51 protein-coding genes and 4 pseudogenes (1 of these 55 cut by a window edge) are annotated in these 55,716 nt (G+C 41.4%); 15 read left to right on the top strand and 40 right to left on the bottom strand.

What is annotated here, in order from left to right; translation table 11 throughout:
• Positions 1–257: 257 nt before the first annotated feature.
• Both IEW82_RS11100 and gpr read right to left on the bottom strand, forming a co-directional pair.
• Positions 258–707, bottom strand: a complete 450-nt coding sequence (locus IEW82_RS11100) for a DUF3679 domain-containing protein (protein WP_188693819.1) — start codon at positions 705–707, stop codon at positions 258–260.
• 119 nt (positions 708–826) lie between these two features.
• Entirely contained in the window at positions 827–1,945 is a 1,119-nt protein-coding gene (gene gpr, locus IEW82_RS11095) for a GPR endopeptidase (protein WP_188693815.1), read from the bottom strand.
• 216 nt (positions 1,946–2,161) lie between these two features.
• Between gpr and rpsT the strand changes: the two genes are divergently transcribed.
• Positions 2,162–2,428, top strand: a complete 267-nt coding sequence (gene rpsT, locus IEW82_RS11090; protein WP_188693812.1) for a 30S ribosomal protein S20 — start codon at positions 2,162–2,164, stop codon at positions 2,426–2,428.
• Positions 2,429–2,514: 86 nt separating this feature from the next.
• Here rpsT and holA read toward each other — a convergent pair whose 3' ends face one another.
• Positions 2,515–3,522 carry a DNA polymerase III subunit delta gene (gene holA / locus IEW82_RS11085; RefSeq protein ID WP_188693809.1) on the bottom strand — a complete coding sequence of 336 codons (1,008 nt, stop codon included), beginning with the start codon at positions 3,520–3,522 and terminating at the stop codon, positions 2,515–2,517.
• 381 nt (positions 3,523–3,903) lie between these two features.
• On the opposite strand from holA, the gene IEW82_RS11080 reads away from it, so the two are divergent.
• Entirely contained in the window at positions 3,904–4,038 is a 135-nt protein-coding gene (locus tag IEW82_RS11080; protein ID WP_188693805.1) for a YqzM family protein, read from the top strand.
• Positions 4,039–4,089: 51 nt separating this feature from the next.
• Here IEW82_RS11080 and IEW82_RS11075 read toward each other — a convergent pair whose 3' ends face one another.
• From IEW82_RS11075 to IEW82_RS11065, 3 genes are all read right to left on the bottom strand, one after another.
• Positions 4,090–6,426: a DNA internalization-related competence protein ComEC/Rec2 gene (locus tag IEW82_RS11075; protein WP_188693802.1), complete on the bottom strand. Its 2,337-nt coding sequence runs from the start codon at positions 6,424–6,426 to the stop codon at positions 4,090–4,092.
• A complete protein-coding gene (locus tag IEW82_RS11070; protein ID WP_188693799.1) occupies positions 6,392–6,955 on the bottom strand; it encodes a ComE operon protein 2 in 564 nt (187 codons plus the stop codon). Before IEW82_RS11070 ends, IEW82_RS11075 begins: the two co-directional genes overlap by 35 nt.
• Before the next feature lie 88 nt (positions 6,956–7,043).
• Positions 7,044–7,706: a helix-hairpin-helix domain-containing protein gene (locus tag IEW82_RS11065; protein WP_188693796.1), complete on the bottom strand. Its 663-nt coding sequence runs from the start codon at positions 7,704–7,706 to the stop codon at positions 7,044–7,046.
• Between the two features lie 126 nt (positions 7,707–7,832).
• Between IEW82_RS11065 and comER the strand changes: the two genes are divergently transcribed.
• Positions 7,833–8,672, top strand: a complete 840-nt coding sequence (comER, locus tag IEW82_RS11060) for a late competence protein ComER (protein ID WP_188693791.1) — start codon at positions 7,833–7,835, stop codon at positions 8,670–8,672.
• A gap of 581 nt (positions 8,673–9,253) precedes the next feature.
• Here comER and IEW82_RS11055 read toward each other — a convergent pair.
• From IEW82_RS11055 to IEW82_RS11020, 8 genes are read right to left on the bottom strand one after another with little or no spacing between them, the layout of a single operon-like run.
• On the bottom strand, positions 9,254–10,003 hold the full coding sequence (locus IEW82_RS11055) for a class I SAM-dependent DNA methyltransferase (RefSeq protein ID WP_188693787.1): 750 nt from the start codon (positions 10,001–10,003) through the stop codon (positions 9,254–9,256).
• Complete coding sequence (gene rsfS, locus IEW82_RS11050; RefSeq protein WP_229672532.1) at positions 9,996–10,358, bottom strand: ribosome silencing factor; 363 nt, start codon at positions 10,356–10,358, stop codon at positions 9,996–9,998. Before rsfS ends, IEW82_RS11055 begins: the two co-directional genes overlap by 8 nt.
• 19 nt (positions 10,359–10,377) lie before the next feature.
• Positions 10,378–10,965: a bis(5'-nucleosyl)-tetraphosphatase (symmetrical) YqeK gene (yqeK, locus tag IEW82_RS11045; protein WP_188693781.1), complete on the bottom strand. Its 588-nt coding sequence runs from the start codon at positions 10,963–10,965 to the stop codon at positions 10,378–10,380.
• Positions 10,958–11,545 (bottom strand): nicotinate-nucleotide adenylyltransferase, encoded by a 588-nt coding sequence (locus IEW82_RS11040; protein ID WP_188693778.1) that lies wholly within the window; start codon positions 11,543–11,545, stop codon positions 10,958–10,960. Before IEW82_RS11040 ends, yqeK begins: the two co-directional genes overlap by 8 nt.
• A 51-nt stretch (positions 11,546–11,596) precedes the next feature.
• Positions 11,597–11,890, bottom strand: coding sequence for a ribosome assembly RNA-binding protein YhbY (gene yhbY, locus IEW82_RS11035; RefSeq protein ID WP_188693839.1), 294 nt, complete (start codon positions 11,888–11,890; stop codon positions 11,597–11,599).
• A gap of 21 nt (positions 11,891–11,911) precedes the next feature.
• Complete coding sequence (gene aroE, locus IEW82_RS11030) at positions 11,912–12,757, bottom strand: shikimate dehydrogenase (RefSeq protein ID WP_188693776.1); 846 nt, start codon at positions 12,755–12,757, stop codon at positions 11,912–11,914.
• Between the two features lie 9 nt (positions 12,758–12,766).
• On the bottom strand, positions 12,767–13,873 hold the full coding sequence (gene yqeH / locus IEW82_RS11025) for a ribosome biogenesis GTPase YqeH (protein ID WP_188693773.1): 1,107 nt from the start codon (positions 13,871–13,873) through the stop codon (positions 12,767–12,769).
• A 3-nt stretch (positions 13,874–13,876) separates the two neighbouring features.
• Positions 13,877–14,392 (bottom strand): YqeG family HAD IIIA-type phosphatase, encoded by a 516-nt coding sequence (locus IEW82_RS11020; RefSeq protein ID WP_188693769.1) that lies wholly within the window; start codon positions 14,390–14,392, stop codon positions 13,877–13,879.
• A gap of 488 nt (positions 14,393–14,880) precedes the next feature.
• Here IEW82_RS11020 and IEW82_RS11015 point away from each other — a divergent pair, with 488 nt between their 5' ends.
• The 5 genes from IEW82_RS11015 (at position 14,881) to IEW82_RS10995 (ending at position 20,355) form a co-directional block, all read left to right on the top strand.
• On the top strand, positions 14,881–15,021 hold the full coding sequence (locus IEW82_RS11015) for a sporulation histidine kinase inhibitor Sda (protein WP_188693767.1): 141 nt from the start codon (positions 14,881–14,883) through the stop codon (positions 15,019–15,021).
• 350 nt (positions 15,022–15,371) lie between these two features.
• The gene (locus IEW82_RS11010; RefSeq protein ID WP_188693765.1) at positions 15,372–15,836 is read left to right on the top strand and encodes a hypothetical protein; all 465 of its coding nucleotides are present in this window, start codon (positions 15,372–15,374) and stop codon (positions 15,834–15,836) included.
• 40 nt (positions 15,837–15,876) lie between these two features.
• Entirely contained in the window at positions 15,877–17,175 is a 1,299-nt protein-coding gene (locus tag IEW82_RS11005; RefSeq protein ID WP_188693761.1) for an ArsB/NhaD family transporter, read from the top strand.
• 702 nt (positions 17,176–17,877) lie between these two features.
• Positions 17,878–19,635, top strand: a complete 1,758-nt coding sequence (locus IEW82_RS20035) for a Na+/H+ antiporter NhaC family protein (RefSeq protein ID WP_229672517.1) — start codon at positions 17,878–17,880, stop codon at positions 19,633–19,635.
• A 135-nt stretch (positions 19,636–19,770) separates the two neighbouring features.
• Positions 19,771–20,355 carry a nitroreductase family protein gene (locus tag IEW82_RS10995; protein WP_188693758.1) on the top strand — a complete coding sequence of 195 codons (585 nt, stop codon included), beginning with the start codon at positions 19,771–19,773 and terminating at the stop codon, positions 20,353–20,355.
• A 645-nt stretch (positions 20,356–21,000) separates the two neighbouring features.
• On the opposite strand, the pseudogene IEW82_RS20030 reads toward IEW82_RS10995, so the two are convergent.
• Positions 21,001–21,162: pseudogene (locus tag IEW82_RS20030) on the bottom strand (transposase); the annotation flags it as partial.
• A gap of 13 nt (positions 21,163–21,175) precedes the next feature.
• Positions 21,176–21,368 (bottom strand): annotated as a pseudogene (locus IEW82_RS10990) (transposase); the annotation flags it as partial.
• Positions 21,369–21,672: 304 nt separating this feature from the next.
• Between IEW82_RS10990 and IEW82_RS10985 the strand changes: the two are divergent.
• Positions 21,673–22,023, top strand: a complete 351-nt coding sequence (locus IEW82_RS10985; protein ID WP_188693754.1) for a hypothetical protein — start codon at positions 21,673–21,675, stop codon at positions 22,021–22,023.
• Positions 22,024–22,516: 493 nt separating this feature from the next.
• Here the strand turns inward: IEW82_RS10985 and IEW82_RS10980 are convergent, their stop codons facing one another.
• On the bottom strand, positions 22,517–23,092 hold the full coding sequence (locus tag IEW82_RS10980; RefSeq protein WP_188693750.1) for a hypothetical protein: 576 nt from the start codon (positions 23,090–23,092) through the stop codon (positions 22,517–22,519).
• Between the two features lie 339 nt (positions 23,093–23,431).
• Here IEW82_RS10980 and IEW82_RS10975 point away from each other — a divergent pair, with 339 nt between their 5' ends.
• Positions 23,432–23,644, top strand: coding sequence for a hypothetical protein (locus tag IEW82_RS10975; protein ID WP_229672515.1), 213 nt, complete (start codon positions 23,432–23,434; stop codon positions 23,642–23,644).
• 208 nt (positions 23,645–23,852) lie between these two features.
• Here the strand turns inward: IEW82_RS10975 and IEW82_RS10970 are convergent.
• From IEW82_RS10970 to IEW82_RS10960, 3 genes and pseudogenes are all read right to left on the bottom strand, one after another.
• A pseudogene (locus IEW82_RS10970) lies at positions 23,853–25,077 on the bottom strand (IS3 family transposase).
• A gap of 490 nt (positions 25,078–25,567) precedes the next feature.
• Positions 25,568–26,278 (bottom strand): RNA polymerase sporulation sigma factor SigK, encoded by a 711-nt coding sequence (sigK, locus tag IEW82_RS10965; protein ID WP_188693747.1) that lies wholly within the window; start codon positions 26,276–26,278, stop codon positions 25,568–25,570.
• Positions 26,279–26,828: 550 nt separating this feature from the next.
• Entirely contained in the window at positions 26,829–26,975 is a 147-nt protein-coding gene (locus IEW82_RS10960) for a YrzI family small protein (protein WP_188693743.1), read from the bottom strand.
• Positions 26,976–28,059: 1,084 nt separating this feature from the next.
• On the opposite strand from IEW82_RS10960, the gene IEW82_RS10955 reads away from it, so the two are divergent.
• From IEW82_RS10955 to IEW82_RS10945, 3 genes are all read left to right on the top strand, one after another.
• Positions 28,060–29,256 carry a coiled-coil domain-containing protein gene (locus IEW82_RS10955; protein ID WP_188693740.1) on the top strand — a complete coding sequence of 399 codons (1,197 nt, stop codon included), beginning with the start codon at positions 28,060–28,062 and terminating at the stop codon, positions 29,254–29,256.
• A 163-nt stretch (positions 29,257–29,419) separates the two neighbouring features.
• On the top strand, positions 29,420–30,970 hold the full coding sequence (locus IEW82_RS10950; protein WP_188693738.1) for a hypothetical protein: 1,551 nt from the start codon (positions 29,420–29,422) through the stop codon (positions 30,968–30,970).
• Entirely contained in the window at positions 30,967–31,659 is a 693-nt protein-coding gene (locus IEW82_RS10945; protein WP_188693735.1) for an OmpA/MotB family protein, read from the top strand. The genes IEW82_RS10950 and IEW82_RS10945 overlap by 4 nt, the downstream gene beginning before the upstream one ends.
• A gap of 157 nt (positions 31,660–31,816) precedes the next feature.
• Here IEW82_RS10945 and odhB read toward each other — a convergent pair whose 3' ends face one another.
• The 8 genes from odhB to IEW82_RS10905 all read right to left on the bottom strand — a co-directional run bounded on the left by odhB (position 31,817) and on the right by IEW82_RS10905 (position 42,125).
• Positions 31,817–33,058, bottom strand: a complete 1,242-nt coding sequence (odhB, locus tag IEW82_RS10940) for a 2-oxoglutarate dehydrogenase complex dihydrolipoyllysine-residue succinyltransferase (protein WP_188693732.1) — start codon at positions 33,056–33,058, stop codon at positions 31,817–31,819.
• 27 nt (positions 33,059–33,085) lie between these two features.
• Positions 33,086–35,902: a 2-oxoglutarate dehydrogenase E1 component gene (locus IEW82_RS10935; protein WP_188693729.1), complete on the bottom strand. Its 2,817-nt coding sequence runs from the start codon at positions 35,900–35,902 to the stop codon at positions 33,086–33,088.
• Positions 35,903–37,081: 1,179 nt separating this feature from the next.
• Complete coding sequence (locus IEW82_RS10930) at positions 37,082–37,318, bottom strand: YrhC family protein (protein WP_188693726.1); 237 nt, start codon at positions 37,316–37,318, stop codon at positions 37,082–37,084.
• 85 nt (positions 37,319–37,403) lie between these two features.
• Positions 37,404–38,540 (bottom strand): bifunctional cystathionine gamma-lyase/homocysteine desulfhydrase, encoded by a 1,137-nt coding sequence (locus tag IEW82_RS10925; RefSeq protein WP_188693723.1) that lies wholly within the window; start codon positions 38,538–38,540, stop codon positions 37,404–37,406.
• A 1-nt stretch (position 38,541) separates the two neighbouring features.
• A complete protein-coding gene (locus IEW82_RS10920) occupies positions 38,542–39,468 on the bottom strand; it encodes a PLP-dependent cysteine synthase family protein (RefSeq protein WP_188693720.1) in 927 nt (308 codons plus the stop codon).
• A 6-nt stretch (positions 39,469–39,474) separates the two neighbouring features.
• A complete protein-coding gene (locus IEW82_RS10915) occupies positions 39,475–39,942 on the bottom strand; it encodes an S-ribosylhomocysteine lyase (protein WP_188693717.1) in 468 nt (155 codons plus the stop codon).
• 3 nt (positions 39,943–39,945) lie between these two features.
• A complete protein-coding gene (gene mtnN, locus IEW82_RS10910) occupies positions 39,946–40,638 on the bottom strand; it encodes a 5'-methylthioadenosine/S-adenosylhomocysteine nucleosidase (protein WP_188693714.1) in 693 nt (230 codons plus the stop codon).
• An 833-nt stretch (positions 40,639–41,471) separates the two neighbouring features.
• Positions 41,472–42,125 (bottom strand): YrrS family protein, encoded by a 654-nt coding sequence (locus IEW82_RS10905; RefSeq protein WP_188693711.1) that lies wholly within the window; start codon positions 42,123–42,125, stop codon positions 41,472–41,474.
• Positions 42,126–42,339: 214 nt separating this feature from the next.
• On the opposite strand from IEW82_RS10905, the gene IEW82_RS10900 reads away from it, so the two are divergent.
• Positions 42,340–42,579, top strand: a complete 240-nt coding sequence (locus IEW82_RS10900) for a KTSC domain-containing protein (RefSeq protein WP_188693709.1) — start codon at positions 42,340–42,342, stop codon at positions 42,577–42,579.
• Between the two features lie 10 nt (positions 42,580–42,589).
• Here IEW82_RS10900 and IEW82_RS10895 read toward each other — a convergent pair whose 3' ends face one another.
• The gene (locus tag IEW82_RS10895; RefSeq protein WP_188693706.1) at positions 42,590–44,350 is read right to left on the bottom strand and encodes a peptidoglycan D,D-transpeptidase FtsI family protein; all 1,761 of its coding nucleotides are present in this window, start codon (positions 44,348–44,350) and stop codon (positions 42,590–42,592) included.
• Positions 44,351–44,956: 606 nt separating this feature from the next.
• Between IEW82_RS10895 and IEW82_RS10890 the strand changes: the two genes are divergently transcribed.
• On the top strand, positions 44,957–45,160 hold the full coding sequence (locus tag IEW82_RS10890; RefSeq protein WP_188693842.1) for a hypothetical protein: 204 nt from the start codon (positions 44,957–44,959) through the stop codon (positions 45,158–45,160).
• On the opposite strand, the pseudogene IEW82_RS10885 reads toward IEW82_RS10890, so the two are convergent.
• The 11 genes and pseudogenes from IEW82_RS10885 to recD2 all read right to left on the bottom strand — a co-directional run.
• Positions 45,098–45,313, bottom strand: a pseudogene (locus IEW82_RS10885) (transposase); the annotation flags it as partial. The gene IEW82_RS10890 and the pseudogene IEW82_RS10885 overlap by 63 nt on opposite strands.
• 336 nt (positions 45,314–45,649) lie before the next feature.
• Positions 45,650–46,126, bottom strand: coding sequence for a transcription elongation factor GreA (gene greA, locus IEW82_RS10880; protein WP_188693703.1), 477 nt, complete (start codon positions 46,124–46,126; stop codon positions 45,650–45,652).
• Positions 46,127–46,176: 50 nt separating this feature from the next.
• Positions 46,177–46,827, bottom strand: coding sequence for a uridine kinase (udk, locus tag IEW82_RS10875; RefSeq protein ID WP_188693699.1), 651 nt, complete (start codon positions 46,825–46,827; stop codon positions 46,177–46,179).
• A 148-nt stretch (positions 46,828–46,975) separates the two neighbouring features.
• Entirely contained in the window at positions 46,976–48,115 is a 1,140-nt protein-coding gene (gene mltG / locus IEW82_RS10870) for an endolytic transglycosylase MltG (protein WP_188693696.1), read from the bottom strand.
• 239 nt (positions 48,116–48,354) lie between these two features.
• Positions 48,355–48,648 carry a DUF1292 domain-containing protein gene (locus tag IEW82_RS10865; RefSeq protein ID WP_188693694.1) on the bottom strand — a complete coding sequence of 98 codons (294 nt, stop codon included), beginning with the start codon at positions 48,646–48,648 and terminating at the stop codon, positions 48,355–48,357.
• A complete protein-coding gene (ruvX, locus tag IEW82_RS10860; protein ID WP_188693691.1) occupies positions 48,645–49,079 on the bottom strand; it encodes a Holliday junction resolvase RuvX in 435 nt (144 codons plus the stop codon). Before ruvX ends, IEW82_RS10865 begins: the two co-directional genes overlap by 4 nt.
• Positions 49,076–49,339, bottom strand: coding sequence for an IreB family regulatory phosphoprotein (locus tag IEW82_RS10855; RefSeq protein WP_188693688.1), 264 nt, complete (start codon positions 49,337–49,339; stop codon positions 49,076–49,078). Before IEW82_RS10855 ends, ruvX begins: the two co-directional genes overlap by 4 nt.
• Before the next feature lie 27 nt (positions 49,340–49,366).
• Positions 49,367–52,003 carry an alanine--tRNA ligase gene (gene alaS / locus IEW82_RS10850; protein WP_188693683.1) on the bottom strand — a complete coding sequence of 879 codons (2,637 nt, stop codon included), beginning with the start codon at positions 52,001–52,003 and terminating at the stop codon, positions 49,367–49,369.
• A gap of 341 nt (positions 52,004–52,344) precedes the next feature.
• Positions 52,345–53,430, bottom strand: coding sequence for an AI-2E family transporter (locus tag IEW82_RS10845; protein ID WP_188693680.1), 1,086 nt, complete (start codon positions 53,428–53,430; stop codon positions 52,345–52,347).
• Positions 53,431–54,419: 989 nt separating this feature from the next.
• On the bottom strand, positions 54,420–54,605 hold the full coding sequence (locus IEW82_RS10840) for a YrzR-like zinc ribbon domain (protein WP_188693677.1): 186 nt from the start codon (positions 54,603–54,605) through the stop codon (positions 54,420–54,422).
• 44 nt (positions 54,606–54,649) lie between these two features.
• A protein-coding gene (gene recD2, locus IEW82_RS10835; protein WP_188693675.1) for an SF1B family DNA helicase RecD2 crosses the window boundary here: on the bottom strand, positions 54,650–55,716 show its final stretch. 1,261 nt of this gene lie beyond the right edge of the window; only the last 1,067 of its 2,328 coding nucleotides appear in the window; the start codon falls outside the window, past its right edge — the gene reads right to left on this strand; it ends in the stop codon at positions 54,650–54,652.

Raw genomic sequence — 55,716 nt, 5'->3', positions numbered from 1 at the left:
TACGATGTATTTGCTCTGGTAGGCATACATTTATGATAGAGTGCCTCTTCTTTTTTGGCTAGGATTTTGTAGAAATACCACCGAGAACTATTTTACACATACCTTCATGTGCTTATAAATTATAGAAAAACCTGTGGAAAGCTGTTTCCTTAGAAACACGAAGAAAGCTTACCGATTGGCAAGCTTTAAATGATATATTAAAGCAGGTTAGAGCACCATTAGAAATTCTTCAGCACCTGTCGTGCGTTATGATTTGCTTATAAAACAGATTTGACAAGCCCTCCTAAAAGCGTTGTCGTTGCCTCCATCCCTTTGGAGAAAACAGCAGAGACGCCACTTCCTACCTTGTCTCCTAGAGTAGAAAACGGATTAAAGGTATCTATAGCATTTAAATGATCAATTCGGTCCTCTATACTCGGATCGCCTGCTGTTTTCTTGGCTTCCGTTTTTTCTGCTTTTGGAGCCTTTGCCATTGCTTTTTCATCATTCATTGGTTTGAGTGAACTTTCTTCTGTAGGTTGAGTGGACTTATTCGCTGGATGAGACAGCTTTGGAATATTGAAATCCAAAACAGACGACTTAGTAGCCGACGACGATTGAATGCCTTTCATTTGCATCATATTATCTTTAGCCATGTTCATGCCATAGAGGAGCGCACACACGAGTAAACACATCACAAGTAATGTTTTTAACAGGAATGTCTTCATTTGTTCTAACGCCTCCCTCAATCAGCTTGTCCACATTAGACTCTATGTGCATGCCATTCGTTTTATGCCTCATTCACTTATTTTTCAAGAGTATTGACTGATTTAAATTTTTTATACCTTTAATGGGTGTAAGCACCCAAGTTATCCTGATCAACATTTTTATGCAAAGCCGCATTAAGTCCTCCAGCAATCACATTGGCCATATCGTCTATAAAGGTATCGACTTCCTTTGGGGTCACCATCATATTATGCCCCGTCGGTCCGAGTACCTCGCGAATCAATTGTTGCTTCTCAGTATCGGAAAGGTTGCCAATGAGCCCCAAGAAAGACTGCCGTTGTTCTTCTGGAGGTAAATCGGCATCCGTATAGGTGATGCGCTCACCAAAATTCATTCCCGATGGCGCCAAAGCTTTGGAGGGTTTATCCTTCTCTCGTAACTCACGACCGAAATGCTTCAAAATAAAATCAAGGGTATCACTTGTTATCGTCACCGCATCCACCACCGTCGGTATACCTATAGCAAACACCGGAATCCCTAAAGTATCCATGCTTAATTCCTTCCGATTATTGCCCACACCTGAGCCTGGATGGATCCCGGTATCAGAAACTTGAATGGTTGTATTGACACGTTCAATGGAACGGGAAGCTAAAGCATCGATGGCAATAACAAAGTCAGGCTTCGACTTTTCAATGACGCCAAGAATGATATCGCTCGTTTCAATCCCAGTAATCCCCATAACGCCTGGAGAAATTGCACTAACAGGCCGATAACCTCCCTCTACACGATAAGGCTGCAATTCAAAAAGATGCTTGGTAACCATGATATTCTCTACTGCAGAAGGGCCCAATGCATCTGGTGTCACATTCCAGTTCCCAAGTCCAACAACGAGACAAGAAGCATCGTCGGGGATAGCGTGTTCTTTAATGAACTCAGCAATGGTTGTTGCAAACACCCGTTCAACCACCTTTTGCAACTCGGTATCCTGCTTGCGTATGCCCTGAACTTCAAAGGTAAGATAACGGCCCGGCTTCTTTCCAAGCCGATCAGCAGCCTGCTGATCAATCGCCATTCTCGTTAATTTTATGCCTTCAATATCTTCTTCCTTTATCTCAATCCCGCGATTATAAGCTTGCTCCTCTTCCTTTTCATGCAATAGTTCTCGAGCCTCAAGCGCTAGGTCTGTGCGCACCTTATATTGCTGTAAGTCAAGCTCTTCACGGTCTATATTTTCATGCATATATTCACAACCCCTTTCTACACTCGTTTCTTTTAAGTTACCCTATCTTTTTGCTTTTCATGTAATATTAACAAGGACGTCTTGTTGCATTTAGACGCTTGCTCTGATAAAATACAATCTGTTGAATAACGCCTCAAATGATAAGCTTGACTTAATAAATTGTTAACCCAGCTTTATTTCGAGGATTATCGGAAACAGCTTTAAGGGGGTGAAAGCATGCCAAACATCCAATCAGCTATTAAACGTGTGCATAAAAGTGAAGCCAATCGCGAACAAAACCACGCAATTAAATCTGCTATGCGTTCTTCTATCAAAACTTTCAATGTGAAAGTTGAAGAAAAGGACGTTGAAGGAGCAAAATCTGCTTTCTTGTCAGCTACTCAAAAAATTGACAAAGCGGTAGGTAAAGGCCTCATTCATAAAAACAAAGCAGCTCGTGAAAAATCTCGTTTAAGCCAAAAATTAAACGAAATCACAGCATAAAAAAACCTCCGTTTGGAGGTTTTTTTATTAGCGTTAACAGAGAATAGCTCGCATTGTTTTGCTTCTTTAAATTCAATCAGAAACAGCTACAAAGAAACAAGCTTCTGGATCAATAATTGCAATCCCACCATTTTATCAATCTGTCCTGTTTTGATGGCAACATCAGTATCAGAACATAGAATAAGCGCCTTTTTTAAGGCTTGCTCTCCATATTGCTTGGTCTGTTCGCCTGCAATTTTTATCGCATAAGGATGAAGCTTTAATCGTGAGGCAATCTGTTTTTGCATAAATCCCTGCTTTTGATAGAGATCCGTTTGAAAAGTGATGCGAAATTGCCGCATAATCAGGGCCAATAATTTGACCGGTTCTTCTTTCTGCTGAAACAAATCAGATAAAATTCGAAAAGCCCCTTGCGCATCCCGATGCATAATACGATCTACCATAGCAAACACATCGCTTTCCAGCGTGCGGCTAGCTAATTGTTCGACGAGCCGTTCATCTATAGCCTGCCTCCCCTCAGCATAAAGAGACAGCTTTTTGACTTCGTTCACTAAAATGGACGTGTTGGTCCCGCTCACTGCTAAAAGACGGTTATGAGCAGCTTTAGTATATTCAACACTGTGCTGTTGTGCTTCATCGGATAAAATTTGATAAAGCATTTGATCAGTCAATGTATTCAATTCAAAAACTTTGGCTTCTTTTTCTAAACTTTTTACCAATTTTTTGCGTTTATCAAGTTTTTCATAAGGCGCTATAAGAATCATGACCGTATCTGGAGATGGGGAAGCAACATAGTCTGCGAGCTGTTCAAGATGATGTTCCACCTTGCGCTTCTTCGTATCTCCTGTCAAAAAAAAGCAGTTGTCTAAAAGAACAACTCGTTTCTCGCTCATAAAGGGCAAGGTATTAGCATCCTCTACAGCCAGCTCTACAGGTTGTTCCTCCATGTTATATGTAGACATATCAAAGGCTTGTTCATCACGAGCTAACGCGAATTGGATGATCTGCTGACGCAAGGTTTGCAGTAAATAAGCCTCAGTTCCATATAATACATAAACAGGTGCTAAAGGCGTCGTGATCTTTAAATCCGTCAATGCCAAAACCTCTCTTCTGTTTAAATGTAACGTAAAATACAGGCTCAGACAAGGTGTTTATTGAAATATAAAATTCAAGACTCACCCGCATGTCGCAATGGCTCTATATCATTCTTTGCATTAAAAAGTGAAGCCCTAACAGATCAAGGTCACGCTCGATCCATTAGGACTCCAATTTATGTGAACGTCACTGGTTACACCCTAGGACAGTAATCAGTGGCGATGTTTCTTTATATTCATTATGGTATCCTATGCAGGACAAAACTATGGGTGACAACACTTAGTAATCGCTATGAAATAATGGAAATGTAGATTTTATTTTGCATTTGTTTTATACTGAAAATAGCAAAAATGAAACGATTACATAAGGGAGGAATTTTAATGAACGAATTCGAAAAAGACGTTCAAGATAAAGGTAACGATTTTATCGATGCCATGAATGGCTTTACCTATTCATTCCTTTTCTTCTTTGTCATCTTTATCATCGGTATTGTTATTAAGGAAGTCATGAGCTGACAAATCAAGTGCATGCCAAAAACTCGCCTCTGGCGAGTTTTTATTTTGAGATCACTTTACTGTCTCAACATTAATGATTGCTTTATTCGTAAAGATAATGCGGACAGCTCCGTTTTTGTCAGTGCGCAGCAGCTTGATCTGCCGGTTACTCAATCTGGTAAGAACCTCTGAATTTGGATGTCCAAAAGGATTATGTTCACCCACTGAAATAATAGCTAACTCAGGATGTACCGCATTTAAAAAATGCGCAGAGGATGATGTCTTACTGCCGTGATGGGCTACTTTCAATATGTCTGCTTCCATAGTCGGATTCTCTCTCACTAGACTGTCCTCAACTTCCTTCTCAATATCACCTGTAAATAGCCATTTTAAAGGCCCAAGCTTCGCTCTGATCACTAATGATTGATTATTCGCTTGTCTTGACGGCCGTTCTGGCCATAGCACATGGAATTGCGTCTTCCCCACCTTCCAAATATCGCCCTTTGAAAGTCGGACAAGTTGTGTACCTGTCTTCTGAAGCTCACCAAACCATTCCATTTCCTGCTCATTAGGCTGAAATACCTTGCTTATTATAAGCCGTTTGATCGTGATATTATGAAGCAGTCCTGACAATCCCTGAACATGATCATAATCACGATGCGTAAGAATAAGGCCATCCAATGCTTGAATGCCATATCCTTTAAGTTCATTAAGTACAACATCGCGCCCAATATTAAAGGCTCTCTGCGGCTTTTGCCAATCCTTTTCAGGATAGCTCAGGGTGCCTCCCGTATCAAGAAGATAGGCGCCTTGATGATGGGGTAACAGGATCAAACAGGCATCACCCTGACCGACATCAAGAAATGTCACCGAACCATAAGGGGAGGCATAGGCTGACACATTATGGATGCCGACAATACCACAAATAAAGGCCACAGGGAGCCATAAGCCTATCCAATGATGCGCCCGTTGCCAAATCCACAGGACGCCAAAAATTGCCAAGCAGAGCATCCCAAGGATAAGTGCTGTTGGTTTTCCGATCACTAAAGAAAAGCTTGGAAGATGATTGAGATCAACAAGTCCTTCATGGGCTATGCGCAATAATTGATTCATTATATGCACAAACGGTGTGATCAAAGGAAAGCAAAAAAAGGATAAACTTAGCGCCGTTAAAGCAAATGGGAGAACGATAAGAGAAATGAAAGGGATAAAGATCAGATTAAGTACGAAGCTGAATAAGGATATGCTATAAAAATTATAAAGGATAATAGGTAAAGCCACGATCTGAGATAAACCTGTGGTCATAAAAAGTTTGAGTACGAAAGAAGGATAACGCTGAAGGGTTTCTGAGGAAACAATTAACGCAAAGACAATAAGATAAGACAACTGAAATCCAATAGCATAAAGACTGCTCGGCGCAATGGCTAGATTGATAAAAGCCGCTAAACTCAAAGCAACAATCGGCGAACGCTGTATATTCAGTGTTGAGGCAAGCAGTAAGCAAGCAGTCATGACCACTGCTCTCATCACAGAAGGGGTAAAGCCAGTGATCAATGCATAAAACGGTAGAATGAAAAATAAGAGGATCGCTCGTGCCTGCTCTTTAATTACCCCTAATCTTAAGAGCAAAAAATAAAGAACGCCAACAATCAGACTCACATGAAGACCAGAAACAGCCAGCAAATGAATTAATCCAAGATTTTGATAGGCATCCATCACATCAGGGGAAATCTCATTTTCTTCACCAAAGATCAAGGCATCCATCATGCCATTCAGCGGAGACGGAAACCAGTGATTCACATAATCAATACCCGCTTGACGGATTCTCTTTAACCGATCCAACCCGGTTAAAGCATCCTCATTACAGCCGACCAGCGCCCCAGCTTTAAGCTGCCACCGGATACCTTGATGCTGTAGATAGGTTTTATAATCAAAAGCATAGAAATTTGAAGGGGCCTTTGGTGGAGACAGCTCCCCCTTGAATGTACAAGACATCCCTAATCGCAGATCACTGACAAGCTGCTGCTTTTCTTCTTTGGATTTTATTGTATAGGAGAGGCGGATGGTCTCACGAGGTTTTTCAAGTGTAAGGCGAGAGGTCAGCTGATCACCGTCTATGACAGGTAAGTCAGTGAGCTTGCCTGTCACAAACTGCGTTCCCGCTTTTAAATAGGTCGGGTGATCAAGAAAAGAAGCATCACACCAATAAAGGCTACATATAATTATGGCAATACACCCATACATCGGTCGTCTCAATAAAAGGTAACAGAGATAGACAAGTGAGATCACCATTAGCGCTACGGAAAATCCGTGATCTTTTAAAAGAATACCAATGATCGCCGCAGGGATAAGCAGATAGAAACGTTCAAAAGGATTATCTTTTTGTAAAGAGCTCTTGAGCGCGTTCATAATGCGCCTTTAATTGATCTTGGTCGACTTGCTTTGCTTCGAGTTCACTTAAGAGTTCGGCGATGAATGACAGCTTATCTTGTGCATACAGATCATCTAAAGGATTTTCATAAGGGACATGAATGGTTTCCACCTTAGCACTTTCAAACAATTCTATAGCATAGGGATGGTTTTTATAATCATTGGCATAATACACTTTGGTTACTCCCGATTGAATAATCGCTTTACAGCATTGCAGACAGGGAAAATGCGTCACATAGATTTCTGAACCCTGAGTGGGGACACCGAACTTAGCACATTGGAGAATGGCATTCATTTCAGCGTGAATCGTTCGGACACAATGGCCATCAATGACATAACAGCCCTCATCAGAGCAATGAACCCCTCCAGATATTGATCCGTTATATCCCGCTGCAATAATCCGACGGTCTCGAACGATCGTCGCTCCCACAGCAAGGCGTGTACACGTGCTTCTATTTGCAATTAAATGGCTTTGTGCCATAAAAAATTGGTCCCAGGATAGTCTCATTGATTGTCCTCCTTTATCATAACTTTATTGTATCGGTCCCTCAGTTTATCCGTCAACTTCAATGTCCAGCCTTAATTACCTCCATTATCTAACCGACTGTCACAACAGCCTTCATCTTCTCTAATGACTTCTCTCCAATTCCCGTCACATTTAATAAATCGTCAACACTTTTAAAGGGGCCGCTTTTTGACCGATAATCTATGATGGCCTGCGCCTTCGTTGCACCAATCCCGGGTATCCCTTCCAGCTTTGTCAGATCCGCCGTATTGATATTAATTTTTTCCTGCCCTGTAGCTCCCGAAGTCTCTTCTGAGGGATCAGCATTCGCTGTTGACACAGTACCATCCTCTTCCCCCTGCCGCGGTATATAAATCAACATTTCATCGGTTACTCTTTTGGCGAGATTGATTCGCTTTTTATCGGCATCTGCTTTGAGTCCGCCGGCTTGTTTAACCACATCAATAATTCGTGCTTCTGAAGATAAAGTAAACACTCCAGGCTTTTTCACCTCCCCTTCGATATCAACCATGATGCTTTTAGGTGCTTCAGAGTCGGTATGGTTCTCACTTTTTTGTTCTGACTGATCTTTCGACTGGTTCGTTGTTGGATCTCTCTTTTGCTCAGAAGATTGAGCAAGGGCATTCCAATTGGATTGATTTGCTGGCTGGTGACTATGCTTCCATAGAAAAAAAACGCCAACACAGGCAACCAAAACCGCTATCGCACTATACATCCATTTGACTTTATACATAAGCCACCTCGTTTTAACTCATATTTTGGGACTTTAACTCATATGGTATTAAGGTCATTATGATTACGAATTTATTGGAATAGGATAGAATGCGAAAGACTTATTCTATCGATAAGGGGGATTGGGATGAAGGTAGGTGTTATCGGGACGGGAAATATGGGAACAATTATCATCGAGTCACTTATTGAAGCCTCAGCCATTGAACCATCACAACTTTTCATTACAAATCGCACTATTTCTAAAACAGAACCGCTTAAAGCCACGCATCCTTCACTTCAAGTCGTTGATAGCGCTCGCGAATTAACCCAAAATTCAGATATCATTTTCATTTGTGTAAAACCTGCACAAATCAGTTCGCTATTAGAAACCATCAAAGACTTATTATCTCCAAGGCATATTCTCGTCTCAATTACAAGTCCGGTATCGGTAAACCAGTTAGAGGCTGCGGTGGATTGCAAGGTCGCTCGTATCATTCCAAGCATTACAAATCGCGCGCTCGCCGGAGCAAGCTTATTCAGTTTTAGCCGACGGTTGTCCCATGAAGACAAGGAGCAGCTATTGTCACTTTTTGAAGAGATCTCTTCTCCAGTTCTGATCGATGAGAGCATCACACGTGTTGCCTCAGACATTTCCAGCTGCGGTCCCGCTTTTCTAAGTTATATATTAGAAGAAATGATCACTGCTGCTGTTGAAACAACATCGATTTCTAGAGATCAGGCCACACAGCTTATGACGGAAATGGCCATTGGATTTGGAAAGCTTTTAGAGAAAGATATTTATTCATTCGAGACATTGAAGGAAAAGGTACGTGTTAAAGGAGGGGTGACAGGAGTCGGACTTGATGTCTTAGAAAAGCAAATTGGCGGAAGATTTACCGCGCTTTATGAAGCCACCGAGCAAAAATTCAAGGAGGATCACGCGTTGATCGATCCACACTTTCCATCCGTTAATACAAAACTTAACTGAGTAGCTGGCGACAATTGACGCTTATATACTCTATTCGACAAAAAAATGGCCATTCCTTCTAAATTTCTAAAGTTCTTTTAACCTAAACCTCCTTACGAAAACCCAAGCGAAAAGCGTCCCGTGAAATAGGCTTCATTGCCTGGTCAAATGGGTGGGAGCACAAGGTGCGAGATTCGGAACACTCTAAAATCGTGTGTTCCTCGAGAGCCGCTGACTCATGATGCGGATACTAGAGTCCTGCGGGAAGTGGGCCTTAGCAGCGCGAGGAGATGACCAATCCCCTCATAAAGCGGGCTACCCAGAGCGGCATCGCGCACCGTCCCCATGATCAGAAATTTTATACTTTCTGATCTTTAAAAAAAGATCCCATGTGGAAATAATAAACCTCATTTCCCATGGGGTCCTTCTCATCTACAATTAGAAAACTTGGCTCGCACCACTTCGCTGGTACTCCTAATGTAATTTTTGCAAATCATACACTTAGGTTGTCGCCAAACTTTAATGGCGAAAGTCAAAGTTACACTTATACTCTCTTCCTTTATGAGCGTCAGCGAAGTTATACATTCTGATAGTATAAAAAATTAGGCATTCACCTTTTTTGCCGAAAATAACCACCGTTCCGCCTGATCCAGTGGGCTATCCGGATCAAAGTCACCGATGATCGAGTGCACTTTAAAACCCGCCTTTTCCAATTCCTGAATATAAACGTCGAGTGGATACGTTCTTTGATAATGGGATTCATCATAGCGTTGATACAAGCCATTTGCCTCTTTCACAAAAAAACTAAGCTCATGATAAACACTATGGGCGGCTTCGCCTTGAAAACATTCCCAAATATAGGCAACTTCTTCTTCTATAGAACTAAATGTATTATTGGCAAAGATATCATCTATCTTCCGTACGGAATGAACATCAAATAAAAAAAGACCTTCTTTTTTTAAATGATGGGAAACCGATTGAAAACAGTCCTTCACAGCTTCCAGTCCCTCTAAATAATTCACCGTATCACAAAACGCAGTGATGACATCAAAGCGTTCGGGCAGGTCTAGCTGCTTTATATTCTGTTGATAAAGCGGTAGATTCACCCCTTGTTCAATGGCCTTATTTTGAGCAACAGTAAGCATATCCTCGGATAAATCCACGCCAGCAACATTAAAACCCATCTTCTTGAATGCAACAGATAACGTCCCTGTCCCACACCCCATGTCTAAGAGGTGTTTTCCTGCTTGTGTTACTGTGTGCTCTTTAAGAAATGTCGCCCACTTGTCATAAGGTGCCTCTGACATGAGATGATCATAAAGAAAAGCCAGTTGTTGATAAGCTTCAGACATTAATATTCGACTCTCCCTCGAACACCTCTCGAGGTGCGTCACCCCAAAGCTTTTCCAGCTTGTAATAATCACGATCTTCACGGTGGAAGACGTGGGCAATCACATCACCTAGGTCGATTAAAATCCAACGGGCATTGTCAAAACCTTCCATACGCCGGACTGCAATGCCATTCTTGTAGGCCTGATCTTTTATATCCCTTGCAATGGACTGAACCTGCCGATCTGAATTCCCGTGACAAATGACAAAGAAATCACTCATCGTAGAAATCCCTCTCATGTCTAAGGTCACTATATCTTCTGCTCGCTTATCATCTGCCACTTTAGCTACAAAATCAGCCAACTGTTTGCCATTCATCATTTGTCCTCCTTCTTGGTCATGCCTTTTGCTTTAATAGCTTGCCGGTTGTGCGAATTAAATCATTGTAAGCAGCAATTGTATCAGGAAAGACAGGAGAATAACGCTCAATGAGATAATTAATGGTATTAACCAAAGCTAAGGATACCGCTTGATCTAAGCTCTTATTCGCAAGCTTTCTCACCGGCTCAACACCAGGATGATCTCTCCCCGGCTCAATATAATCCGCTAAAAAAATAATTTTTTCTAATAAAGACATGCCTGCTCTACCTGTCGTATGGTAGGTAATGGCATTATATATATCTAAATCTAAAAGACCTAATTGCTCTTGTACATAGACTGCCCCAACCGGCGCATGCCAAATCGAGGAATGGTAATTAAGAAACACGTTAGGAATTTCTGGATGACTTGAGATTGTTCGATACAATTCGTCCTCTGGAAAATATTTAGCAATATCATGAAGAATTCCAGCAAGCTCAGCTTTCTCTTGATCCGCACCATACTGCTTTGCCAGAGTAACAGCTGTTTCCGCCACTCTTAATGTATGTTCATAGCGCGCATCAGGAAGTAATTCTCTCACTTTTTTGATCGCATCATCCTTAGTCATACAATCCGTTCTCCTCTATATAAGTTTTCACTTGTTTGGGCAAAAAATATTGCCATGGCTTTTCTGAGCGATATCGGCTGCGAATATCTGTAGAGGAAATCTCTATCATAGGCATGTCAAAATAATCAATCGCCATTCCCTCTATAGGATGAATGTTCACTCCGGCACGCGTCGTCGCCAAAAATTTCACTTGTTGTTTTAATTCTGCAAATCTGTACCAATTTGGCAGATCGTTAACCATATCCGCACCAATAATAAAATAAAATTGTGCGTCTGGATAAGCTGCATTCAGATGCTTAATCGTATCATATGTATAGGACTTTCCTTTGCGGTCCATCTCAACTGTGCATAAGTCGAAGTTTGGATTATCCGCAATTGCTAAGCGCAACATTGCAATTCGTTTCTCAGCATCCGACACGGTCGCCGCATGTTTTCTTTCCATATGGGGAGGAATATAGCTAGGAAGAAACCATACCTCATCAAGCTTTGCTGCTGCGTACGCTTCAGAAGCTAAAATCAAATGGCCCAAGTGAGGAGGATCAAACGCTCCACCTAACAATCCAATTCTTTTTAATCCCACAATATCACCCCATTTATCATCTTCTCATTCATCACAGTAAGAACTTAGAACTTATCTCGGAAGGTTGATCTGCTTGTTATTTTTTGATTCCTTATATAAAGTAATCACATTGCCCAGCACTTGGACAATTTCAGCACCTGTATGCTCCGCTAAGCCTTGTGCCGCTTGTTTCGGTTCTTCAATCGCATTTTGCAAAAGGTTGATTTTAATTAACTCTCGCGCTTCTAAAGCATCCGTGACCTCTTTATAAATCATCTCATGAAGTCCAGACTTGCCAATTTGAAAAATTGGCTTCAAATGATGCGCCTCTCTACGTAAAAACCGTAATTGTTTTCCTGTTAGCACTACCTTCACACCTAACTTCTCTTAATTTGATTCCTTTTGATTAAGTACATTGATCAAAAAGTCTTCCATGCCTTTAACCTCTGGAAAGATCCCAAACCATTGTTCGAAAGCTAATGCCCCTTGATAAATTAACATCGATAATCCATTCAAGGTTTGACAGCCTTTTTTTTCAGCTTCTTTTAACCAAGTTGTTTGCAAGGGTTTATAAATTAAGTCTACGCAAAAAGCCGCTGGAGATACATGGTAAAGCGATAATGGCTGTGGGTCCGGATAAGGCTCCATCCCAACAGAAGTCGCATTAATGATCAAATCGTAATCAGCAAGCTCTGCCTCCGCTCTTTCAAGAGTTAGGACATTACTAGCCTTTGTTTCCCTCACTTTTGCACTTAATTCTTCGGCTTTCTCTAACGTCCGATTGGCAAAATCAATTTGCGCACTATCCGTCTCAGCGAGTGCCAGTCCTACTGCACGGGCAGCCCCACCTGCACCGATAATCAGAGCTTTTACAGCCGGATGAAAGGCAAATCCAGCATGGGAAAGGCTTTGCAGGAAGCCGCCTCCATCCGTATTTGTTCCCTTTAAATAACCATCATGATTAATAACCGTATTTACAGCACCAAAACGCTTGGCTGTGTCATCAATCTCGTCAAGCAAAGAAAAAATAGCGACCTTATGCGGTATCGTCACATTGAAGCCGCGCCACTTTTTTTCACGAAAGCCTTGTACTTTATCTGCTAAATCCTTTGGATGTATTTCTAATAAGTGATACTCACAATCCAATCCATATTTCTCCAACCACAACCGATGCATAGCAGGAGATAGACTATGCTTAACCGGGTAACCAATAACCCCTAACTCTCTTTTCACACCTTCACCTCATCCTTGAATAATTGATGGGCGTACTGACACTCTAACGCCCTTGGGCGCATAGGCACGGATCTGAGCCCCATGTCCTTTGACAGAAATCCATCCGAGACCTGAAAAAACAACATCCATATTTTCTTGTTTTAATGAAAAATCATGCTGAACCAATTCTAAGTCCACCGTTTTATCATGGGGAGGCACCAACATCTCGCCGATTTGCTCCGCGTAGAGGCGATCAGCATTTTCTTGTTTGGTCCTGTGGATGTATAAGGCATTCGATACATAACAGATCAAAGAACGCCGTCCAGATCCCATATAATCTATGCGTGCCAGCCCCCCAAAAAAGAGGGTTTGTTTTTCATTCAATTGATAGACTTTAGGCTTTATTTCCTTCTTGGGTGTAATCGTCTTTAGCTCATCATAATCGATATAATGGGCCATTTGATGATGGTTAATAATACCAGGAGTGTCATATAAAGACCGCCCATCATCTAAAGGAATGCCGATAAAATTAAGGGTAGTGCCTGGAAATTGCGATGTCGTCAGCTTCAAATGCTGCTCGCCACCCAATGTATCAATCAACTTATTAATAAAAGTTGATTTTCCGACATTTGTAGCTCCAACGATGTAAACATCCTTGCCTTTACGATAATCCTCAATGGCAGATGCCAATTCGTCGATTCCCATTCCTGTTTCTGCACTGATTAAAAAAATGTCTAAAGGACGCAATCCCAGCTCACGTGAAGCTTGATGCATCCAATTTTTGAGCTTGTCCGGATTCGTTGAATGTGGAAGGACATCTGCTTTATTACCAACAAGAAGCACATCATTATGACCAACGAAACGATGGAGTCCAGGTATCCAGCTCCCATTAAAATCAAAAATATCGACAAGATTGATCACTAATGCTTCTGTTTCACCAATCGATTGAAGCAATTGAATGAATGCATCATCACTCAGCGAAATATCAGGCACTTCATTATAATGTTTTAATCGAAAACAACGTTGACAAATGACGACATCTCTTTTGAGCGCCGACGGTGGCGCATAACCAATTGCCTGTTTGTCTTCAGTTTGAATCGGAATACCACATCCTGCACAAAAAATCTGCTCAGTCAACTCTTAATCCTCCCAATCTACAAGCCCTTTTCTTCTTAATTTTGCTAAAATCAACCGCTCTATACGGCGATTAAAGCGCGTCGCCCATCCATCGGATTGCGCGACTGGAACGACCAATATGGTATGAACACCGAGCCGCCTGCCTCCAAGGACATCGGTCAATAACTGGTCCCCCACGACGACAACCGTTTCCTTTGTAAGCCCCATTTCCCGGATCGCCTTTTGAAAGGCACGCGTTAACGGCTTACGTGCTTTGGAAATAAAGGGAATACCAAGAGGCTCGGAAAAGGCTCGGACTCTTTGTTCATGATTATTAGAAACAATCGTAACGGAAATTCCCGCAGCTTGCATGCTCTTGAACCAAAGCGCAAGCTCAGGCGTCGCCTGCGGAACATCCCAAGCGACGAGCGTGTTATCTAAATCAGTCACAACCCCTTTGATTCCATGCTCTTGTAGAATCTCTGGAGTGATCTCAAATATATTTTTTACATGCTGGTTTGGCAAAAACTTTTCTAGCAATCATAACACCTCAAATATGGCAACCATTGATGCCTGTTCTGTCATTGATTGTATGGTTAACCCTACTAAAAAGCAAGCCGTCGTCTCTATTTTTTCTATTTATTTTCTCGTTCGTGTTTTTTAGAAGCCAAAAACACTCGACAAATCCCCCTCTTGTTCACCATTCCAATCTCTTATATGCGCGTGTTGGATAAAACACTTTAAATTAAGGAATTTATGCCATAAGAAGAGCAATCATTCAAAAAATAATTCGACAAATCCCGACCATATCCAAAACTGTGGATAACTTTATGCACATTATCAACCGAGAAAAAACAACAAATATACAACTTATAAACTTCCTACCCACAACTTATCCACCGCTCCATGTGGATATCGGAACGATTGTTCTTACAGGATAATCGTGATACATTCATTATACAAGAAAATTATCAAGCGACTGATAGAGAACTTATTTATGTGGAGGTGCAGCGCAGAGGCGGATTAAAATGGAAAAATTATCGGACGACCTTTTGATTGAATCCTATTTTAAAGCTAGAGAACTACATCTTAGCCCTGACTTTATTATTCTCATTGAAAAAGAAATTAAAAAACGCTCTTTGGATAACATAATTGAACAACTATCGTAAAGCTTAAGAGACGCTCTTTCATTCGCTATGCTCCCATGAATAAACAATCATATATTTTACAAACTCAATCCTGCATCTTGTATTAAGAACTTTTAATAACGGGCGAGCATTAAATCGTAAAATTATTTTGGCTTCCTCCTTCACCTTGCCTTGATGCCAACCTTGCCAAATCCTATTCATTCCCTTAAAATTCGCAGTTTCTGCGGATTTTTTATTTTGTTATCAAAAGTTATGATGAAAGGCTTAGGATTTTTGTTTGGGTTATATGACAATTGTGAGGTAAACTAATAGATAGGAGGACGCTCTAACAACAGACAGCATTAAACTTTTTTAACTCTGGAGGCGATGATTTGAAGAACGTGGTCATCAATAAAATTGTTAAGTATGTATTTACTGAGGACCAAATGAAGGGCCTATGGCAGCGCCTAAAAAAAGAACCTGCTTATGATAAACTCACGAATGAACAGGTTATTCAGTTGGCTAAAAGAATAATGGAAAAGGCATCACACAGTGAATTAGAAGAATACACTGTAGATTCGGCATGGCGTTTACCAACGGATAGCAAGGGTGAGATCATTGCTCAGGATGATTCCAACCCGACTGAACATGTTGAACTGATCGACACTGATCTTCCTGATAATAGCATTAACGATATGGTTATTGATCGCATGATGAAGCTCTACTGTCAAACCTGTGCATTTGAATTTTATATTGAAGATCTTGAGGCAGAGCCTAAAACCCTCCACTGCCCTAAATGCTCAGGAGCGGTCTCTATTTCTCAGCGCGGGGTACGTACTTTAAAAGAAGAGAATTAATCCAAATTTATTTATAGTTTTAAGGAAGTGATAGACACTCATGCAATTTATCATCGCGATTATCATCTTTTTACTTACATACGCTTTTATCATCACCGAAAAAATCAATCGTGCTGTCATCGCTTTAGCTGGCGCAGCGCTGATGCTTTTCTTCGGTATTCTTAACCTCGATCAAGCCTTTGAACATATCGAATGGGGAACGATCACCCTCTTGATTGGCATGATGATCTTAGTCGGTATCACCAATAAGACCGGCGTTTTTCAATTTGTCGCTGTTTGGGCAGCCAAAGCGGTTAAAGGACATCCGATTCGCATTTTAATCATCTTATCTATTTTAACTGCGGTGGGTTCAGCTTTTTTGGATAATGTCACCACGGTCTTATTGATGGTCCCTGTCACTTTTTCCATCACTCGGATATTGGGTGTCACCCCAATTCCCTACTTGATTTCTGAGATCTTATTTTCCAATATTGGCGGTACCGCTACCCTGATTGGTGATCCTCCCAATATCATGATTGGACAACAAATCAAACATTTAACTTTTAATGCTTTTATACTGAATTTAGCTCCTATCATTGTCATTATCGGCGCAGCTACATTAGTGCTTCTTTATTTTATCTACAGGAAGCAGCTTGGGGTTGACGTTGAAAAGCAAAGAAAACTGATGGAGCTTGACGAAAAATCTTTTATTAAAGATGCTAAGCTGATGAGAAAGTCAATGATTGTCCTCGGACTCACCATCCTTTCCTTCTTACTTCATTCACTTATTCATGTTGATCCCGCCGTGATTGCTGTGTCAGGAGCAACCCTCCTCATGCTGATCGGAGTAAAGAACAATGAAGTGGACGAAGCTTTAGGTGCTGTCGAATGGGAAACCATCTTCTTTTTCGCAGGATTATTTACCCTTGTCGGTGCCCTTATAGAGATTGGGGTTATCAAAGACCTGGCCAAGCTTGCTCTTGAATTAACAGGCGGAAATGTTACAGTGGCCTCCATGCTCGTTCTATGGGTTTCAGGCTTTGCCTCAGCAACGATTGACAATATTCCATATGTCGCAACCATGATTCCTTTAATCCAAGACATGGCTCATGGAATGGGGTATGCCGTTGATTCTCCTCATATTAATGCGCTTTGGTGGTCACTATCTCTTGGGGCTTGTCTTGGGGGCAATGGAACGCTGATCGGGGCATCAGCCAATGTGGTTGTCGCTGGCATGGCTGAGCGCGAGGGCCATCGCTTTTCCTATGTTGATTTTCTAAAAATCGGTGCCCCACTTACCTTAGTGGCCCTCATCCTCTCAACTATTTACATTTACTTTAGATATCTTATATTTTTATAATTCCTGTTTAAGACCAGATAAGCTCTCCAGCTTGTCTGGTTTTTAAAATAATAAGAAAGCATAAAATTTTGGGTGCAATGGGAGTGGATCATGCATGTTTCCGCTCCAGAGCGCTCGCCTTCCTCATGCCCACACGATATGGATAGGGTCAACGTTCGACGCACCATCAGGGTCCCCGAAAAGTGCTTTTTACTTTTTTGGGGGATTGATGTGCTCGCTTCGGCGTTCGACGCACAGGACGTGCTGGCTTCGGCGTGATCACATGGATGTGATGTTTTTAGTCGAAGTGCCTTAATGACGTGACGGTTTTAGCCGATCGGCCTTAGTGGCCTCCGCTCATTTTGGAATGGATGATTGGGTTCCCCAAGTATTTATGAATACAACCTCCTGTACCTGCGTCTACTCGTACCGCTTCGTCGTCAGCTTTCTTGGAACAACTCGTCGATTATTCGAGAAGTAACGCTGGCCCCGTTCTCGAAGGTGTCTCACGCCTTGCGCTCCCATCCACTTGACCATGTAATGAAGCCTCTTCCATATCTGATGATGCTCTAGGACCGTGCATGCTTTTCTCCTGATTTTTTCTTAGCAAGCTTCTTTCTTCATTATTCTCTAGTTTTCCTTCACTTTTCTTATCTCTCCCACATATTTTTTGCCTTTTAAGCCATCTTAAAAATAGATATTTGCTAAAAGGAAGGTGGTTTTATGGACGGTTCATGGATAGCCTTATTACCGTTTTTGATCGTTATTCCAATCTCCATTTTTACAAAGCAGGTCCAACCCGGCCTGTTCGTTGCCCTCTTGCTTGGCAGTTACTTGGTAGAGCCAAGCTTACTAGGAGGCATTCATAAATTTCTGTATTATATCGTTCACAATACTGTTAAATCGAGTAATATACGCATTATTATATTTTTATATGGTTTTGCTGGTCTGATTAATATTATTAAAATGGCTGGTGGAATCAAGGGTTTTGTCAATCTTGTCAGCAAGAAAATCAATACGAAAAAAAGCGCCATGGCATTAACATGGGTTTCAACTATCGGCACCTTCAGCGACCCTGACTTTCGCATTGTGACCATTGCTCCAATTATGAAAGCATTAAAACAAAAGTTGAAAATGTCAACGCGCCGTATTGGGATGGTGATTGAAATGACCTCTAACCCAATCGTTGCTCTTGTCCCCATTGCTACCGGCTTTGTAGGCTATATGGTTGGGCTCATCCATACCTCCTTGCAACATGCTGGAGTGGACCGCCCTGCATACACCACCTATGTTAAAAGCATTCCATTTAACTTTTTTTCTTTCGCCATTTTAGCTGTAGGTATCTATTACACCTTTTTCATGCATCAAAAACATGAAAAAAAATATGCCTTTAATGAAGATGAAAAGGATGCTGCGGACAAGTCAGCCAAAACACAAAAGGATAGCGCAACGGACCATGGCACGTCGCCTTCTCCACAGCCACAGTATACCGCAGCCCAAAAACACTTGGATTGGGATGATCAAGATATCCAACCTCAACAGGCAACAATGATTAAAACACAGCCGACACCTGAGTTAAGTGGCAAATTTGATAGCCCAACGACCGGTGGCAGAGGGATTACCGGAGATATTAATAGCAATACACACAGTGATCATTCAAGCATCCATCCGCAAGCGGTGAATCATAACGCCTTCCGTGAAGAATATTCCCGACATCTTGATGCGGCTCCAGGCAGTTTTCACACGCATAAAAATTCAGGGGAGACTCCTGATAACAATGGAAATGACAAGAAGGGTGATATTCCATCAAAGCCTTGGAATCTGATTATCCCCTTGGCTATTGTTCTCTTTCTAACATTATTTTTAAGCTGGTGGGATGGACATTTTAAAGCAACCGGATTTTTTAATGCCTTTATACGCGTGGATGCCTTAGCTGTCATGCTTGAAGCTCTCCTTATTACCATCGCCCTTACCATTATCTTTTTTCTATTCCAACGCTTTTCGGTTGGAAACATTGTTACTCACTTTATTAATGGCGGTAACCAATTGATGTCTGTCGTTGTGCTCTTGGCTTTGATATGGGGGGTTTCCGATGTGTCAGAAGATCTTGGTTTTTCCAAATATATTACCGCTCATGTTGAAGGCTGGATTCCCAGTATGCTTGTTGCCCCTGTGTTATTTGCATTAGGCTGCCTTATTTCCTATTTTATCGGTTCATCTTGGGGAACTTGGGGCTTACTTATGCCACTTGGTATCATGCTAGGCGTTCATGCCCACGCCAATTTACTTTTAATTATTGGAGCAGTCTTTGCAAGTGGTACCTTTGGCGCTTTTGCGTCCCCACTTAGTGATAATACAGTTACTCTATGCACTATTTTAGATTTGCCCGTTATGAAATATTCCAAATCAAAACTCGCCCCTGCACTCATTGCTGCTGGTATCGCCTGTTTACTCTTTGCAGGTTTCTCGTTCATCCTATAATCGACTCCTCTGCTCGGCTGCGTCTCTATAAGGCAAAGCCGAGCAAAATCTTTGATCCTATTCAAGAATTGTGATTAAGTAAACAAGAGGTACGCTCTCATTAAAAATTCATGCGATTCAAAAGGAGGAAGCTTTGTGAATCAGACATCTGAATCCGTACGCAAAGCCGATTATCCGATCGATAATCTGTTCATTAATCGTTGGTCACCCCGATCTTTTCTTGATAAAGACGTCCCTGAAGACACTTTATACAGTGTTTTTGAAGCAGCAAGATGGGCACCATCAGCTTCTAATAATCAACCCTGTCGGTTTATTATCGCCCGTACAGAAGCTGATAAGGAAAATTTTTATTCCTTTATCTACGAAGGGAATCTTGTTTGGTGCAAAAGGGCACCTGTTCTCGCTGCAATCCTTTCGAAAAAATCAGTTGAGGGGAATCCTAATCTTTACCATGCTTTCGATACAGGGACCGCTTGGGGGCATCTTGCATTGCAAGCCTCTATGAAGGGGCTTATCACTCACGCTATGGGTGGCTTTGACCGCGATGCAGCACGCAAGGCGCTAAATGTTCCTGAGGACTATGACATTCAAGCAATCATCGCCATTGGCTATCAAGGTCCAAAGGATGTTCTCCCAGAGAACTATCAAGAACGGGAGGCTCCAACTCCTCGCCGCCCATTAAACGAATTATTGTTTGAAGGCAAGTTTTCTAATATTTAAATCTCCTACTAGCCTCTCGAGGCTGGTTTTTCTTATTTTATAAGCAAATCCTTTCATGGCAGAATGTCAGTCTTTCCTTTTAAAAAGCTTTGCTTATCGCCAAGCCTTATTGACGAAAGCTGAAGTTGCACATTTTGACGTTATTAGAAAAACTATGATCATTCGCTCTCGCTTAGCACTCCTGCTGCGCTTTTCTAAGCATGTATTAACGCTCTAAGATTATGGAACTCATCCAATCTTCTATCCTGATTTATTCATACTTCAAAGAAAAACAAGATTTCAGTTCAAGACCAAACTATATTAGGAAGCATATTAAGAAAGTCACTGCGATGAAGCAATAAAAGGATCGCGAACTAAAAAGTTATCTGTTTTTGGGCATACTTCTCCCTTGGCGCGAAAATAAATGTTGAAATGTGTATGGCAAGGGGAAGTGATTTCCGCTCCAGGATGCTCGCTTTCCACGGGCACGGCCTCAGCTCACTTGGGAATGGACGATCTGTTTTCCTAAGTATTTGTAATTAAAAGTCTCCTGTTCCTGCGTCTACGCGTATGGCTTCGAAGTCAGCTTTCTCGGAACAACTCCACGTTTATTCGTGACGTAACGCTGGCCCTGTTCCCGTTGGAGTCTCGCACCTTCCGCTCCAATCACTCGAGTTTTTGCCTTTGGATGCGCTGTAGTATTTCCCAAAAAAATGCTTGATACACGAAGCTGGAAGGTCATTTGAAGGACAAAGATCGCCCGGATCTCACTAATTTACTAGCGACTTTAATCATCTTTGTCCGTATCGTTTGGATTGGCATCGTCTTTTATCCCTCTGGATTGATCAGCCGCGTCATCTTCGGAATACCCGGCGATCATTTGATAGAGCTTTTGGCGAATGAACAAAGTAACGCCTTTCATCCTTTAGTTTTAGGTGTTGATGAATCAAAGTTTGGGAGAAACCCACTTTTCCGTCGAATTCTCGAAATATGAATTCACCTGTATCGGAGGAAAGAGATTCTCCATCATTTGACGAGTGAAATCAAGCGTTATTTGCGGTAAAGGAGCCATTATAAGAAGCCTTTCTGATGGTTATTTCGTCGATGCTTTAACCTTATCAGAAACGGATTTTTTTCATTTGGTTGATGCGTTGAAGTTCAAAATAAATCACTTGATAGATAAGCCTTTTTACTGTGTTTTGCGAACTTCTAAGACTAATCTAGGTTTATATAAATTTTTTGACTCCATTACAACATTTTATGTTACTATAGATAAAACCTTTATTACGAGCATCTAATGTTTCGTTGGGGATGTTAACTCGATGGGAGTGTCAACATATGGATAAAAGCCAGCTTGCGGAAGAATATATCATTGCACTTATTGCCAAGCAACGGTTAAAGGAAGAATTGCCAAAGGTCACCCTGTTTTCAGTCTCTGAACCCCTTATCGCACTCTTTAATCACATGGAGAACCTCATTAATCATGATATTGAACTTCATTTACAACAGTTGGAGTATTATCACAACAACCTATCCTATTTAACAGAAAGTCAAGAAAAGATTTCTTATATATATGAGGACATGTGGAAGGAAATCGCTAAGCCTTTCCTGGATAAAGCAGTAAAAGCCTATCTTTTGAACCAATCCAAGAAAATATTAAGCCAAGGCTATGATAATATTTATGACTGATATGAAAGAACCGTCCTTACGCGGTTCTTTTTATTTTGGCTAGCAAGCCAACGTTTATACGGGTCTCACTGTTTAAGAAAAGCCGGGGAGAATGCCTGATTCTTGTTTGGACATGAAGCCTCCTATACGGAAGCTGCTTCAGCACAAGGTCCAAGTGATTGGAGCGTAAGGTATGAGAGATATGGAACACTCTAAAATCGTATGTTCCCAAATCGCTGCTGACTCACGATGGTATACTAGGGACCTGTGGAAGGGGAAGAATCGGTAAAACCTTAGCAGCGTACAGCGGAGGAGACTTACCACTCCCCCAGCGGAAAGCGAGTGCCTTCCATTGCAATCAGCACCCGAGCCTTCCTTTGGTATCATAAAAATAAAAAACAAGAACTTTTTCAGTGACTTCAAGAAGAACAAACGTTAATAGGCACCGCTTCCCTAATCGTAAACCCATTACCACTAAGAGCTACAAATTTTGAAAGTAAAAGGAAAACACCCTTTATGGGTGTTTTGTTGAATGATGGAGGATATATTTTCTAAGAAACAAGGTGAACCAATACGCAATAAACGCAATTCCGATGTCAATAAAAAAAACATAATAGAAATGAAAGTGATTCCTTAACTCCACCAGTCCTATATATTTTTCAAGCGGCGCAAGAATAACGGAGAAAATAAAGCTTAAAATGATCGTGAATAAATAAAAATTTTTCCTATGGTTGGTGCAATACTGATACAAGAGTAAAAATCCAACTGGCAGAAACGATGTCGTTAAATTCAAAGCATACGGTAGGATCCAGGTTAACATGTAAGTGTGAATCATGTAATTATGCGTCTCTAAGAAAATGTCAACATATGTCCATAATATATGCACCGTATAACCAAAGAAAAAGATCTCAAATAATCTTTTTCTGTCCATGAAAAAATAAAGAAGAACGAGTGGAAAGATTAACACAGCTAAAATGACCCAAAATTGCCATGTATTCCAACTTGAAAACTGATCCCAAAAATCCTTCAACACCATATTTAACGCATGTTCTTTTTCCATAATATCATGCTGATACTGATTGAATGTCATATAAGATCCCCCAGACACTTATCTTTATGTTTAGCTTGATATTTTAAAAAGATAATATACATCGAAATGAATTGATTTAAAATTAAAATAAATAATCCGTTAAACATTGGTGTTCAAAACATATCTTGCTAAAAGACAGCTCTAAAAATTAGATACTCTATATAGGCTGGAGAATTCTTTAAGACTTAGTAAGTAAAACAACTGATAAAATATAACCATATTTTACAAAAATCCTATTAATGTAAATTTATTACTTTTTGAATATACTGCTTAGGGGATTGAAACATATCAACAGAAGGAAATGAACATTCCATAAAACCAACCAGTAGGGTTGATGAAATGGTACTAGGCATTAGTGCTAGAATTATCGCCAAGGCCATTAGTGGTATTAGCGACGCCTTTACAGGAAGTGACAGTGGTGTTAGCGGCCTGGGCATTGGCTGCATTATTGTCTCTATCCTGGTATTATTTCTTCCTGCTTTATTAACAAAAAACGTGTACTTTTTTGGGGGTATTATCCTAATTTGTGGTATTTTAAACATTGTGTTGTAAGTTACTTTGGCATACTGAGCGGAATTCTTATTGGCATTTCAGGAATTTTGGCTCTCATCCGTAAATACCAAACGCCTAGGACTCATTACTAAAACTGCACTTATTCTTTCTTAAATTGTAAAAAAAAGGCTGAGGCAAAAGTCTTCAGCTCATAGAAAATCCGAACGCATTCTGAAGTGACCCCAAAAGGTTAGACACGGTTATTTAATTAGGCAGCCTGTTGGGCAAGAATACGATATTGTATCGGACTCTTGCCTTTTAATTTGGCCTTAATCCGTTTGTTATTATAATAATCCATATATTTCTCCAGCTCTTGCTTAAAGTGATCAATGCTTTCAAATTCTTTGAGATAAAGGAATTCAGATTTCATAATGCCAAAGAAATTCTCAATCACGGCGTTGTCATAACAGTTCCCTTTACGTGACATACTTTGGGTTATCCCGCGTTCTTTTAAGGCATGGCGGTACTGCTTCATCTGGTAATGCCATCCCTGATCGGAGTGAATAAGCAATGTGTCCTCCTCTGTTAAGCGTTCAAACGACTTCTCCAACATCTCTGAGACAAGTGAGTAAGTAGGTCTGGAGCCGATTGTGTACGTGATGATTTCACTATTATATAAATCAAGAATCGGAGATAAATAGAGTTTTTCTCCAAATAATTTGAACTCTGTAATGTCGGTTACCCATTTCTCATTTGGCTTCTCAGCCTTAAAGTTTCGATCTAGAATATTTGGCGCGGTCTTGCCAATGGTTCCTTTGTAAGAGCGGTATTTTTTCATGCGGACAAGGCATTTCAGACCGAGTTCTTTCATGATGCGTTGTACCTTTTTATGATTAACTTTGTATCCTTGATTTCTAAGTTCGTCACGAATGCGGCGATAGCCAAAACGACCCTCATGTTCGTCATAAATGGATTGAATTAACTCTTTTAGCTCTGCATTCGAATCAGGACGGTCAAAGTTTTTCACTAAATAATAATACGTGCTACGCTTAAGTTCTGCGAGCTTTAGAAGACCTTTCACCGGAAATTCACGCCTTAGTTCATAGACTACTTTCGCTTTGTCTTTTTTGGTGACTTTTCCTTGCTTTGAACTAAGGCATTCAACTTTTTTAAATAGGCATTCTCCATGCGTAAATGTTCAACTTCGTCTATTAGTGCTTCTTGTGAGCCTTCAACTGGCTTGTTTTTCTTATTGCCTTTCTTCATGGATGGACGCTCCTTTTTATTAAGCTTAAGGGCATCTAATCCTCCATTTTCTAATTTCCTTTGCCACCGATATACTGTAGATGGCNTTGATATTGATATTGTTGAATCCACGTTCTAAGAAGAGACTCATCAACTCCAATAGAATCTGCGAAGGCCAATTGACTTTCGTTACTGGTCAAATATCGTTTAACAGCATTTAACTTATCCATAGCTGTAAATTTAGCCACAAGAAAAGCACCTCCAATTGTTAGATGGTGTCTAATAATTGGGGTGCAGTTCAATTCACACTTTTGAAGACATGCGTTCGGAATTTTTAAATGAGTGATAAAGCGCTCCGTCAAACTACTCGCTTTCCTCGGGCACTGCCTCAGGCACGCAGGATGCGCTAGTTTTGGCGTTCAACGCACCATCGGGGTCCCCGAAAAGTGCTTTTTACTTTTTAGGGTGGTATGGATGTGCCAGCTTCGGTGTTCGACGCACAGGACATGCTAGCTTCGGCGTTATCACATGGACGTGATGTTTTTAGTCGAAGTTCCTTAATGGATGTGACGCACTTAGCCGAAGTTCGCTTTAAGGATTCCCAAGTATTTATGACCAAAAATGCCCTGTTCCCGCAGGAGTCTCCGTATTTTGACTACGCTTCTCATTTCCCTAACTACTTATCAATTCGGTATTAGGATTATTTCTCTTCGTTTTGTCTCACCCTATTTTATTTTATCAATTATTTTTTCTATAAGGTTCTCTGTAAAACTCATTAAAGAGCTTCATTAGAGCACGTTTTTCAATACGGGAGACATAGCTTCTAGAGATATTTAGCTTCTTCGCAATTTCTCTTTGTGTTAATTCTTTGCGTTGGTCAAGACCGAATCGGGCAATGATCACTTCCTTTTCACGGTCATCAAGAATATGCAGAAATTCATAGATCTTTCTTTTCTCCATCCGCAAAGAGATTTCATCAACAACATCTTTATTTTTGGATTTGAGCACATCTATAAGACTGATCTCATTCCCTTCCTTGTCTTGACCAATGGGATCATTCAAAGAGACATCTTTACTTGTCTTTTTCATCCCCCTAAGGTGCATGAGAATCTCATTTTCAATGCAACGGGCGGCATAAGTTGCCAGCTTTGTACCTTTTCCTAACGAATAACTTTCGATGGCTTTGATCAATCCAATGGTGCCAATGGAAATAAGATCTTCTGTGTCTTCTTTTGTATTCTCAAATTTTTTGACGATATGAGCAACAAGGCGAAGGTTATGTTCGATTAATTTATTCCGGGCTTCCTCATCTCCTTCAGCCATTTTTTCGATGCACTTTCGTTCCTCATCTTCAGGAAGCGGTTGGGGAAAGGCATTGTTTTTCACATATGATACAAAAAGCCAAAACTCCTTAAATAAGTAAGTGATACTCCCGATGATTGATAACAACGAACCACCTCCGTCAATTTACCCTAATCCCTTATAATAATGTATGTCTCGTGAACTTGTACGCTGTCTGTCCTATATAAAAGACAGAGGAGGGAAATAACTTCATCATCCTTTTATTCTGTTGGAGTTATTCTGTTGGAGGTACTTCTGAATTCTCTCGAACCCTCTTAAATGAACAAACCAAGGATAAGAAATACGAATAATGCCGACATAAACTCCATCTTCTCTAAAAGATTATTGACTAAAGTGATCCAGCAAATAAAAGCTAACTGACATGCCTCCAATGACAGATCCCTCCTAGAAATAAGTACAGCCATAAAAAGTTTCGCGAAAAATCATCGATCGAAAAACAGAAGGTGTTCTTAATATTTTACTTTCATATTCATGGCATTTTTCTGATGATACGCTTACTATACAAGCTACTTTTTCATCGAAAACAACACTTTATAGAATTCCCCTTCTCTAACTTCAGACCGGCCTGCCTTTGTCGGCTTTATACAACTTTTATAAAAGTAAAACGAGATGCAAAATGCACCTCGTTAAAAAATTTTTATAAATAGAATTGGCTTTTAGATAATTTGTCGATAATCTCGTCATTCATTCTTCGAATACGTTCATCGCGCTTAATTTCCATATAAGACTTTAATCTCTTTTCAATCGAAAAAGTGAGGGTTAAAGAAAGTACATTAATCTTCATAAAATATCCCTCCTTTGCAGTGATATCGTTTCATTTAAAACCTGTCTCCTCCTCATACCAAGCTCTTTGACTTGCATTGATTTCCATTGCTACATTTCCTCCTTTATTTGAGATATTTATAGAAAAACTAAAGCTAATTCCTAATCATTAGAGAAAGCTAAAGTTTTATCTAACAAAGATCATTCATGAGTGTCTTAGAAATCTTGACTTATCTGACACCGCTTCACTAAGCTCAGGCTTGATGTGATTTTCAAAACACCTACTAACGATGCTCACAAGTCTCAGGTGTCGAAGACCAAAGCCTAAACTTATAAGGTCTTCCGCAACGTTATACAATAACGTTTTTTACACATAAAAATAACCATGGAACTCCCCATGGTTAGAAAACTTGGCTTGCACCACTTCGCTGGGACTCCTGATGTGATTTTTGCAAATCACACACTTAGGTTGCCCGCAAGCTTTGATGGCGAAAGCCAAAGTTATACACTTATACTATCTTCCTTTATGAGCGTCAGCGAAATTATACATTCTGATAGCATAAAAAGACCATGGGATGGCTACGCCCCCATGGCCGGAATAGACACTATTTACCTAAAACAAATCTCAATCACGTCTATTATGGGGGCGAGCTAAAGAAGCATATGCAATTACGTTTATCGTATTTGGGATATAAGCCAACATATTCCTCACCCTCCATATCAACCTCAAATGTTTTAGTACGCTTCTATACTATAAGGTTAGGAAGGAAATGTAAACCCCTATTTCCATTTTTTATTTAAAAATATTGTCGAATTCCCGTTAGCTTCTTGCATAAAACGATTACACGCCTCCTAACTTTCTATCAGAACCGCTTTTACGAAATGATAATCGTGACGAATAACCTGATTATTTTGTCCTATTTATGAGCGTACATTTCAACAAACTATTATGAAATATTTCATTATGTTACAAAATACCCCTGTTTTGAAACATAACGTTAAGAATACGTAATCTCACAACTCTATTTCCCTGCTATAATAGTTTTAGTTACTAGAAATGAAATCTATCCTGAATCAAAAGTCCCATATTTCAAAGGGGGAGGAACATGGGGAGCAAAGTAAATCGTAAAATTGCTGGGTTATGCGTTGCTGGCTGTCTAGTATTAGCAGCACCACTAGGAGCATCAGCAAGTACATATAGCGACCTTGTTAATAAAAAGCAATCTATTTCACAACAAAAACAAACCGTTCAAAATGACCTTGATAAAGTGAATAAACAAATCCAAGAGCTTACTGAAAAAATTTCAAAGAAACAAATTGAAATTGGACAAACAAAAGATGAAATTGATGTTTTAAATAAGAACATTGACAAAACGAAACAACGGATTCAAGAACGCCAAGAACTTTTTAAAAAGCGTTTAAATACCGTTTATAGACAAGGTGACAGTTCAACAAGTTCTCTTGAAGTTCTTTTTGGATCTAAGGATTTTGGTGATTTCATCAATCGCGCTATTGCATTGTACAAGCTCAATAGCCAAGACCAACAAATCATTAAGAAGCAAAAAGAAGATCAAGAATTGTTGAAAAAACAACAGGACGAAGTTCAGGATAAGTTAAATACATCCGAAAGTGATTTAAGTGATTTGCAAAATTTAGTAGATCAAATCAAAGATTTACAAGAAACAAAGAAAGACGCTATGGCCGCTTTAGATAAAAAGGAAGCCAACCTTGATGATACGATTGCTAACGTTAAGGCACAAATGCAAGCTCAAAAACAAGCTGAAGAAAAAGCTCAAGAGGAAGCAGCCCAACAATCAAATAACACTCAACAATCTGATTCTAGTTCGGATTCAAACAGTTCTTCGCACCATTCAAGTTCTGTTTCTCATTCCTCCAGCCAGCCCCAAACATTAGCTTACATCCCTAGCTCTGCAGCAAGTGGAAGTGTGAGTAAATTAATCAGTGTTGGTAACCAATTCATTGGCAATTCTACTTATGTCTGGGGGGCAATGAACCCTGGTGCACATCAATTTGATTGCTCTGGATTTGTTAACTGGGCTTATAATCAAATTGGTGTCAATCTTGGTTCTCGCTCAACTTCTGGTTTGAAGTATGTTGGTAATCAAGTTTCTTCACCACAGCCTGGCGATCTTGTCTTCTTCTTAGGCAACTCACACGTCGGCATCTACATTGGTGGCGGAAAATTCATTGGTGCACAAACCAGCACAGGTGTAGCGATTGAAAGCTTGACTTCAGGTTATTGGAAAAACCAAGTCACTCAATACCGTCGCGTCCTTAACTAATCACATGCACAGAACCTTTACTTATTTAAGTAAAGGTTCTTTTTACGTTCACCCCTACTCTTCTTCTCGATACCCTTATTATCCCTCACCTAAACATGCCTTAAATATTTTGGTTCAAGTCCTCCCCCTTGTTTCATATGTATGAAATAACGGAGGTGATTGTATGAGCTTAACTCCCATTATCGTCAGTGCTATCGCCCTATTATTCCTCATTGGCTGCATTGCCCAGATCCAAGTCAGTTTGCAACTAAAAAATTGGTTGGCAGCTATCCAACGCCAAACACAATTTGAACGCTTCGACACACCACCAGCAGCCTCTTGGCTGAGAGACGCTCTTGAAGCCTATAAGAGCTATCGCCAAGCTGGTACGGAGGTGAACTCCCAAGCCCTTATTGAGAAACACCTGCTCAGTGAAAGAATCCGCGTCGCTGGAGTCATTCGCACCCCATTAGGTAATATGACACGCATGCTAAATCATCTTCCATCCTTTACAATTATCTTAGGAGTGCTCGGCACCTTTTTAGGTCTGACGCTTGCAATGTTTTCGATGCAAGGCACCTTACTCACTCTAGGGGATGGTTCAGGTTCAGGTAATCTATCAGTGGATACTATTATTTCAGCGATTGCTTCTCCCTTTAAAGGGATGAGTCTCGCATTCATTACAAGTATTGCTGGCATCGGTACGGCCCTTTTGCTCAATTTACTGCAGGCTGGTTATTTTTCAGGGGGACGTTCTCTTTCCTATCTCACTGAACACCTTTTAACTGAAGGGGAGCTTTTTCTTGATCATTATGTTGAAACCCAATTAATGACTGAAAAGCCCAAGGACTCCTTTGAGAAAATCCTCGATCGACTCGCCGCTAAAATTGGCGATAGCTTTGAAGCAACAATAGGAGATTTTAGCCGAGACATGGTCCATTTTACAGAGCGCTTAGACCATTCTATGGAAGAACTACAGAGCATGTTACACAATGAAAAGGAAAGAACCCAAGCCTTTTCCGAAGCAACTCTATCCATGGAGCGATCCGGTCAGAGTTTTGCTAAGGCTACACAGTCCTTTGAAAGCAGTAACCAAGGGATGTCCAAACACATCCAGGGATTACAAGCAGCGATCGAGCAGGCTTTTAAGCGCATGGAAGCTCACGAAAAACGCATGGAACAAACAGGGCAACAAGCACAACGTCTCCTTGAACAAAGCGATAAAAAAGTGGAGACTATCAGCCAGCAATTCTTAAGAGCTACGGAGCAGCAGCTTGAGAATTTTCAAGACAAATATGATCACGCCTCCTCCTCCCTACAGCGTCAGCAGGAGGATTGGCTTTATCAGCATCAAGATATGCATAATCGTTATGCTGAAGCAACGGATACCATTGCCAATGCGCTTGATCAGCTCGAACGCTCACTTTATCAAATGGCTGATAAAATCAAACGTGAAATTATGGATCAAATCAAATATCAAAATGAACGACAGCAGCAAATCGCCAGCCAGACGGATTCGAGACAAGAATCCCGAGAAATCATTAGACATCTCGAAGGCCTCTCACGCGGTATTGAGGCATTATCGCACGATATGGAACGCCGCTCTAGTGATAGCGTTCGCTATTTACAGGAATTTTACCAATTATTCACGCGCATGTCCCAGCATTTAGAGCTTCAAGTTCAAGAACAGCAGCGCATGCGCAGCACACTTCCCACACGGGTGCTTGATTCATGAAAAGACGTCATCCCCATTTCCAAGAAGTGAGGGCTGAAGAGCATTATTGGCCTTCATTTACCGATATGATGTCCATGGTCGTTCTTGTCTTCTTATTTATTACCATGATTGCTTTTGTTCAAAGCATTTATAACGCCTATGAACAAACACAAATTAAGCATGAGCTGGCAAAAGCAACCGATATTAAAAAGCATATATCAGACATCATCAATAAAAAGTTAGAAACTAATGTTGGGCGGGATAAAATCATTCGCGGGCCTAATAACACACTATCTATCCAAGGCAGTGTACTCTTTGATTCAGCAAGTGCTAAAATAAGTGACCAAGGAAAAGCTGTTTTAAAAAACGTAGCAGCTGGACTCGTGGATATCATTGATGATAAGCAGCTCAGTCAATACATATACATCATTCAAATTGAAGGGCATACGGATGCTGTCCCTTACGATAATTGGACATTATCCTCGGAGCGGGCTCTCTCTGTCTTAAAGTATTTACAGCAGGTTAATCCAAGACTAAAACAGGATAACTATGCAAAATATTTAGCAGTTACTGGATACTCAAAATACAAGCCTGCTGTGAAAGGCTCAGACGCAGCTGCCCAAAGTAAAAACCGGCGCATTTCCTTTCAAATTATCCTTGATGATAACAAATGGCAAAATAAACTCAAATCAATCATGGCGAATCCTTGATTCCGACCATATCACCTCTAATAACCATACACTTAAAAGGATGCTCTCTTAAGCCTTTTTACTTGCCTAAAATAAAACCGTACCAAAAGAAAAGCACTGCAGGCTCTGAGAAAACTCAAATACCTGCAGTGCTTCGTGCGTCTTTATATAAAGTCTCTTAGCCTTCAAGCAATAGAGTTTCTGGATCTTCGAGCTTTTGCTTGATACTAACAAGGAAGCGCACAGCTTCACTTCCGTCGACAATGCGGTGATCATAGGATAATGCAAGATACATCATTGGACGGTTTTCCATACGATCCTTATCAATCGCAACGGGACGCCATTGGATGGTGTGCATGCCTAAGATCCCGACTTGTGGGGCATTTAAAATAGGTGTAGATAATAGAGAACCAAATGTACCACCGTTAGTAATTGTGAAGGTCCCGCCTTGAAGATCACTCAAAGCTAATTTACCATCACGAGCTTTTTTAGCCAAATTACCGATCTCACTCTCGATACCAGCAAAGCCGAGACGATCTGCATCACGTACAACTGGAACAACAAGACCTTCTTCTGTTGAAACTGCAATGCCAATGTCATAGAATTTTTTAACGAGAAGGTCAGTGCCTTGAATTTCAGCGTTTAATAATGGAAACTCTTTTAAAGCTCCAACAACAGCTTTTGTAAAGAAGGACATAAAGCCAAGCTTCACGTCATGTTTTTCTAAGAAGCTATCCTTACGACGCTTACGCAGATCCATGATGGCTGACATATCAACTTCGTTAAAGGTTGTGAGCATCGCTGCTGTGTGCTGAACGTCAACTAAGCGATTCGCGATCGTTTGACGGCGACGAGACATTTTAACGACTTCTACAGGCTTTGCAGGATTTTCTTGGACCGCAGGAGCCGCTGGTTTTGATGCAGACTTTTCTGCAGGCTGAGCTGCCCGTTTAACATCATCTCCATGAATGCGGCCAAGCGGATCATTGGTCGATACATCCTTCAAGTCAACACCAAGCTCACGAGCAAGCTTGCGCACAGCTGGAGAAGCGACATAGCGCTCATTGCCAGATGAGACAGCTTCTGATTCAGCAGCCGCCGGTGCCTCTGAAGGTGTCTTATCTTCTGTTGCTGGTGCGGCTGGCTGAGCAGCGTTGCTAGCCGCTGGAGCTGCACCTTCTGCAGCATTAGGATCAAGAACAGCGATCACTTCACCTACCTCAACCGTATCGCCTTCCTCTTTTTTCAGCTCTGTTAATACGCCTTCGTCTTCTGCACTGATCTGTACATTGACTTTATCGGTCTCTAATTCGACGATATCGTCACCTTTGTTTACCTTTTCCCCAACGTTTTTAAGCCATTTGGCTATTGTACCTTCAGTAATTGATTCGGCCAATTCTGGTACTTTTACATCGACCATGATACGCCCTCCTCATTTAAGAAAAAATTAGTTTAACTTGAAAGCTTCAGTTACAATGCGCGCCTGTTCAACCTTGTGAACACCTGGCTCTCCAACAGCCGGACTCGCAGCTTCTGGACGGCCCACGTAATTGACATTTACACGCTTAGAAACAAGTGCACGGAGCCGAGGTTCAATGAACATCCAAGCCCCCATATTTTTAGGTTCTTCTTGTACCCAGACAAGCTCTTTAACGTTTTTGAACTTCTTAGTGATCTCTTTAAGCTCTTGTTCTGGGAACGGATATAATTGTTCGATACGTACAAGATGGACCCTTTCTAGGTCTGCCTGCTCTTGTTCTTTGATTTGTGCTGTGAGATCTAGACTGACTTTACCACTGCTTAAGATCAGGCGTTCTACCTTATCAGGATCACTTCCTAAAGCAGGTTGTTCTAAGACGGTCTCAAAATGGCCTTCTGTAAATGCTTTTGCTTCTGAAGCTACCACCTGATTACGCAACAAGCTCTTTGGCGTCATAATCACTAATGGCCGGATACCTTCTTTGCCTAACATTGCAGCTTGACGTCGTAAAATATGGAAATACTGTGCGGCACTTGATAAATTAGCCACTGTCCAGTTTGCTTCGGCAGCAAGCTGAAGGTAGCGTTCAAGCCTTGCACTGGAGTGCTCAGCGCCTTGTCCCTCATAACCATGAGGAAGCAGCATGACTAAACCAGATTTTTGCCCCCATTTTGCACGACCGGCTGAAATAAATTGATCAAATATAGGTTGAGCAACATTCGCAAAGTCACCATATTGCGCTTCCCAAAGCACTAATGTCTCTTGAGAAAACACATTATAGCCATACTCAAAGCCTAACACAGCTGTTTCAGAAAGTGGACTATTATAAATGGCAAAAGATGCTTTGGCCTCTGGAAGCCCATGTAATGGTGAATAGAGACCGCCATTCTTTTCATCATGCAACATGAGATGCCGATGCGAGAATGTGCCACGCTGTGCATCTTGACCCGTAAAACGGATCGGCGTTCCTTCTCTAAGGATTGTCGCAAAAGCAAGGGTTTCAGCATGTCCCCAATCGACTTTGCCGCCATCTTCAAAAGCGGAGGCACGACGTGACAAAATTTTATTTAACTTTCCATAAACGTTAAAGCCTTCTGGCCATTTCAATAAATTGCTGTTAATGGTCTTTAAGACGTCCTCATCAACAGAGGTATCAATCGTTGGCCAATATCCAGTGACTGTCTCTGGAGGAAGCATTTCATGCACTTCAGTAGCATGACTATTTTTGATCTCATCATAGATGCCTTGAAGCTTTGCCTGAACATCTTGAACAAATTGCTCCGCTTGTTCAGCCGTGAGAATTCCCTCGTTTTCCAGCCTTTGGGCATAGATTGCACGAACCGTTTCATGGGCATTGACAAGCTCATACAATTTCGGTTGCGTTACAAAAGGATCATCCATTTCATTGTGACCGAATCGACGATAGCCGATGAGATCAATGAGGAAATCCTTACCGAAAACCTTACGATATTCATAGGCAAGGTTTGCAGCTGCTAAGCACGCTTCAGGATCATCAGCATTCACATGAACAATCGGAATTTCGAAGCCCTTCGCCAAGTCACTGGCATAACGCGTAGAACGTCCGTCAGTGCTTTCTGTCGTAAAACCAATTAAGTTGTTCGCGATGATATGAACCGTTCCTCCTGTTGTAAAACCAGGCAGTTGACTCAAATTCAAAGTTTCAGGGACAACGCCTTCACCTGGAAACGCTGCATCACCATGCACCATGATGGTAAACGCCTTCGAAAGATTCTGCTCAGGCAGACCAGGCATGCTGCGATCCTCTTGAGCGGAGCGTGCATAGCCTTCAACAACAGGATCAACAACCTCAAGGTGGCTTGGATTATTGGCAAGAGTTATACGCGCCTTAACCTCTTCGCCTTCCTTGATCTCCCAGTTCTCACCAAGGTGATATTTAACGTCCCCTGCCCATCCTTTATTGATGACTGTGTCATCATCAAGCGCTGCATGAGCAAATTCGGCAAGTATCTTTTTGTAAGGTTTGTTTAAAACATGGGCAAGCACGTTGAGACGACCTCTATGTGCCATACCGACAATCACATCTTTTGCCCCATCTTCAACACCATCTTTGACGATCTGTTCAAGCATGGGGACAAGGGTATCCACACCCTCAATAGAAAAGCGCTTTTGCCCAACAAATGTTTTGTGTAAAAAATGCTCTAATCCTTCAACATCAGTTAAGCGCTTAAGAAGAGTAATCCGCTCCTCATTGGATAATTGTGGGTGAATCTGTCCGGATTCAATTTTATTCGTCAACCATTTATGCTCTTCGAGGTCGTGAATGTGACCCACTTCATAGGTTAGCGACTGAGTATAAATGGTTTTTAAATGCGTAACGACATCTAAAGCGTTATGAACACCACTAGGTGGATTTTTCCAAATAACGCTTGCAGGTATATCTAAAAGATCCGCTTCACTTAATCCATAGGTAGCCGCATCAAGCATTCGCGTATCTTTATCTTTACCATTAATCGCATGAATATCAGCAGCTAAATGCCCATAGATTCTAATATTATCTGCATATTTAGCCGCTGCCACAACCTTATCTAATGGTACAGTGCTTGCATTTTCTACACCTTGAACAGTTGAAGTCGTTGCTGAATAAGATGGAGGTGCTCCCCACTCATCAAATAATGCCTTTAATTCTGGATCTACAGCATTTGCATCTGTGCGGTAGATATCGTACTGATCTTGAACATACCCAAGATTGGGACCATATAGGTCTTGCCATGGCGATTGACTGCCACTATTCTCCGTTGCCATGAATGACACTCCTAACTTTTATTTTCCGAAGTATCTATGAAATAAGATGACGATAAAAATGATGAAATTGAACCGATTTTTATTATGGTTCACTTTGAAAAATTAAAACATCCCCCTAAGCAATCTCTCCTTTTTGAACATTAGTCGTCCCGTGCATGCGGGCAGGTAGACATCTGGTTATTGACAGCTCGAGATAGCTCCTGCCAGGGGCGAGGTTTATGGGCTTTCATTTCTTTTGAAAGCATTTTTCTACATCTCCTTAGCCATTTTAGTACAATAGACCAGCATCCTCAAGTTTCTTTTTGATTTTAATGTGATTTTTTGAAAAAACTCTAAGTTATAACGATAAAGTAACGCACAATGGAAAAAAGGAAATTTTAATCACAACCACAAAATTTCCCTCCCACATAATTAATAGCATAATAGAAACGTTCCGCCAAGAAGAAAGCCCTATAAACTCACATTTTTTTCACATTTATCGAAACAGTGCTTTAATGAATGAGTATGGAAACATTTCACAAATAATCGATAGAATTATTTTAATTATTCGTCTTTTATAATCGTTTAACTGCCATTCCGCCAAACCGCATATGTATAGTGTGTTATTAAAACAATTAGAGAGCTTAGCTTGTACCGCTTCGCTGAGGACTTCTGATATGATTATATGGTTAGTCGCAGTCACAAGCGCTTAATGGCAAATCTGATAGTTCAAGAACTCTAAAATAAAGCTAGGCAAGCGGTCCTTACTCTTACTTATATCGCTAAAAAAGAGAATTATTTTTATCCAAAGGGCTTCGGGAGGCAACAAGTGGAGGGAGGAAAAGGTGCGAGACTCCAACGGGAACAGCACGTGTCCGAAGATCCACTCAGGAAAACAGATCGTCCATTCCCAAGTGAGCTGAGGCCGTGCCCGTGGTAAGCGAGCATCCTGGAGCGGAAATCACCTACCCATGCTATACCCAATTTCAACATTTATTTTCGCGCCAAGGGAAAAGTATGCCCAAAAACAGATAACTTTTTAGTACACGATCATTTTATTGCTTCATCGCAGTGACTTTCTCAATATTATTCCTAATATAATTTGATCTTGAACTGAAATCTCGTTTTTCTTTGAAGGATGAATAAATCAGGTTTCTAATCTTTTAAAATAAACTACCGCTAGTAGTCACCAACGGTAGTCTATATCTGCTCATCATATTGTTTAGCTGCCCTCTTCATGCGCCATAAAAACAATATGGATATCAACAACATCAAGAGGCTTGCGCCTACTAAAATATCTGCTTTTATAATCGTTTTGTTTTCAAAGGGAAGAACAGAGCCCATAAATAAAAAAGCTCCTAAGAATAAAAAGATAAAACCAAAACGCCTAAAATCGACAACTTTGAGTTTGAGAGCATTCTTTTCACGATCGGTCATATAGTATCCCTCCATCACTATCATAACATGGACGGATGCTTAATTTCGCTTGTAATTGTTGCTAATCAGGCGTAGTTTTTCCAGTTTAATCTTGTAATGCAGCCTCCAGATCAGCGATCAAGTCATCTACATCTTCAATACCTACTGAGATGCGGATCAGACCGTCAGTAATCCCCAATGCCTCACGTCGTTCTTTCGGAATAGAAGCATGAGTCATTCGAGCTGGAACCGATGTTAAGCTTTCAACGGCTCCTAAGCTTTCTGCGAGCGTAAAGTAATTAATTTTCTTCAGCACTTGATCAGCTTTCGATGCACTGCCGACATCAAAGGAGATCATTCCACCAAATCCTTCGGCTTGTTTTTTGGCAATCGCATGCCCTTGATGCGTCGCTAACCCTGGATAATAGACTCGTGATACCTGAGGATGCTTTGTTAAATAGTCAGCTATGCGGCCTGCATTGCCTTCATGCGCTTCCATTCTTATGCCGAGGGTTCTTATTCCTCTGAGGAGTAAAAAAGAATCCTGGGGTCCCAGAATTGCTCCTACAGAGTTTTGAATAAAATGAAGTCTTTCAGCTAAGCTTTCATTGCAGACGACAGCAAGACCTGCGACCACATCACTATGGCCACTAATATACTTTGTCGCACTGTGCAGGACGATATCCGCTCCTAAATCTAACGGTCGCTGCCAATAAGGCGTATTAAATGTATTATCAACGATGAGTAAGAGATCATGTTTATGCACCATTTCACTGATAGCTGTTATATCTGTAATTTTTAATAAAGGATTCGTTGGGGTTTCGACATAAATAGCTTTTGTATTGGCTTGAATCGCCTGTTCAACCGCTTGTTCATCGCTAGTATCGACAAATGTAACAGAAAGACCAAATTGATTGAGCACCTTAGATATGACACGGTACGTGCCACCATATACATCATCGGTCATGACAATATGGTCCCCGGATTGAAACAGCATCATCACTGATGATATAGCAGCCATGCCAGAGCCAAATGCAAACCCAGCATAACCATTTTCCAAATCTTTAATCAATACTTCAAGAGCATGCCGGGTTGGATTCCCCGTCCGTGAATATTCATAGCCCTTATGCTTTCCAATCTCCTCTTGCTTATAAGTGCTTGTTTGGTAGATAGGAACAACGACCGCTCCCGTCTGCTCATCTTCGGAAATCCCGGCATGTATCAATTGAGTTCTTTTCTTCATATTAATGTCCTCCAATGCGATAGATGTCTTTGCTCAAATAGCGGTCACTGCCGTCTGGAAAAACGGTGACAATGACTTCACCTGATTTTGCCTTTTGGGCTTCCTTTAACGCTGCACAACAGGCTGCGCCCGATGAACTTCCAACAAGCATTCCCTCTTTTTTGCCCAACAGCCTGACCATTTCAAAAGCCTCTTGATCTGAAATTGTATAAATCTTATCGAAATACTCTGTTTTAAGGTACAGCGGAATAAATTCCATACCTATTCCCTCGGTTTCATGTGAGCCTGGCTCCCCGCCATTCAGTATGGAGCCTTCGGGTTCAACAATCATGGTCTTGATTTCTCGATTTTGCTCTTTCAAATATTCTGCGGTTCCCATAAATGTGCCACCAGTGCCTGCGCCTGCTATAAAAGTTGTCACTAGCCCATCCGTATCCTGCCAGATCTCAGGCCCAAGGGTTTTATAATAGGCTCTGGGATTGGCCGGATTAGAAAATTGCGCAGGTGAATAGCTATTAGGAATTTGTTTTAATAACTCCTGTGCCTTATGAATAGCCCCCTGCATTCCCTCTGAACTTGGCGTATGAACGATTTCTGCTCCTAAAGCCTGTATAAGGGCTTGTTTTTCTAGGCTAAATTTTTCTGGCACACAAAAGATAACATGGATAGGCTTCCCGATCGCCGCTAACGCAATTCCAATTCCAGTATTGCCCGCTGTAGGTTCTATAATCGTTCCACCTTCAGACAGTTCACCAGAATTGAGCGCAGCCTGAACGAGCTCTTGCCCTAAGCGGTCCTTGATACTGCCGCCTGGATTAAGATATTCAAGCTTTGCTAATAAACGAACCCCCTCGGGAAGGGGGAACGCCGTCACTTCTACAAGTGGGGTATGACCTATGACCTCATGAATAGTATTAAAACGCCTCATTCACATCTACTCCGCAAAGACTTGACGCCATTCATCTTTACTGGCAAGCATGGTACGTGCGATCTGTTTTGCCCCTTCTAAACTATGATTGGCGGCCCATCCACACTGTACAGGATTACAAGCAGGCACTTCATTCGCCTCTAAGACATCATTTAAGGTCTTTTCTAATGCCTCAAGCGCTTCATCGTAGCTTTCATTATTTAAAATAGAAAGATAAAAGCCTGTTTGGCATCCCATTGGACCAATGTCAATGACCCCATCCATGTGATTGCGAATATTTTCTGCCATCAAATGCTCAATAGAGTGAAGACCAGGCATATCCATATGCTCTTGATTTGGCTGACAAAAGCGAATGTCGTATTTATAAATTTTGTCTCCATGACTGCCTTCAGTAACGCCAACAAGACGTACATAGGGGGCTTTGACCTTTGTATGGTCCAAATTAAAGCTTTCAACATTCATTTTTTTCGGCATGATTCACAGCTCCTTTAGCATAAATAATATGAGACTCGCAGAATTAGTTGCAGCTGTTTCCAAAAATTTATCAAAGGTGATATCTGCATGCTTACCAGCAATATCTGAAAGGGAACGGATAATAACAAAAGGAACATTAAATTGATAGCTCACTTGAGCAATCGCTGCAGCTTCCATCTCTCCGCATTGTAATTCAGGAAAATGTGCCTTTATTGCCATGACACGTTCGGGATCTGAAAGAAAGGAGTCACCCGTTGCAATCCAGCCTTTAACAATCTGAACCCCGCCAATCTGTTTAGCCGCTTGCTCGGCGATTGCCATTAATCCGGGATCTGCTTTGAAGGTCGCTGGCATTCCTGGTACCTGACCGAGGGTATAATCAAAGGCAGTGACATCCACATCATGGTGAACAACCTCTGTGGATATGACAATATCTCCTACGTTAAGTGCGGTATTAAATCCTCCTGCTGACCCCGTATTAATAATGACATCAGGGTGATAAGTGTTAATTAATAGTGTTGTGGCCATCGCGGCATTCACCTTGCCAATGCCAGATTGGAGGACGACGACATCTTGGTCATCTATCTTTCCTGTATAAAAGACGCAGCCCGCTTGCTCCCCCGTCTCTAGTCCTTCAATTGATTGTTTCAGCAACGTCACTTCTTCATCCATTGCACCAATAATGCCTACCTTCATACGCTTAACTCCTTGCCTCTATGTTTTAAAGTAAGATGATCGAAGAACACTTTTCACCTCACCAGTAGTTACTATTCCATTAATAGGGTATTCTTCACGATAACTTCTTGTTCAAGTCACATACATGTTCAGTGTGGCTTCCTTAAATCGGTGAGCACTTGCCCTATCCCAGATTCTAGCACACTCCTGTCAGTCTGCCTAGTTTCCTTATTTAATCAGCGAACGATTAATCTATTAGTTAATCACTAGGTTTAATAAGATTTAGTGTTTTCACTGTACCATATATCTCCACTCACCAGCAAGCAAGTCACTGCTCCCAACCGCAGGGGCTAATGGAGAAAAACATTTTAATTAGAAACCTCGGCTTATTGCCAAGCCTTACTAGCGAAAGCCAAGGTTAAATAAGGGCTATTTACTCGTAGCAGTGGCCATTTATTATTTTGAAAGGGATCCACCTTGGCTCTCACGATACCCCTTCACCGCTTAAGTTAAGAGGAACAGAAACGAGCAGCATTCCCTTTCAAAATTTTATATTTAGAAAAACCGGGCGAAAAGCATGCCCGGTCCTTGCTTGGTATAGTGCATCATCCAATATGAAAGAGGCTTCGTTGCCTGGTCAAGTGGAATGGAGCGCAAGACGCTCAGGCTCCAGCGGGAAGTGGGAGATCGGTAAGACCTTTGCAGTGCGAAGGCGCGAGAAGGCTTACCACTCCCCCGCGGAAAGCGAGCGGCCTGAAGCGGAAATCCGCACCGTCCTCATGATCAGAAATTTTATACTTTCTGATCTTTTAAAAAGACTGAGCACGCGCATGCTCAGTCTTTTCTCTGGGAAGTTATGAACCCTCTTCGTCTACGCTCAGAGGCTTCCATCCTTTATTTTTCACCCATTGTAATAAAACATCATAGGTTGTATTTGAACCTTTCGCATGAACCTTACCCAATGATTTATCTGGGGCACCACCATTGCCCAGCCAGACGACGACCATATCCCCTTCAGAAATCCCAGTGGCTATCGACATCGCTTTAACCCGTTCATTCCAATCGACAGATCCCTGATCATAATTCGTTGTATGAGGTTCACTTTGTGACGTTCCTATTGGCTTCCATGGTCCTGTTAAAGCCGGACCATTTTTCGCATCCTCATCAGTTGTCGAATCACTGTCATCAGACGTTGTTGAATCATCATCTGATACTTGTGAGTCATCTCCTTGATTCTGATCATCTGTTGCTTGTGTATTATCTTTATCCGATTTATCTTTACTTGAATTTTCTCCAGCTGTCTTATGCTTTTCCTCACTTTTTGTTGTTGCATTTTGCGTGCTCGCTGTATCAGATGGGGAATTTAAAATATTTATGAGTAAATATCCACCTATCACTACAATCAGCGCAACCACAATGCCGATAGCCCAATTGAGAAAGCGATCAAAGCTTGACTTTTGTCTCCTTGAAGAGCGTGAAGAAAAGGATTTGTCTTCTTTAGCCATCATCCATCCTCCTTTTTACTTCCCTCTATAGATTGTACCACCAATACACTATTCGTAGTATAAAAAGTTATCCTGTCCTCTCGTCAAAAATTGAATGAATAAAAGGTAAGACTGTCGAATAGAGATAGAACATAGGCTGTTGGACTGTCAAAAGGACACTAGAAATGACGAGTTTAGCTGCCAATCAATATCGCAAGACTAAAGGAGACTCTCTTATATGCCAAAAATTCATTTTGATCGTACCCTATCCCATCTTGAAACCTTTGATACCATCGCCTACAATCCACTGACTGAAACGCTCACTGTCTATTTTGATAATGGTGAAACAGCTTATTTTTCTAGCGTTCCAGAAAAAGTGATTTTTTATTGGCTAATTACAGAAAATAAAGAAGCTTATTTAAAAGAAACGATCATGAAAAAAAGGACTGATCGAGTAGATGCAGTCCAACAATATTAGCATAGACCCACTATGAATGCCGCGCTTCATCGAGTTGGTGAAGGTCGTCGACAAGATCATGATAGATTTCATAGGTTTTATGATCTCCCGGATGATGATCAAGATTGACAACAACCATAGCATATTTTGGATCATCAGCCGGGAAGTAACCGGCAAACCATTCATTTGTATGTCCCTTATCCGTCTCTGCTGTTCCAGATTTTCCTGCAACTGGATAGGACGCATCAGCTAAAGCATGTCCGGTGCCCTTCTTGTCCTTAACAACATCACGAAGCAGAGCTTGTAACCTTAATATGGTATAAGACTCTAGCCTGCTATCCCCCAACCCTTCCTTAGGAAAGGTTGTCAGCTTTACACCACTTGGCTGATTATAATCGACCTCTGTCGCTGATCTGACACTTTGTTTCTCACCGCCACGACTAATGGTTGCCATCATATTGGCAACAGACAACGGTGTAAGCCGAACATTAAGCTGACCGATAGCCGTTTGAGCGATAGCTTTTGAATCATGGTGATCGGCTCCTTTTGCCCAAATCACATTGCTTTCTTCATCAGGAAACTGTTGAAAGTTCTGCAAACGGAACACGTCATCCGTCCAGCCAACCTTATCCGTTAGGCCTAATGCCTTACCGAAGCGTGTGAGTGTTTGATCATCGGTTTCCATCAGGCGATTTGCAAGGGTAGCAAATGTATAATTACAGCTTTGAGCAAAGCTATCTTCAAAATTCAATGCACCAAGCTGGCGCTCACCTTGTCCTGTTCCATAAGGGTTCAAATTACAATTAAATGTTTCCTCATCGTTCACTAGATTATTTTGAATCGCGGCCGCCGCTGTCACTATTTTAAAAACAGAACCAGGGTATTGAGCCTTCAGCATTTGATTGCCATTAGCAAAAGGATGGTGAGCATCCATTTGTGGCAGGCTTACCATGCTTAACAAGTCACTGGTCACAGCATCTAAGATCACCACACCGCCTTTTTTCAGCCCATGCTTAGCAGCGGCTTGCTCGGCGAGCTTTTGAATCGCCGTATCGAGCGTTGTTTTGACCTTTAAAGGATAATATTCAGTATTTGCTTTTGATGACACCCGCACACTATTATCGAACAAGGGCTCACCTGAAGCGCTAGTATGATACAGCAGCTTAGTTTCATTCTTTGATAAAAGAAACGGATCAAAAGCCTTTTCCATCCCTAAAACACCAATTGGTGTCTGCGTTGTCACATTACCATTCTTCAATAAATCTGGATAAAGCTTTTGAATCGCCGTTGGATTTTCCTTTGTTGTCCCAAGGACATAGGAATCCGACCACTCCTTTGACGGTTGTCTCACTTTTAAGGCCTGAACACCTACGATATGAAGCTGGTTAATCTGTTTCATTTGCTCTTTGGTCAGCTTTAAAGATTGCCCCCTAAAAACAAAGGCCTCTTTAGCACGCTTAATGGCTGAAGTCATATCAGCCGCTGGAACGTTAATAATTCGAGCCAACTTTTCTACTGGCCATTTTCTATTTTTCAGAAAAGGAAATAAGACCAATGCGGGTTGTTCTACATCATTTAATTTGACCTTCCCCGTTCGATCAAGCAAAATGCCACGCCCATTATTAATAACAAATTGACTTGTCCGCTGGGTAATGCTTTGCGTGATTAGATTGACATGTGCTCTTGAAAATGATGTGGTAGCAAAAAGTTGAATTTGTGCCAACCGGCAAATAAACCCTGCAAAAATGAGCAAGATGGCAATACCTATAAACATTATGCGTCGATTTCGCATCACTCCCACCACCTTGCCTCTAGTGTTGACCGATCGATATCACTATAAACAAGGGAAATGGAGAAAGACGAACCGTTACAGTATATATCCTGAAAAGAAAACAGCACCTAGTGAGAACTTATAATGGCACGCTGCCAGCTCGGCTGTTGATCTCCTTAACCTGGAGTGGAAACGGGCACCGCCCTTCGTGATCAGAAATTTTATACTTTTTCCTGATTTATTCATACTTCAAAGAAAAACGAGATTTCAGTTCAAGACCAAACTATATTAGGAAGCATATTAAGAAAGTCACTGCGATGAAGCAATAAAAGGATCGCGAACTAAAAAGTTATCTGTTTTTAGGCATACTTCTCCCTTGGCGCGAAAATAAATGCTGAAATTGGGTATAGCATGGGTAGGTGATTTCCGCTCCAGGATGCTCGCTTTCCACGGGCACGGCCTCAGCTCACTTGGGAATGGACGATCTGTTTTCCTAAGTGGATCTTCGGACACGTGCTGTTCCCGTTGGAGCCTCGCACCTTCCGCTCCAATCACTCGAGTTTTATCCTTTGGATGCGCTGTAGTATTTCCCAAAAAAATGCTTGATACACGAAGCTGGAAGGTCATTTGAAGGACAAAGATCGCCCGGATTTCACTAATTTACTAGCGACTTTAATCATCTTTGTCCGTATCGTTTGGATTGGCATCGTCTTTTATCCCTCTAGATTGATCAGCCGCGTCATCTTCGGAATACCCGGCGATCATTTAATAGAGTTTTTGGTGAATCAGCTGTTCATTCGCATGAGCAAAGTAACGCCTTTCATCCTTTAGTTTTAGGTATTGAATCAAAGGTTGGGAGAAACCCACTTTTTCGTCAAATTCTCGAAATAAGAACTCGCCGGTATCAGAGGAGAGTGAACCTCTATCATTTGACAATTTAATTCTACGAGTGAAATCAAGCGTTATTTGCGGTAAAGAAGCCATTATAAGAAGCCTTTCTGATGGTTATTTCGTCGATGTTTTAACCTTATCAGAGACGGATTTTTTTCATTTAGTTGATGCGTTGAAATTCAGAATAAAGCACTTGATAGATAAGCCTTTTTACTGTGTTTTAGGAATTTCTATAACTAATCTAGGCTTTTGTATGAAAACAAACGTCTTTCATCTAGTAGAACCTATAGCGTCTTGTCAATACTGAGCGAAGACATACACGCTTATCAAAAGTTTCATGGTAGAGGATGGCGACGCGAATGTGAAGCCACGGTGGTTTCTGATCCTTTTAAAAAAGCATCGCCGCTTGGCGATGCTTTTTTGTATCATTTAGTTGACCTCAACGATTTTAACGAGCAGGTCTCCTCCTGGTGTTGGGACCGTGACTTCTTCACCAATGCTACGACCAATGAGGCTTTTAGCCATCGGTGAATCGTTGGAGATTTTACCTTCAAAAGGATCGGATTCCGCACTACCAACAATTTTATAGGTTTCCATATCACCATCAGGTAGCTCTTGGAACGTGACTGATTTCCCAATGCCAACGACATCAGGATTAGAAGCATCCTCTTCAATGATGACGCTATTGCGGATCATTTGTTCTAATTGCTGAATGCGCGATTCAACAAAGGCTTGTTCGTCCTTAGCCGCATCGTACTCAGAGTTCTCAGACAAGTCACCAAAGCTACGCGCAACCTTTATCCGTTCAACAACTTCTTTTCTCCGTTCAACTTTAAGATAATCCAGTTCCTTTTCTAACTTTTCTTTTCCTTCAGCTGTCATATAATGTTTCTTTTCCTCGACCAAAGTGACACACTCCCTCTTTATTATCAACACAACTTATAGTAAGCGTTTGACTAATTTACTTCTATAGACTTGTCATTAATTCCTTCCAAAATGGAACGGATTTTTGTCACCATCAAATCAATGGCAACAACATTCTGTCCACCTTCAGGAATAATGATATCTGCATAGCGCTTTGTCGGTTCAATAAATTGATTATGCATTGGACGTACTACTGTGATGTACTGATCAATAACAGAATCCATTGTTCGTCCGCGATCACTCGTATCCCTTATCAATCGACGAATAATGCGAAGATCCGAATCGGTATCCACATACACCTTAATGTCCATCAGGTCACGCAATCGCTCATCCTCTAATATGAGAATGCCTTCTAAAATGATGACATCTTTTGGTTCGATAGGGATTATTTTATCAGATCTCGTGTGAACTGTATAGTCATATACTGGCTTTTCAATAGGTTCAAAATTCTTTAGCTTAATTAAATGCTCGATTAATAGATCATGATCAAAAGCAAGTGGATGGTCATAATTGATTTTCTGCCGCTCCTCCATCGATTTCTCATCATGTGCTTTATAATAAGCATCTTGTTCAATTAAAGCAATAGATTGATTGGGAAAGCTCCTTGAGATCTCATTAGCTACAGTGGTTTTCCCAGATCCAGAGCCACCGGCAACTCCTATAATAATTGGCTTTTTTGACATGCGATTTAATCCCTTCTTACAAATGCTTGTGCTTTTAAATGCGTCGAATCATCCGAAAATGACAATCAAAACCTGCACTATGATTACCGCCTCATCTTGTATGTGACTTCAATTTATACAGATTATACAGGGAAAAGAGGAGCAAACGCTACTCCTCTTTTTTGACGTTATCCCATTCATGCTTATACTTATTCACCACTTTATCGTGTTCTGCAAGTGTTTTAGTATAAATAATTTTGCCATTTGGCCGCGCATAAAAATACAAATCTGAAATATCTGCTGGATTCAGAACAGCACTGATGGAAGCCTCACTCGGGTTATTGATCGGGCCAATTGGCAAGCCCTTTTGATGATATGTGTTATATGGTGAGCTCACTTCTGTATCCTTGTAGGTTACCTTCTGTTTTGAGCTTCCTAAGGCGTATAGCACCGTGATATCACTCTGTAAAGGCATGCCTTTATTGATGCGGTTATAAAACACTCCCGCTACCTTTTGACGATCCTCTGGCTGACTTGCTTCTCGTTCTACGATAGATGCCATGGTTAGAATCTTATGCACCGAACCTAAAGAATTAGTATTGATCTGTTTTTGATATTTATTCAATATCGTCTGGGTCTTATCCAACATTTTATCAATGATGGTATCCAAATTCGGCTTTTTCTTATCATAGCCATATGTCGCAGGGAACAGATAGCCTTCCAATGGTGATTTAATCTTTTTATCTAAAATGGCATCCTTTAAGAAAGGATATTTCTTCATGTAATGCGTCTTAATATAATCGCGATTTGTCAGCTTGTCATGGATTGCTTTAGTACTCATCCCCGTTTTTTTAGCAATCCGCTCTGTAATTTGGGAAACGGTAAAGCCTTCTGGTATCACAACAGTTAGTGCTGCTTGACGGTCGACATCGCCATTCTCCATTTTCTGAATGACATCCTTAACAGACATTGAGGGAGAAAACTGGTAGATTCCCGCTTTAAAATCGGTTTGATTTTTATATTTAGCATAATAGCGAAAAACTGGACTACTATGAATAAGTCCTTTGGATTCTAGCAGATCTCCAATTCCCTCAACCGAAGTTCCACTTGGAATCGCAACGACAATTTTTTTATCACTAGAAGAACTCACTGGGGCTAAAGAATGATGAATATAATAAAAAATGAAAGTGATGCCGCCTATAATAATAATCGCGAGCGCGATGACGATGATAAAGACAATTTTTCTCACAAGCTGCGCTTCATTCGCCCGCTCCTTTAGCTTGTTGAATTGGTCTTGTGATTCTCCCAATAAGAACGCCCCTTTCAATTTCCTAATCCATTATACTATAAGATAGTAAAAAGTCGAGGAATCTTGAGAGAATATTACAATTTTCGTCTTTTTTCTTTCCTTCCTTTATCATTCCCATTGCCAGGGTATAAAAGGTAGCACCTAAAAAAAGACATCTGCACTCCAAAACGTATAAGCAAGGCAACCAAAAAGCTCCCCGAATAAGGGAGCCTTGTGTCTATCTGTAAATTTATATTCGTCTAAAGGTCTTCATTGTCAGCAAAGGTATTTAACATTTCCTCAACAATGTCCCATTCCTCGTCCGTTTCAATCGGGTAAAGATTGAATTCGCCGTCGACATCTTCATATCTGAAACCGAATACCTCGGCCTCATCCTCCTCATCCTCTTCAGAGGATTCTACAGGCTGAACAACCATATAGGATTTTCCAGTTTCGTCAACATCAAAGGTAAAGAGAATATCAAAGAGATGCTCTTCACCCTCTTCGTCTGGAATTATGATACGCTCTTGATCTTCATCATGTGTATGCGTCATTCTAGCGACACTCCATTTCCATTACGATCTAAATACCCTTGCAAAATTAATACAGCAGCGGCTTTATCAATGACCTTTTTTCTCTTTTTACGACTGACATCCGCCTCGATTAATATTCTCTCGGCAGCCATGGTTGTCAAGCGTTCGTCATACATCTCAACGGGCTTGCCAAAGCGCTCACTTATTTGTTTCGCAAAGTGTTGGCAAGCCTCTCCACGTTCACCAATGGTGCCATTCATATTTTTTGGAAGTCCGACAACAAAACGAGAGACGTCATAGGCCTCAGCCAATTCACCAATTCGATTATAAAGCACATGTCTCTTATGCTGCTCATAATGAATGGTTTCAATACCTTGAGCTGTCAGCCCTAGTGCATCACTGATCGCAATGCCTACGGTTTTCGTTCCGTAATCGAGCCCCATCACTCTCATAGATCTTCCTCGCGATGCTTCTCTAAATAAGTCGTCACTAGCTCTTCAATAATCTCATCGCGTTCAATTTTACGAATGAGATTACGAGCATCCTGATGGCGGGGAATATAAGCTGGATCACCTGACAATAAATAACCAACGATTTGATTGATCGGATTATATCCCTTATCCTGTAAAGCTTGATGAACCTTTAATAAGACATCTTTGACATCATTGCGATCAGGTTCATCAAAGAATTTAAATTGCATTGTTTTGTCCATTTCGGGTCCCCCCTCATCTTGGAATAATTAGGACTGCTCTGACACCCATTGTTCTACATAATGAAGCGCATTGTCAAGCGCTTGGGGATTCTTACCACCAGCTTGTGCCATATCTGGGCGTCCACCGCCACCGCCACCACAACGTGTCGCAACTTCCTTCACTAACTTACCTGCATGATAGCCTTTTTTAACGAGATCATCCGTCACCCCGCTGGCAATATTGACCTTTTCGCCACTAACAGAAGCCAGCACAACCACAACGGACTGCAGCTGCTCTTTAATTTTATCAACCATGGCACGCAATCCATTCATATCTTGACCCTCAATTTTACGCGCGACAACCGAAACACCTTCTATCTTTTTAATAGACTGTTTGATGTCGTTGAGCTCTGTATTACCTAATTTCGCTGTTAAGGACTCTTTTTCCTTTTCCAATTGATGAATTTGCTGAGATAATCCTTCAATTCGATCGGGAATACCGTCAATCGTCGTTTTTAACAAGGAAGCGATATGCTGAAGATCCTTGAGACGCTCATTGAGCAATGTAAAGGCTGCTTTCCCTGTTACAGCTTCAATACGACGCGTGCCTGCACCGATTCCTGCTTCCGCTACGATTTTAAACAAGCCGATTTCAGACGTATTCGCCACATGGCAACCGCCACAAAGCTCCAAGCTGTAATCCCCGATTTGAACGACCCGAACGATGTCGCCGTATTTTTCACCAAATAGCGCCATTGCCCCCATCGCTTTCGCTTCAGCAATATTTTTTTGAAAAATGTTAACAGGCAGCTTGGCCCATATCTTTTGATTGACAATCTCTTCAACTCGAGCAAGCTCCTCATCATTGACTTTGTCAAAATGAGTAAAGTCAAATCGAAGTCTTTCTGGAGCGACTAAGGACCCTGCTTGATTGACGTGCGTGCCAAGAACATCTTTCAAAGCTTGATGCAGGAGATGAGTAGCGGTATGATTCTTTTCTGTGTCCGCTCTGCGTTCAGATTGGACGGTTGCAACAAAGACATCGCCTTTTTTGACATGACCTTTATTTACAAGAACAGTGTGCAAATGCTGACCGTTAGGTGCCTTTTTGACCTCTTGAACAAGCAGCTCGGTGTCTTGATTCGTCAGCATGCCTTTATCAGCAATTTGTCCACCGCTTTCCGCATAAAAAGGGGTGACGTCTAAAATCACTTTGATCTCATCACCTGTCTGAGCGAAATCGACAAGGTCATTGCCTTTGACAATGACTGAAACCGTTGAAGACACTTCATGCTCAGAGTAGCCCACAAAATCACTGGCCACCGTGATATCGCGCAGCGTATCATCCTGTACCTGCATAGAATCTGTTGTTTGCCGGGCCTGTCTCGCTCTTTCCCGCTGAGCTGCCAATTCCTTTTCAAAGCCGTCATGATCGATAACTAAACCAGCTTTTTCGGCATATTCCTCTGTCAACTCAACTGGGAAGCCGAAGGTATCATATAGCTTAAACACATCTGCACCGGCAATCACCGTTTCTCCAGCCGCTGCTGCCTTTTCAATCACATTCTCCAATATCGCTAAGCCGTCATGGAGTGTTTCATGAAAGCGTTCCTCTTCCGTACGAATGATCTTCTGAACAAGACCCGTTTTGCTTTCAAGCACATCATAAAATTCACCCATAATCTCAGAAATTAGCGGTACAAGCTCGTACATAAAGGGCTTTTCTATATTGAGCTCCATCGCAAAGCGGACGGCTCGGCGGATAAGGCGTCTTAGAACATAGCCACGACCTTCATTCGAGGGCAAGGCACCGTCAGAAACGGCAAAGGAGACCGCCCGCACATGGTCAGCAATCACTTTAAAGGCGATATCCTTTTCAGTAGACTTTCCATACTGTTCACCACTGATCTCTTCAATGCGCTTGATCAATGGGATGAATAAGTCCGTATCAAAATTGGTCTTAGCCTCTTGAATAATCGAGACCATACGCTCAAGGCCCATTCCCGTATCAATGTTTTTCTTTGGAAGTGGTGTATAGCTCCCATCTGGATTGTGGTTAAACTGCGAAAACACGAGATTCCACACTTCAAGATAGCGCTCATTTTCTCCACCCGGGTAAAGCTCCGGATCATCGGGATTATTGCCATAAGCTTCGCCTCGATCATAGAAAATCTCCGTATTCGGTCCACTTGGCCCCTCACCAATGTCCCAAAAGTTTTCCTCTAAGCGTATAATGCGCTCTTTAGGAAGACCAATCCTTTTATGCCATAACTCAAATGCCTCATCGTCCTCTGGATGAATCGTCACTGATAAGCGTTCAGGTTCAAAACCAATCCATTTGTCACTGGTTAAAAATTCCCAGGCCCATGTGATAGCTTCCTCTTTAAAATAATCACCAATTGAGAAATTCCCCAACATTTCAAAGAAGGTGTGGTGCCTTGCAGTGTATCCTACATTTTCAATATCATTAGTGCGAATCGCTTTTTGGGCATTAACGATTCTAGGATTTTCTGGGACCACCCGTCCATCAAAATACTTTTTTAATGTAGCCACACCACTATTGATCCAAAGCAGGGTTGGATCTTCATGAGGAATAAGAGAGGCACTTGGCTCAACACGGTGGCCCTTCTCTTTAAAAAAATCTAGAAACATTTGCCGCACTTGTTTTGAACTTAACCTTTTCATGCATACTTCCTCCTTCTAAGCGTTAACGAGTCGATCAGTCTAGGCGTTATAATGCAAAAAGCCCCCATCCCAAGCAGGGACGAGAGCTATAATCTCACGCGATACCACCCTAGTTATAAACGCATTTCCCACTAAAGAAATGGTTTATCACCTTCAGCTACATGATAACGGGTGTCCCCGGCAGGTATTAATTGCACTTCAAGAGTGGCACTCACCAATCGTTACACCTGGATTCTCTCAGCCTTGGAATCCTTTTCTGTCAGGGTCGGATCAATGATTAACTCCTTCACCGTATTGACGCTATTTATCGTTAACAGTCATATCTTATACACAGATTATAGTCATGTCTCCTGTTGATTGTCAATTTTTTTTCGATATTTCATAAAGTGGATGATAAAAACACGAAGAATCACAAAGATGGGCACAGCAATCAGCATGCCAACAACCCCTGCTATATCTCCGCCTATAACTAATGCGAGCATGATAAAGATCGGGTGAATATGCACACTTTTCCCAACGATTAACGGACTAAAAATATTCCCTTCTAGGAATTGTACAATCAATATTAATAACAAGACAAAGATGACTTTTTTCATAGACAGCGTCACCGCCACAAGCAAAGCGGGCACAGCGCCAATCACAGGGCCAAAGTAGGGAATAATGTCGGTAATTCCTATGAAAATGCCCAATAGAAGGGCATAAGGAATATGCAAGATCCATAATCCGATAATAGAGACAATGGCGACAACAAGACAGACGAGTAACTGCCCTCTGATATAACTGCCTAAAGATTCATCAATCTCTGTCGCGAGCACTCGTCCAGAATCCCTAAATCGAGTTGGCACATGGCGATTTAACCAATTTTTCACTCCTGCAAAATCCTTTAATAAATAAAAGACAATAAACGGAATGAGCAAAATGGTAAAAATGGATTTAAACAGACCTTGTATCCATAAGATAATGCGCTTCACAAGCTGATTTAAACCATTTTCTAATGAACCAAGAATACGATCAAAGTGATCATGAAGCGTTTCGGGAAAATCAGAAGTAGCGTAATAAATATGATTGACATTATCCTTATACATTTCTTGAAGATGCGGACCTTGTTTTGCAAAGCTTTTTAGCTCTTCTATCACGATCGGTGCTCCTTTTATACAGGCAAAGATCACCGCACCAAAAAACAAAAGATAGATCACTAAAATAGCTAGTGGTCTCGGCAAGCCTTGCTTATGTAAACCCTCAATTAAGGGATGTAGCAGATAGGCGATCAAACACGCGATCAGAAATGGTGCTAAAATTCTTATGAGATAATCAAATCCATGCAGAATATAGGGAAATAACTTTAAGAGAAACCAGCAGTTTAAGAAAATGAGAATTAAAACGGCTAATTTTTTCATCCAATCCAAAGTCGTCCATTTTTTCATCATGACCCCTCCAATGCATAGTCTGCCTCAGAAGCTGCACTGTTATGATAAAACAGCAAAATTGCTATTCTAATGCCTATAAATGTTTTACATTAGAAAACTTGGCTTCTACTTCACCGCTCCATTCAGCACAGCCTGATGTGATTTCCCTAATCACGCATTAAGGTTGCACCCTTTGGGCACCCCTGATGTGTTTTTCCAAATCACGCATTAAGGTTGCACCCTTTGGGCACCCCTGATGTGTTTTTCCAAACCACACATTAAGGTTGCACCCTTTGGGCACCCCTGATGTGTTTTTCCAAATCACACATTAAGGTTGCACCCTTTGGGTACCCCTGATGTGTTTTTCCAAACCACACATTAAGGTTGGCTGCAAGCCTTAGAGGGCGAAGGCAAAAGTTACACTTATGAGCGTCAGCGAAGTTATACATTCTATTAGTATTAAAGAGGGGGGCTAAAACGAAAAGAGATCACATTCATACCGAACGATAAGATTTTTAAAGAAGCTAAGGAAAACAAATGCGTGGTTAAAATACGGAGACTCCTGCAGGAACGGGGCCAGCGTTACTTCACGAATAAACTTCGAGTGGTTCCGAGGAAGCTGACAACGAAGCGATACGAGTAGACGCAGGAACAGATGATTTTTAGTCATAAATAGTTGGAGCCCTTAAAAAGGGTTGTCTAGGTGCCTTACATTCTTCAAGGCACTTCGGCTAAGTGTGTCACATCCATTAAGGCACCTCGACTAAAAACATCACATCCATACACCCCAAAAAGTAAAAAGCGCTTTTCGGGGACCCCGGTGGTGCGTCGAACGCCAAAGCTAGCGCCTGATGCGGGCCTGAGGAGGGGACCGCAGAAAGCGAGTAGTTTGACGGAGCGCTTCACGACTCACTTAAAAATCCGAACGCATCCCTTCAAAATTGTGGATGCGTTCGGATCCTCTATGAGCTGAAGACTTCTGTCTCAGCCTCTTTGTCACTTTATATTTTTTAACCTAGGTTAAGCTCTTGATCCTCGAATAAATCATCAAGTGTTGTCAAACTTCCGTCCTCTTCCACTTGGTTTAGAGATAAGCGCCCATTGGTGAGTGTTAATTCTATGAAACAATCCCAACAATAGAACTGATTCACACCAATTTTCCCTAAATTTTTATTTTTACAATTTGGACAGTGCATACAATTTTTCACCTCTAATTGCATCTTGTCCAAATTTCAAAAGGTTATACGTCACCTTCTTCAGACATAAAGACATCCTCCCAATCGTCATCCACTGATTGGAGTCGCTCAACAAGCTTATCCTTTAGTGCCGAATGCCTTGTACCGCTGTCGGTTTGTTGAATAGAATAAGCGAACGCCTGTTCATCCCCACATAAAATGAGAAATGACTTACTACGCGTGATGGCCGTATAGATAAGATTGCGCCTGAGCATTCGATGATAGCCTTTTACGATGGGCAACACAACAATCGGGAATTCACTGCCTTGGGATTTGTGAATTGAACAGCAGTACGCCAAAGTGATCTGATGCAAATCCCGTTTTAAATAAGTGATCTCTTTCCCATCAAAAGAAACAACAAGCTGATCTTCTTTGTCTGTCGTTTCCTTAGCTCTGAAGATGGCAACCACTTCACCAATATCGCCATTAAAAACACCTTGATCGGGGTTGTTGACAAGCTGTAGAACCTTATCTCCTGTCCGATACAGCTTGTCCCCAAACGTCAATGTCCGTTTTTGTTCACTTTCTGGATTCAAGAGCTCTTGCAGTGCTTGATTCATCGCATCAATGCCCGCATTTCCTCTATAAATAGGCGCTAATACCTGAATGTCCATAGGTGTATAGCCCTTTTTTACAGCGTTTTGGCAAACCTGACTAACGACATCTACAATTTGATTTTGATGACAGCTAAAAAAGCTACGGTCTCCTGTAGGTTTGGCAAGCTCTTTTGGGACTTGACCCTTTTTTATTTCGTGAGCAAGCTCTATGATAGATGAATCCTCGGACTGCCGATAAATATCCGTTAAACGGACCGTTGGAATCACTTCAGAGTGTAAGAAATCATTTAGCACCTGCCCGGGGCCAACCGAAGGCAGCTGATCCTCATCACCAACAATGATGACTTGCATAGGAAGCGGCAAGGATTTAAACAATTGATTAGCAAGCCAAAGATCAACCATGGACATTTCATCAATAATCAACAGCTTTCCTTCAATAGGATGCTCTTCATCATGATCAAAACCACTTCCACCTCGCCAGCCAAGCAGCCGGTGAATCGTAACAGCAGGAAGGC

Origin of the sequence: Pullulanibacillus camelliae (genome assembly GCF_014642655.1) — a bacterium.
GTDB lineage: Bacteria > Bacillota > Bacilli > Bacillales > Sporolactobacillaceae > Pullulanibacillus > Pullulanibacillus camelliae.
The sequence above is the reverse complement of the archived record's forward strand: the minus strand, read 5'-3'. Positions and strand labels throughout refer to the sequence as shown.

What these genes read in the sequence shown, in the direction of transcription:
- IEW82_RS11100 (WP_188693819.1), bottom strand. Translation starts at nt 707, where the DNA reads ATGAAGACATTCCTGTTAAAAACATTACTTGTGATGTGTTTACTCGTG.
- gpr (WP_188693815.1), bottom strand. Translation starts at nt 1,945, where the DNA reads ATGCATGAAAATATAGACCGTGAAGAGCTTGACTTACAGCAATATAAG.
- rpsT (WP_188693812.1), top strand. Translation starts at nt 2,162, where the DNA reads ATGCCAAACATCCAATCAGCTATTAAACGTGTGCATAAAAGTGAAGCC.
- IEW82_RS11080 (WP_188693805.1), top strand. Translation starts at nt 3,904, where the DNA reads ATGAACGAATTCGAAAAAGACGTTCAAGATAAAGGTAACGATTTTATC.
- IEW82_RS11075 (WP_188693802.1), bottom strand. Translation starts at nt 6,426, where the DNA reads ATGAACGCGCTCAAGAGCTCTTTACAAAAAGATAATCCTTTTGAACGT.
- IEW82_RS11070 (WP_188693799.1), bottom strand. Translation starts at nt 6,955, where the DNA reads ATGAGACTATCCTGGGACCAATTTTTTATGGCACAAAGCCATTTAATT.
- IEW82_RS11065 (WP_188693796.1), bottom strand. Translation starts at nt 7,706, where the DNA reads ATGTATAAAGTCAAATGGATGTATAGTGCGATAGCGGTTTTGGTTGCC.
- comER (WP_188693791.1), top strand. Translation starts at nt 7,833, where the DNA reads ATGAAGGTAGGTGTTATCGGGACGGGAAATATGGGAACAATTATCATC.
- IEW82_RS11055 (WP_188693787.1), bottom strand. Translation starts at nt 10,003, where the DNA reads ATGTCTGAAGCTTATCAACAACTGGCTTTTCTTTATGATCATCTCATG.
- rsfS (WP_229672532.1), bottom strand. Translation starts at nt 10,358, where the DNA reads ATGAATGGCAAACAGTTGGCTGATTTTGTAGCTAAAGTGGCAGATGAT.
- yqeK (WP_188693781.1), bottom strand. Translation starts at nt 10,965, where the DNA reads ATGACTAAGGATGATGCGATCAAAAAAGTGAGAGAATTACTTCCTGAT.
- IEW82_RS11015 (WP_188693767.1), top strand. Translation starts at nt 14,881, where the DNA reads ATGGAAAAATTATCGGACGACCTTTTGATTGAATCCTATTTTAAAGCT.
- IEW82_RS11005 (WP_188693761.1), top strand. Translation starts at nt 15,877, where the DNA reads ATGCAATTTATCATCGCGATTATCATCTTTTTACTTACATACGCTTTT.
- IEW82_RS20035 (WP_229672517.1), top strand. Translation starts at nt 17,878, where the DNA reads ATGGACGGTTCATGGATAGCCTTATTACCGTTTTTGATCGTTATTCCA.
- IEW82_RS10985 (WP_188693754.1), top strand. Translation starts at nt 21,673, where the DNA reads ATGGATAAAAGCCAGCTTGCGGAAGAATATATCATTGCACTTATTGCC.
- IEW82_RS10980 (WP_188693750.1), bottom strand. Translation starts at nt 23,092, where the DNA reads ATGACATTCAATCAGTATCAGCATGATATTATGGAAAAAGAACATGCG.
- IEW82_RS10975 (WP_229672515.1), top strand. Translation starts at nt 23,432, where the DNA reads ATGGTACTAGGCATTAGTGCTAGAATTATCGCCAAGGCCATTAGTGGT.
- IEW82_RS10960 (WP_188693743.1), bottom strand. Translation starts at nt 26,975, where the DNA reads ATGAAGATTAATGTACTTTCTTTAACCCTCACTTTTTCGATTGAAAAG.
- IEW82_RS10955 (WP_188693740.1), top strand. Translation starts at nt 28,060, where the DNA reads ATGGGGAGCAAAGTAAATCGTAAAATTGCTGGGTTATGCGTTGCTGGC.
- IEW82_RS10950 (WP_188693738.1), top strand. Translation starts at nt 29,420, where the DNA reads ATGAGCTTAACTCCCATTATCGTCAGTGCTATCGCCCTATTATTCCTC.
- IEW82_RS10945 (WP_188693735.1), top strand. Translation starts at nt 30,967, where the DNA reads ATGAAAAGACGTCATCCCCATTTCCAAGAAGTGAGGGCTGAAGAGCAT.
- odhB (WP_188693732.1), bottom strand. Translation starts at nt 33,058, where the DNA reads ATGGTCGATGTAAAAGTACCAGAATTGGCCGAATCAATTACTGAAGGT.
- IEW82_RS10935 (WP_188693729.1), bottom strand. Translation starts at nt 35,902, where the DNA reads ATGGCAACGGAGAATAGTGGCAGTCAATCGCCATGGCAAGACCTATAT.
- IEW82_RS10930 (WP_188693726.1), bottom strand. Translation starts at nt 37,318, where the DNA reads ATGACCGATCGTGAAAAGAATGCTCTCAAACTCAAAGTTGTCGATTTT.
- IEW82_RS10925 (WP_188693723.1), bottom strand. Translation starts at nt 38,540, where the DNA reads ATGAAGAAAAGAACTCAATTGATACATGCCGGGATTTCCGAAGATGAG.
- IEW82_RS10920 (WP_188693720.1), bottom strand. Translation starts at nt 39,468, where the DNA reads ATGAGGCGTTTTAATACTATTCATGAGGTCATAGGTCATACCCCACTT.
- IEW82_RS10915 (WP_188693717.1), bottom strand. Translation starts at nt 39,942, where the DNA reads ATGCCGAAAAAAATGAATGTTGAAAGCTTTAATTTGGACCATACAAAG.
- mtnN (WP_188693714.1), bottom strand. Translation starts at nt 40,638, where the DNA reads ATGAAGGTAGGCATTATTGGTGCAATGGATGAAGAAGTGACGTTGCTG.
- IEW82_RS10905 (WP_188693711.1), bottom strand. Translation starts at nt 42,125, where the DNA reads ATGATGGCTAAAGAAGACAAATCCTTTTCTTCACGCTCTTCAAGGAGA.
- IEW82_RS10900 (WP_188693709.1), top strand. Translation starts at nt 42,340, where the DNA reads ATGCCAAAAATTCATTTTGATCGTACCCTATCCCATCTTGAAACCTTT.
- IEW82_RS10895 (WP_188693706.1), bottom strand. Translation starts at nt 44,350, where the DNA reads ATGCGAAATCGACGCATAATGTTTATAGGTATTGCCATCTTGCTCATT.
- udk (WP_188693699.1), bottom strand. Translation starts at nt 46,827, where the DNA reads ATGTCAAAAAAGCCAATTATTATAGGAGTTGCCGGTGGCTCTGGATCT.
- IEW82_RS10865 (WP_188693694.1), bottom strand. Translation starts at nt 48,648, where the DNA reads ATGACGCATACACATGATGAAGATCAAGAGCGTATCATAATTCCAGAC.
- ruvX (WP_188693691.1), bottom strand. Translation starts at nt 49,079, where the DNA reads ATGAGAGTGATGGGGCTCGATTACGGAACGAAAACCGTAGGCATTGCG.
- IEW82_RS10855 (WP_188693688.1), bottom strand. Translation starts at nt 49,339, where the DNA reads ATGGACAAAACAATGCAATTTAAATTCTTTGATGAACCTGATCGCAAT.
- alaS (WP_188693683.1), bottom strand. Translation starts at nt 52,003, where the DNA reads ATGAAAAGGTTAAGTTCAAAACAAGTGCGGCAAATGTTTCTAGATTTT.
- IEW82_RS10845 (WP_188693680.1), bottom strand. Translation starts at nt 53,430, where the DNA reads ATGATGAAAAAATGGACGACTTTGGATTGGATGAAAAAATTAGCCGTT.
- IEW82_RS10840 (WP_188693677.1), bottom strand. Translation starts at nt 54,605, where the DNA reads ATGCACTGTCCAAATTGTAAAAATAAAAATTTAGGGAAAATTGGTGTG.